Below are 57,671 nucleotides of genomic sequence, written 5' to 3' on the forward strand. Positions count from 1 at the left end.
CCTGCAACACCTGCAACACCTGCAACACCTGCAACACCTGCAACACCTGCAACACCTGCAACACCTGCAACACCTGCAACACCTGCAACACCTGCAACACCTGCAACACCTGCAACACCTGCAACACCTGCAGAATAAAAATATTCTGTTCAATAAAAAAAGACGCATCATGCGTCTTTTTTTATTGAACTTTGGGAGTGAACGCGGGATTTATTTGGGATCCACTGCTGCCGCTTTAAATATAGACCGGATCATAACAAAGGCAAAAGGAATAAAAATAAGCACCAGCACGGTCCCAAACAGCACACCGCCAAACACGCTTAAGCCGATTTCCTGACGGCTGACCGCACCTGCGCCTTGAGCGAAAATCAGCGGAATCACGCCTGCGCCAAAGGCTAAAGAAGTCATGAGGATAGGGCGGAAACGCAGGCTGGCCCCTTCAATCGCGGCTTCAACGGCCTTTTTGCCTTGACGCTGCGCTGCATCTGCAAATTCAATAATAAGGATGGCATTTTTACAGGACAGGCCAATGGTGGTCAGCAGGGCAATCTGAAAATAAATATCATTTGGGAATCCGCCGATAAATGAAAATAAAATGCTTCCTCCTATGCCAAGCGGAATGGCGGCCATCACTGCAGCCGGAATGGACCAGCTTTCATATAAAGCCGCTAAGCAGAGAAAAATAAAGCCAATAGAGATCAGGTACAGCATGAATGCCTGGTTGCTGGTTTTCTGCTCTTCAAAAGATAAGCCGCTCCAGGCCAAATCGACATCTGACACTTTATTGACCAGCAGCTCAATTTGCTGCATTGCCTGACCCGAACTCAAGCCTGCCGCTTTCTCTGCTTCCATTTCGACTGCACTGTAGCCATTAAAGCGGTTAACGATTTCCGGCCCTCCAGACCAGCCAGTGGTCGAAAAGCTGGAAAATGGCACCATTTCATTATTACTGTTTCTGACACTCCAGTACTGCAAATCTTCAGGCTTGGCGCGGTAAGGGGCGTCACTTTGCATCATGACCCTTTTGATGCGTCCGCGGTCAATAAAATCGTTAATATATTTTCCGCCTAAGGCTGCTGAAAGGGTGCTGTTGATATCTGTCAAGGCAAGGCCGGAAGCCATTGCGGCTTTTTGATCAATGTGCACTTCCAGTTTTGCTTTATCTGGCGCAGATTTTTTATCAAGGTTTTCAAATGCATCAAAATGTTTGGCTTCATTTTTCAGCTCATCAAATTTTTGATTGAGGAAATGCCGCCCTTGGCCATTAATATCGCGCACCCAAAAGGTTAAGCTGTCAGTATCGCCTAAGCCATTAACCACAGGCGGCATTGAAATATTAATACGGGCGTTTGGGTCTTTGCTGAAATACTTGTTGGCGCGTTCGCGGATAGCATTTGCGCTGTTCGCCTGGCCTGAACGTTCATCCCACGGTTTCAGCTGGATAAAGCCCTGAGCTAAATGCTGGCCTGTCCCTGTGCGGTTGCGGCCATAACGCACCATGACCAAATCAACATTGTCTTTTTCATGTTCCAGAAAATAGCTGCGGACCGCTTCACCGGTTTCAATGGTTTTTGACATTGGCGCATTGTCTTGCAGTGTCACTTGCAGGCTCAGTGAACCCTGATCTTCATTGGGTAAAAAACTGGTCGGCAGCGCACGGTAAAATAAAGCAAAGACAATGATCAGTGCGCCTGCGATGACCAAGGCGGCTAAACGGTTATGCATAGCCAGCTGCGAGACCTGAATGTATCTGTTTTTGGTTTGATGCAGGGCGCGGTTAAAACTGGCGGCCCAGCGGTAGGTCTGACCGGCCGGCTTTAAGATTAATGCGCACAGCGCAGGGGTCAGCACCAGCGCCACAGACAGCGAAATCGCCATGGCTGTGACTAAGGTAATTGAAAATTGGCGGTAAATTACACCTGTCGAGCCGCCAAAAAACGCCATGGGAATAAATACAGCCGTCAGCACCAGCGTAATGCCGACTAACGCGCCGCTGATTTCATGCATGGACTCAATAGACGCCTGCTTGGCTGTCATGCGCTGTTCATGCATCAGACGTTCGACATTTTCAACCACCACAATTGCATCATCAACCAGCAAGCCGATGGCGAGCACTAAAGCAAAAAGGGTCAGGGTATTGATGGTCATGCCCAGCACATACAGTACCGCCAGAGTGCCTAAAATCACCACAGGAACAGTAATGGCGGGAATAAGCGTTGCGCGCCAGTTCTGCAGAAATAAAAACATGACTGCAACCACCAGTAAAATGGCTTCAAACAGGGTTTTAACGACTTCCTTAATTGACTCTTGCACAAAGGGTGTATTGTCGCGCGGGTAAACCAGCTTGTAGCCTGCCGGCAGTGTTTGAGCAATATGCTCTACGGTTTGATTGATCAGCTTAGAGCTTGCAATGGCATTGGCGCCAGAAGCCAGCGATATGGCCATGCCGGCAGAGGGGTAGCCATTGATGGAGCTGTAGGATTGATAATTCTCTGCGCCCAGTTCAACACGGGCCACATCCTTCAAGTAGACAAATCCGCCGTCCGCGCTGGCCTTTAAAATGATCGCATTAAATTCCTCAGCTGTTTTCAGGCGGGAGCCGGATGTGACTTTAGCATTTAAATACTGTTCACTCACTGCGGGCAGCTCGCCGACGCCGCCGGCAGCGACCTGTGTATTCTGCGCTTCTACAGCCTTTTGCACATCGCTTGGTATGAGCTTGTATTCACGCAATTTATTTGGATTGAGCCAAATGCGCATGGCAAATTGCGAACCGAAGACATCCACTTCACCTACGCCCTCGACCCGGGAAATTTCACTTTCTAAATGTGTCAGCAGATAATCAGACAGTTCGATATTGCTGCTTTTACGGCTTTCATCATACAGGCCAATAACCATATGGGTATCGCCGAGGGATTTAAAAACTTCGACGCCTTGGCGCTGCACATCTTCAGGCAGGCGGCTGAGTGCGCTGTTGATTGAGTTTTGCACTTGAACTTGCGCAGTATCCGGGTCTGTGCCATTTTCAAAACTGATATTAATCCGGCTGCGGCCTGTGGAATCGCTGCTGGAGCTGAAATACAGCAGGTGATCCAGGCCTTTGATCTGTTCTTCTAAAATTTGTGTGACGCTTTCTTCTACCGTTTCGGCATCGGCGCCCGAATAGGTGGCACTGATGGCGATTCTGGGCGGCGCAATATCGGGATAGCGCTCTACAGGAAGATTTTTTAAGGCAAATAGGCCACCCGCCATTACAAATATTGCGAGTACAAATGCAAAAATTGGCCGCTGGATAAAATATTGAGAGAGCATAAGTTATTTTACTTTCCGTAGCGCCTGAAAAGTTCCGTATAAAGGTAATGAAAGCGAAGATGCCGGCATCAATTGCTGATTGATGCATCGAAGCAATAGAGAAGCTCTTTGTTTATATACTATAAAAATGAAGAAAAAATGTATAAAAATGCTTAAATGATTGCAACGGGTGGCTGTATTGGCATATGAAGGCGGATAAATAAATCCCGCATGCGCAGCCATGGATATGCAAGGCCCGTATACACGATGGATACGTCTGGCGTTCTTAAAAATAAATGAATGCTGCAGACAGCATCGCGATAAAATGCTTTATTCAGCACAGCGCTATAAAGATGATGGAATGATGGAAAACTTGATGCCGGAAAAAAAATTAACACAGCAAGAGGTCATCCGCATAGAACGCGATTTAGCAAAGTTTGCCAATATGATGGATTCTGTCGTGCGGATTCCATTTACCAAGCAGGGCATCGGGGCGGATGCCGCGCTGAGCACCATTCCAATTGCAGGCGATGCAGCCGGGTTTATTTTGACCTGCTATGCGATTTATAAAGCGAAACAAATTGGTGTGCCGCAGCATAAACTCAGCCCGGTGCTCAAAATGGCGATGATTGATGCTGTAGTCGGCTTTATCCCTATTTTAGGAACAGTGTTTGATATCTTTATCCGTCCGAGCCGCAAGGCGCTGGATGTCGTGCATGAGCATATCCGCACTGAATATCAAATCAGCAGCGAATCGCATGTGATGCATCCCTTTTTGCATGAAAATTTAGAGAAAAAGCAGCAGCAATCCGCCTTTTGGCGCAATCCAGCAGTGGCTTGGATCTGGCTGCACTTGCCGGATTTGCTTGGCCTGATGTTTATTGTGCTGCTCGGCTTTGCCATGTGGATGGGCGGTGTCTGGCTATGGCAATGGTTTCAATCGATGAATGCGGGATAGGCAAGCCAATGAATTTTGAAGGACAAATCACTGCAAATCTGCCTGCTGTTGATTTTGATCAAACGGCATTGTTCTACCAAGGGTTGGGCTTTAAGCTGCAGTATCAATCTGCCGAATGGATGATTATGCGCTTGGGCAGCATGGTGCTGGAGTTTTTTCATCATGCAGCGCTGGACCCGCAGACTTCTTGGCACAGTGCCTGCATCCGTGTACAGGATATTGAAAGCTATTATCGATATTGGTCTAGCTTTGATTGGCGGTCATATAATCATGCGCGAATCACTGAAATTCAGCATCTGGCTGAAATCCGTCAATTTTGCATGATTGATCTCAATGGTAGCTTATTGCGCTGTATCCAGACCGCAGACTGAAGCGCCGCTTGCAAAAAAGCCTCCGGTAAGGAGGCTTTTTTTAAAGGAGATGATCGGGCTTAAGGGCAATCTAATTGCTGTAAAGCCGCGACACGCTGTTCAATTGTTGGGTGGGTCTGGAATAAAGCGGCTAAGCTAAAGCCTTGTTCCTTACCTTCCGCAATTGCAAACGCTTTCATTTCTTTCGGCATTTGATCCGGCAGTTCAGATTCGGCCTGCAGGCGAAGCAATGCTGAAATCATCGCCTGTTTGCCTGCTAAGCGGGCGCCAGCTTCATCTGCGCGGTATTCACGGTAACGCGAGAACCACATAACGATTGCAGACGCTAAAATGCCAAAGACAATATCTAAAACAATGGTCGTAATGAAATAGGCGATGCCGGGCGCTTCACCTTCTTCGCGTCCAAACAGATTGCGGTCGATAAAATCGCCGACAATACGGGCAAAGAACATCACGAAAGCGTTGACGACACCTTGAATTAACGCCAAGGTCACCATGTCGCCGTTGGCCACATGGCCGATTTCATGCGCTAAGACCGCACGCAGTTCATCTTTATTCATGCGTTCCAGCAGGCCAGTGGAAACCGCGACGAGCGCGTCGTTTTTATTCCAGCCAGTGGCGAAAGCATTCGATTGATACGATGGGAAAATACCGACTTCAGGCATATTAATGCCAGCGCGTTGAGAGAGTTGAGCAACTTCTTGTAATAACCATGCTTCAGCTTGGCTACGAGGAGCGTTCGGGTCAATAAGCTCAGTACCAGTTGTTTTCTTCGCCATCCATTTAGACATGAACAGGGAAATTAAAGAGCCAACCATACCGAAGACAAAACAGATAACCAGCAGGTTACCGATGTTTAAGCCGCCGGCGCCATGGTAACTGCCGACACCGAAGAGTGACAAGATAATGCCAGCTACAACCAGTACCGCGAGGTTGGTTAGCAAGAACAAACCAATCCGCATCATTGAGAAAATCCTCTTATAAAATAAAAATAATCTGATTTGCTAATCAAAATCAGTTAAAAGAATATGAGGTGAAACTCCTCATAATTCAAGGAAAAAAACGTAAATCCTGCAGAAAAATCAAAAAAGCTGAATTCTATTCTTTGAAGTAAATATGCGCTGAAGCAGATGCATTTGCTGTCGCGTATGATCCTGGCGCATCGGTATAATTGCCGTCTGCTGTGCGAATGATATGGCGCTGATATTTTGATTCCTTCAGTTCAGCTGCAGGCTGCTCATAGCCGCCAGAGCTGGCGACAATTTTGCCCTGTGAGGATGAAGAAGGAATATCGCTGACCAGGCCTGAGCCATTGGAATATAAGTTGCTGAAGCGGCTGCTGACCCGGCGGACATAATCTTGCGTTTCGCGGAAAGGCGGGACGCCGCCGTATTTTTGCACGTTGCCTTCACCGGCATTATAGCCGGCAAGCACTAATGAGGTGTTGCCGTTGAAGCGCTTGCTGAGCCAAGCCAAATAACGCGCGCCAGCCATAATGTTCTGATAAGGATCAAAGGCGTTTGAAACATTAAAACGCCTTGCCGTGGCTGGCATAAGCTGCATCAGGCCTTGTGCGCCGACAGGCGAGCGGGCATTCACATTAAAGCCGGATTCGGTATGCATGACTGCTTTAATTAAGCCTTCAGCAACGCCATGCTGCTGTGCAGCCTGCTTGATAATGTGGTCAAAAGCATTTTTATTACGGCTGTAGCTTGGCAAAACGGACGATTCGCTGGCGCCCCAATTGCTGTAGCTGTGAATATTGCTTTCAGGGTAATACGTCACTTTTACTTTGGTCAGTGAGCGGTCTGAATTTTTGCGGTTGGTCAGCAGTGTACTGCCGTTGTTGTCTTTGTAAATATAGATTTGACCGGCATGCGCCGAAGCTGCGCCTAAACAGATAGCCGCAGTGCCGCATACAGATAATATAAATAGCCCAAAATTATTGTTCATTGTAGTAAGTAAGTAAACTTCTGTCCCCAACAGTTATTAAGAGTTTAGCAAAAAAAAGATGATTGAAAAGGCATGATCAATTTATTTCTCAGCGAGTTTGTAAAAATCAAGTCATTTTGCTGATTCAATAATCAAAAAAAAAATTAATTTTTTTTTAGCGGGCATAACTTGACAGTGTTAAGCCATTGTTATTTAATGTATTTTAAATCGATCAAAAAATGATCAATTTAAATAAAAGCCTTAAACTCAGGGCAAGACACGCTGTCAAGCTGTTTTAAATCCACAAAGTTATCCACAGGATTTGTGGACAACTGTGGAAAAGTCCAAAAGGTAAGCATCTTGGCTAAAAAATGAACTTAACCGTTCAAATTATCATGCGCGCCATGACCCAAAGATGACATTGTTTTTACATTTTTCAGAAATTACATTCTTTAGGTGCGTGATGACTTCGAATCGGATAAAATTGCGCGGTATTTTTTTTAAGGTTTAACTCGTCTATGTTCTCGCCAGTTGAGTCCGAACAAGGATTTAATTTCAAACCAGAACTGCCAACCAGCTCTGCGTATTACCGTCTGCTGAAAAAGCTGCGCCGTCAGGTCGGACACGCCATTCGTGATTTTAAAATGATTGAAGATGGCGACAAAGTGATGGTGTGCATTTCAGGCGGGAAGGACAGCTATACCTTGCTGGACATCATGCTGCAGTTCAAACGCATCGCGCCGATCAATTTTGATGTGGTGGCGGTGAATTTAGACCAAAAACAGCCGGGCTTTCCTGAAGATGTTTTGCCGCGTTATTTAGAAGAAAATAACATTCCGTACTACATCTTAGAAAAAGACACCTACAGCATCACCAAGAAGCTTACGCCGGAAGGCAAAACGTATTGCGCAGTCTGCTCGCGTTTACGCCGCGGTTCACTGTACGGCTTTGCGCAGGAAATTGGCGCAACTAAAGTGGCGCTTGGCCATCACCGTGATGATATCTTGGCAACGTTCTTTTTAAACTTGTTCCATGGGGGCAGTTTAAAAGCGATGCCGCCAAAGCTGTTATCTTCAGATAAAAAGAATATTTTGATCCGTCCTTTGGCTTATGTAGAAGAGAAGGACATTATTAAATATGCAGAAATGCGCAAGTTCCCGATTATTCCGTGCAACTTGTGCGGTTCGCAGGAAAACCTGCAGCGCGCCATGCTGAATGATATGCTGCGTCAGTGGGACAAAGACTATCCAAAACGCCTGCACAGCATCTTTGGCGCTTTGCAGAACGTATCGCCATCCCAATTGGCTGACCGTGAGCTGTTTGACTTTGAAGCCCTGGACAGTGAGCGTGAATTTGACTTTAAGCAGAGCTGCTCAACTGAAGACGCTGCGGAAGGCGAAAGCAAGCGGATTAATATGGTCAATTTAGGTTTTGCTGCGGATTAAGCCTGTATTTGTATTCAAAAAAGCATCTTTATTTTAAAGATGCTTTTTTTATGTTTTTGATTTTTATTGATTATATAGGGTTTGAGTAAAAACTGAACGCTGCGTACAAAAAACTTTAGGCATAAGTTAAAATTACATGCTATAACAGGCAACAAGCAAAATAGCTTCAAAAGATGTGGCCTGGATAGGCTTCACACAATGCACAAATAAATTGAGGAAACATCATGCCTGCTTTTTTAACTGATGATTGGTTTTCAACTGTCGAAACTCTTACTGCGCAAGCTGGTAACCTAAACTTACCGCCTGCATTGGCAAATCTGGCAATTAACCTGGTCGTTGCAGACGCTTCTGGCAATACTGAATTATCTTTAGATGGCGGGGCAATTAAGAAAGGCCTTTCAGGCAATGCAAAGACAACGCTCAATATGGATGCAGAAACACTGCGCAAAGTATTCCTTGAGTTTGACATGGCTGCTGCGATGCAGGCTTTCATGACTGGCAAAATTAAAGTTCAAGGCGATATGTCGCAATTGATGGCTTTGCAAACAGCCAAGCCAAGCCAAGAGCAAAAAGATTTATTTAAAAAAGTGCTTGAGCTGACGGCTTAATCCGCTTACATAAAAAAAGCTTACCGACTGGTAAGCTTTTTTTTGCACTGGATCTCAGTAGTTATATATTCACCAGCTGAGGTGTCGTCTTAATGTGCTCTAGATAAGCGCGGATGCGGGTGACATATTGCACCGCCTGACGGTAACGGCCATTGCTGGCTTTATTGCTGTCGAGATAGGCGTATAAATTGACCCATTTATTAGGGTCTTTGCCCTGGTTCTTGATGCGGTTTTGCAGCTGGTTTACAGCGCCCGGCCCCATATTATAAGCTACTAAGGCATACCAATTGCGGTCAGGATACGGAATATCCGAGAACTGATCGAGCATGGAGTCATAATATTTAGCGCCGCCCTGAATGCTTTGAGCAGGATCGGTACGGTTGCTGACACCCATGGCTTTGGCTGTGCTGTTGGTGAGCATCATTAAGCCGCGGACTCCTGTAGGTGATACAGAGTTCGGCTTTAAATACGATTCCTGATAGCCAATCGCAGCCAATAAATGCCAGTCTAAATTGTATTGCTGCGCAGTACGCTGAAAACTGGCTTTATAAATTGGCATGCGGCTGTTTAAATCGCGCTGAATGCTGTCCCAGGATTCTTCTTTAATCACATTTTGGTTGTAGAAATTCGCCAATTGCTGCAGCGTGCCGCTTTGTTTGGCGCGGCAAATAAAGCCGCTGGCTGTTTCACTGAGCGGATCATTGGCAGCTTTGAAGACCCAGTTTAAGTCAGTGTTCAGGCCATTTTTCTGCAAGGAAGCAGTTTCACCGCAGGACGCTGAAAATGAAGTTAAATTTTTGCCTTCAATGGTCTGAATACTGGCAGTCGTCATGGCGAAGCTGGCTTTGCCTTGCTTAACCCATTTCAGAGCCGTGGCATTGTCATCTACCGTTTTAAACTCAAGCTTTACGTTTAAGCTGTCTGCATAGTTGCGGACTAAATCATAGCCAAAACCGTGCAAATGTTCACTGTCATCAAAGACAGCAGTGGGATTAACCACAGATACAACAACCAATTTATTGGTGTTGACGACATTATCAAATTGATATGCTGTTTTGCTTGCATTAATACTGTGGAATGGGAGAATCAAAGTACCAAAAGCAAGTGTTTTAATTGGGAGGGATTTTAAAGAGTTAAGGCAAAGCCTCGACCCAGAAGTTGAACTACTGTGCATGTTGTCTCCGCTACAGGTATTTATGCCCTAAAAAGCCAAGGCGAATAAGCCTGTAACTTTTACAAGTCAGCTAAATGCGATAAGGGTTGGGCAGTCATGACGTCATTCAAAATGACTAAGGATTAGTTGGGAAATATACAGAAAAACTGTATTGATTAAAAAACACTCAAGATCAAAAGATGTGCGCATAATAAAGATGAAAAAAAGGCTTGTCAAATTTTGTACATGAATTAGTGAAGATTTGTAATATAACTTGTTAATTTTATTAATGAATTAATTTCATAGCCTTTTTTTATATGCAGAAAGAGGGTAATATGGTGATTTCCTGTACGTGAAAAGCAACAGTCAAGCCAAAAAATATTATGAAATCTAACTTAATTACACGCGGTGGACATGACTTGCTGGTTGCTGAATTAAAGCATTTATGGCACGAAGAACGTCCTGAAATTACAAAAAAAGTGAACTGGGCAGCAAGCCTTGGTGATCGTTCTGAAAATGCAGATTACCAATACAATAAGCAAATTTTGCGTAAAATTGACCGCCGTGTACGTTACTTAGGAAAACGGCTTGAAGAGCTGCATATTGTCGACTTTTCAGCAGAACAAGCAGGCAAAGTATATTTTGGTGCTTGGGTTGATATTGAAAATGAAGCAGGTGAACAAAAGACTTTAAGAATTGTCGGGGTGGATGAAATATATGATCACCATCCCCAGCATATTTCAATTGATTCACCTATGGCGCGTGCTTTGCTGTCTAAACAGGTAGATGACGAAGCAGAAGTGATGACGCCTTTAGGTAAAAAAACATGGTTTATCAATGCAATTCGTTATGAGCCGTCTGAAAAGCCGGATTAATATATTTTTGATTTTATTTTGAACAGTTAAACTAAAAAAAACCAAAAGCATTTGCCAAAGGTTAAAATTATTTATATGATGGCGTCCATGGAAGCGTGGCAGAGCGGTTTAATGCACCGGTCTTGAAAACCGACGAGGGTTTACCCCCTCCGTGAGTTCGAATCTCACCGCTTCCGCCAAATACTTAAAAAAGCCCTTGTTATTACAAGGGCTTTTTTATTACCTAGTGGGTTACCCCACAACCTATCCCAAATAAAATTTTGGATTTAAAAAGTAAAGATGGGATAGTTTTAGACTGAATAAGAAATCAATATAAAAAACTTTAATAATTCTATATTCAGTTTAGGCTGTGAAAAAAAGACTTTTAATACACAGAAAATAGCTCATGAATTAGACATTTAGGTGGAAATAGGCTTTGTTGCACAAACTTATCATTGAAGGCTCATTCAGCAATATCAGAATAAGTTTGATTTCGACCTTGTTCGCCTTTTAGCTGAGCATACCATTGAGTGCTAGGAGCAAATGAAATCGAAATATTATCTCTATTCATAAGAGTTTGGTTGTAAGTGGGCTAATTGGCTGTACGATAGATTTTAGGTGCTGGCTTATTTATCCGAAATTATATTACCGAATACGTATCTAATGGTAGGTTTGTGCAAGAAACCTTTAAGGATTATAAAATTGAAATTACTAGGTATTAAGAGAATTATAAATAAATATTTTAAAATATCATAAATTTTGATATTTCCGATGTGAAATCTTATTTGGATATATTTTACAATAGTCAAAGTATTATTTAAATAGAATAATGAAAGAATCGCTGAAAAATTAACAATTTTTTGTGAAAATAAAAGATGCTCTCTTGATTTATTGGATTATAGAGATGAATATTTAAGAGAAAATGATGTTAGTAGTGATTTAATTGAGTAAAACCTAATTTAGTATGGGTGTTGTATTGTCTGATATTAATTGTTAGAAAATAAAATTTAATAAATATAAATAGATGTGAAGAAATTTAAATTTTATATTAATATTTATAAAAATTTGAAAATAAAACAAAAAAGTTCAAGTAATGCATCTGTTAAAGTCATAAATAATACCTTATAGAGTGTGGGAATATTCTTCTAATTCTAAAGGATAAAATGCACTTATTAATGAATTAAGCGGAGTATCTTGTTGGAAGGCGTCTTATATTAAAAGTTTCCTTTATGTTATTTAGGATTAATGTGTCAGTATAGATATCCAGATGAATATAACGCCACAAGTTGTGATGAATTTTCTTTTTTAAAAGATAAAGTGCAAGGTGGAGATAAAGAAGAATCATAAGATATTGGGAATGCCTAGTTACAGAATTGAATTAATGAATGAATTGGGGGGTGAAAAGTTGCAGTAATTAAAGGGGATTCATTTGAACAAATGAAAAATGCATTGCAACAATGAAATGATTAATTGCGGTATTGATATACTGAACCCTTGCAAATAAGGGTTGTTCAGATGACTGCAAAGAATGTCAGTGATTCGATGGATCAAATCCCACCTGATGAGCAAATTATTCTGTCTATGCAGATGAAGCTTATGGCACCAAATACTGCCGATAAGTCATTTCAGATCGACAAGCACATGCGGCGCTTCTACCTAAAAAATGCAAGGCCATGGAAAGATAAGACGCTGAGATCTTTAGAGAGAAATGAATTGCTTAAAACAGTTAAACACCTAGGAAGAACGATTTGGAAAAAGTGGCCTAGCTATCATCGTCACAGCTTGGTAGAAACTAAAATTAAATTATTAGGTGACAAACAGAGTGCTAGAAACTTCAATAGCCAAGTCAATGTAATTCACACATGCATAGCAGTACTCAATAAATTTAGGAATTAGGCAGGCCTCATACCTAAGTTGTCACTTAAATTTGAGTGGCTTAGGTGGCAATCTAGCTTTTAAACCTTTGTACAACAAAGCCTATTTCTTCTAAAGAATTCTATTATTTACTGGCACACCAATTAAATTTAATACAATGGCGATAAGTAAAGTACTAGCTACGCTTCCAAATTGAAACTGACCAATCTAAAAAAATAGCAAAGGGTAAAAACAACAGTATTTCAGTACTGTGCTTTAATTTTTTTTAAATATTCTTTTAAATAGATGTTTCTGAAATAGATTTACAATTCTATTTATTTAATGAAGCAGTTTTTGGTTTTGTCTAGGTGTTCATTTTTAAAGTTTATTTATTTTTTAAGTGGTTGTTTTAGAAGTGTATTTATAAAAACTTGTTTTAGTCTTCCGATTCTTAAAAACTAATTAAATTTTATTGTGTTGTGTGAATATATAATAATTTATTTGAAATAAAAACTTTAAATGTATAGTGGGTATTTTGAAAATTACGTTATTTTATTGTAATAATTTGATAATGAAATATTTTTTTTAGTTGTATTTTTTATAATGTATCATTTCTTTGTTTAATAAATGTATCTTTTGGTAAAAGAGTGGAGAAATTGTGCATTTTATTATTTATAAAAATGTGATTCTTCTAATAAATCCAAATAGGTAAATAATATGAATAAAGTATACAAGCTGGTGTGGAATGTTATTTTAGGAGCTTGGGTTGCAGTTTCTGAAATAGCAAAAGGTAAAAAGAAATCATCAGTAAATAAACTAATTCAAAGTTCGGTCTTAGTATTATCAATTTTAAATTCTGGTGTTGTATTGGCACAGGATATTAATGAAAATTTGAACGTAAATGGTAATCTCGCGGTGGCCGGAGATACTACGCTGACAGGTGCTTTAACTTCTACTGGGGACGTGGTTGCAAACGGGATATCCTTGGCTGCTGTTGGCAGTGATTTAAACATACTGAATGATCAAGTGCATAATGCCACAACAGGTTTGGCGACAAAGGTATCTCAGTCTGATTTTGACACTTTGGATAATCAGGTCAATGATGCAAATACAGGCCTTGCAAGCAAGGCTTCCCAAACAGATTTAAATCAAACTCAAAACAGTTTAAATACGCTGAATAATCAAGTTAATGATGCAACAACTGGCTTGGCAAGCAAAGCATCTGCTGCTGATTTAGATACACTGAAAAATCAAACATGGAGTTTACAAACCAATGGGGGAGCAGCGACGGCTGTTAAATCAACGGATACTGTAAATTTTGTGAATGGAAAAAATATAACAGTGGCCAATGCAGGAACGAATATTTCAATCGCAACGGTTGAGAATCCTGAATTCAGCACTGTAAAAATTGGCGATGCGGGCAATAATACAACTTTATCCAGTACCGCAGATGGTTTGGATGTTGGTGGAGATAAGCTAACTAATTTGGCGGACGGCAGTATTGCAGCAGGCTCTACCGATGCAATAACAGGCGGTCAAATTAATGATTTGCTATTCCAAAGCGGTCAGGGGATTAAATATTTTCATACCAATTCAACCTTGGCTGATTCAGAGGCAACAGGTTTAGATTCAGTTGCTATTGGCCCAGTCGCAAAATCAACAGGTGAATCGTCCATTGCTGTTGGGCATTTTTCTAATGCAACAGGATTAAACAGTATTGCAGTAGGTAATACCGCAAATGCCTTAAATGATTATTCGATTGCTTTTGGTAAAGAAACAGGTGCTCTAGGCGCAAACTCGACTTCTATTGGTAATGGCGGTCAAACTCGGACACTTACCCCCACCTATAATATTTCAAGTACTCAAATTGTAGCGATTAATGGAATTCCTGTTACTGCTACAGGTACCGATATTTCAAGCATTACGGAGATTAACGGTGTAGCGGTTACACCTGCACAAGTGACCCAGTTTGTCAGCGCCATTCAAAATGGCGCAAATATGGCTGTAGGTGACAAAAGTGTTTCACTGGGCGCATCTACTCTTGCTGGCGGTCCATCAAGTGTCGCCGTTGGTAATGCAGCATTAGCAACAGGAACCAATTCAAATGCAATTGGTAATGGCGCAAATGCCGGAGGGAGCAACGCAAATGCTATTGGAACATTAGCTTCGGCAACGACCAATGCCACCGCGGTGGGCAATGCTGCAGCTGCAGGTGGGAGTGCGAGTGTCGCAATTGGTAACCAAACTGCATCGGGAGGCGCCAGTTCTGTAGCTGTTGGTGATGGGGCTAAAGCCAGTGTTGCTGATGGAATTTCGATTGGTAGTAATGCAGGGGCTGGCTCAATTGGCTCTGGTACCGTAGACCGTAATGGCCATATCGCAATCGGGGCAAATTCAGGACAAAATATTGAAGGTAATCAGTCTATTGCGATTGGGGTGGGAGCAGGCAGCAACTCAGCGTTGAATACAACAAGTTCAGATTACAATATTGCATTAGGTACAGATGCCGGGTCTAATTTATCTGGGAATCAAAATATTTCCATTGGTTTTGGCAGTAATAAAGACAGAAATGACACGATACAAAGTTCCGTAGCTTTAGGTGCAGCAACGATTACTGAAAGTTTGGCTGTTGCAATAGGGACGCGAGCCAATGCTGCTCAAGGAGGGATAGCATTAGGCTATGATTCCAGTGTGATCGGAACATCAGGCGTTGCCATCGGCTTAGATTCTGTCGCCAACCAAAACGACGTTGCATTGGGAGCAGGCAGTGTTGCTCAAACGAATTCATTAGGTGATGGGTATATTACAAATTCATCTGCTGGAATTGGCGGTTTAAACATTGTCTCAGTTGGCAGTTCCACGGTACAACGCCGAATTACCAATGTTGCTGATGGTTCGGATGGACAAGATGCCGTGACGGTTAATCAGATTAAGGCATTACAGAATGATATTATTCGTGTGATGGGGGCAACAGATTCAACTGGAAACCCTGCGGCTGTTGACAGTAATGGTAAGTTGCCTTTAATTCAAGTCAATGTGAAGGATTCGACAGGGAATACCACCAAGTTGCCAACCACCATTCAAGATGCTTTTGACTTGTTGGGAAGTGGGCAAATTGGCGGCATTGTACCCGATGCTGTACTTTATAACTCAGACAAGTCAGTGGTAAATTTAGTCGGCGCAGATGGAACCATTATTCGTAATGTGAAGGCGGATAATAATGATCTGACTTCAGCTGTTAATGTTGGGCAGTTGAAAGCAGCAGTTGCCGAAGCTGGACCGCAGTATTTTTCAGTCAAAACAAGCGATATGGATAATAAAAATAATTCGGGTGCAAGCGGGGATGATTCATTAGCCATTGGTCCAAGCGCGAGTACTTCAACACTTGCAGTCGGGAGTGTCGCGCTCGGTAATAATGTAATTGCAGCCAGAGAGCGTGCTGTTGCAATTGGAGCAGGTGCAGGTGCTGTTGGCGCTTCTTCAATTTCAATTGGTGATTCTTCGATTGCATCGGGTACAAATAATATTGCGATGGGTAAAAGTGCTGAAAGCCGTGGTGCAGATACCATTGTGATAGGCAATGGCTCAGAAGCTGATGGAACGAAATCTGATTACGCAGTTGTGGTCGGAAGTGAAGCAGAAGTCAATTCTGCCAATCAGGGCATTGCAATTGGACGTCAAGCCCTTTCACAAGGGGATAATGGCACCGCCATTGGTTATCAGGCTAAAGTCAGTGGTGCTCAGGGAGTTGCTCTAGGGCGCTTTGCGAATGCCAGTGCAGAAGATGCGATGGCATTTGGGGATAATTCTAAAGCTTCGGGTATTAGCTCGACTTCAATCGGGTCTGATGCCAATAGTACAGCGCAAGATGGTTTGGCAATTGGTTCACAGGCAAAGAGTTTTGCTGCAAAAGCGACAGCAATCGGGCAAAATGCTGAAAGCTCAGGTGAAAATGCAATTGCTTTTGGCGTGAATAGTATCAGCCGTGCCCGTGATGCAACCGCGATAGGCAATAATGCAACCTCAAATGGCGTGAATGCAATTGCATTGGGCAAACAGTCCAATGCCAATGCATTGAACTCGATTGCTTTAGGTACAAGTTCGACAGCGCTGCAGGAAGATGCAGTTGCTATAGGGAACAGTGCTTCCGTAACGGCTAAAGGTGCATCTGTATTTGGTAAATCAGCAACAGCTTCGCATGAAAACGCCGTCGTTCTTGGGAATAATTCGGTTTCTGCGGCGTATGTTGCCACTTCATCAACCACAATTAATGGAAAAACCTATAACTTTGCAGGCGCTCCAACTGCGTCATCGAGTGTAAGCGTCGGAGATGCTGGATCTGAGCGAACCATTGTTAATGTTGCGGCAGGGCGGATTAGCAGTTCAAGTACAGATGCGGTTAATGGCAGCCAACTCTATCAAACCAATCAGGCGATTACAGACTTAGCCGATACTGCGCTGAGTTTTGCTGGTGATAGTGGCGCCAAGGTGGAGCGTAAATTAGGGCAGCAGCTTGATGTTAAAGGGGGCGCCACAGGAGTGCTTACCGAGGGCAATATTGGTGTTGTCGCAAATGGTACAGATACTTTGCAGCTTAAATTGGCAAAAGATGTAAACCTTACTGCACAAGGCAGTTTGACTGTGGGTACAACCAAAGTGACGGATGGCCGGGTTGAAATTAAAGACGGCGCAAATAACAGCAATGTTGGTACTTCCACTCAAAACGTGATTGCCTCTGGCGCAAACAGCAATACCAGCGATGCCAGCAGCATTAACTTAAAAAATGCGGCCAATAATGTATTGCTCAGTGGCACAACAGGTACTTTAACGGGGCTAACCAACAAGACACTCACGGCAGCTGACTTTGCGTCAGTGGGCCGAGCAGCGACTGAAGAACAGCTTAAATTAGTCAATGACACGGCCCAGAATGCCAATAAGGGTTGGAACTTAACCACCAATAAAGACGTAAGCAGCACTAATATTGCACCAGATGAGACGGTCGATTTTTCAAATAGCGACAGCAATTTAGTTATCAGCAATACCGGCGCAGATGTTGATTTGAAACTGGCGGAAGTGGTGAATATTGGCGGCCTTCCAGGAGGTTCAACCATTGCGCTTAATGGAAAAAATGGCACGATTACTGGCTTGACCAATACCACCTTTGATCCAGTGAATTATGTTCCTGGGCGGGCTGCAACAGAAGATCAGCTGGCTACACCGCTCACTTTTGTCGGAGACAATGCGGGGGTAAATATCGACAGAAGGTTAGGGCAGCGCTTAAGTATTGTCGGTGGAGAATCCGTTGCATCAAATCTGACGGATAACAATATTGGCGTGGTCGCAGACGGTACCGATAATAAGCTCACGATAAAACTTGCTAAAGACATTAAGCTCGACAGTGTCAACGCAGGGGGAACGGTTATTGACAGCAAAGGCTTAACCTTTGTGAATTCAAGCGGCGGCGCAGTGCCAAACTCACCGAGCGTGACGGTGACAGGCATTAATGCAGGCACCAATAAAATTACCAATGTTGCAGCTGGCGATATTACGGATAGTTCGATGGACGCTGTCAATGGCAGTCAAATTAAGCAGATTGTTGATAGAGGGTTTAGTGTCAGTGCAAATGCAGACACCACAGCCAAAGATACCATTGCGCTGGGGGAGAATGTTGATTTCAGTGCGGCCGACAGCAATATTAAAATTACCAATACGGGCAACAACGGCATTACTTTCGGTTTAGAGCCCGTCGTTAAAATTGGACCAGCCACGGGCGGCAATCCTGTGATGATCAATGGCAATATTGGAACCATTACAGGCTTAACCAATAAAACCACCACCAGCAGTGACTTTGCGACAGTGGGCCGTGCGGCGACTGAAGAACAGCTGAAAGCAATGCAAACGGGCCTAAACAATGCAGGCTTTGGCTTAACCGCAGAAGATGGCAATACTGTAACTAAGACATTGGGTGAAGCTATTGATGTGATTGGTGCAGATAGCAATATCAGCACGAAAGTGTCTGGCGGCAAAGTGGAAGTGGAGTTAGCTAAAAATATTGATTTAACGGCTGCTGGCAGTTTAACCGTTGGAAAAAGCAAAATTACCGATGGAAAAGTTGAATTAAAAGATGGTAACAAATCCAATATTAGTACAGTTGACGGGACTACTGTTAGTGATGGTACGAACAGCAGCTTAATTGGCGCAGGCAATATTAGTATTCGTAACAGTACATATCAAACCCAAGTAGGCCCAACCCAAATTATTGTTGGTGGTGCAAATCAAGTTACTGTAAACGGTTCCACTGGGCGTGTGAGTGGGTTAAGCAATACGGCATGGGACCCCAATGGGATTTATAATCAAAAACAAGCTGCTACAGAAGAGCAATTAAAACAAGTCAGTGATGTGGCTCAAAATGCGAATAAGGGCTGGAACTTAACCACCAATAAAGACGTAAGCAGCAGTACTAATATTGCACCAGATGAGACGGTCGATTTTTCAAATAGCGACAGCAATTTAGTTATTAGCAATACTGGTGCAGATGTTGATTTGAAATTGGCGGAAGTGGTGAATATTGGCGGCCTTCCAGGAGGTTCAACCATTGCGCTTAATGGTAAAAATGGCACGATTACAGGCTTGACCAATACCACCTTTGATCCAGTGAATTATGTTTCTGGGCGGGCTGCAACAGAAGATCAGCTGGCTACACCGCTCAGTTTTGTCGGGGACAATGCGGGGGTAAATGTCGACAGAAGATTAGGGCAGCGCTTAAGTATTGTCGGTGGAGAATCCGTTGCATCAAATCTGACGGATAACAATATTGGCGTGGTCGCAGACGGTACCGATAATAAGCTCACGATAAAACTTGCTAAAGACATTAAGCTCGACAGTGTCAACGCAGGGGGAACGGTTATTGACAGCAAAGGCTTAACCTTTGTGAATTCAAGCGGCGGCGCAGTGCCAAACTCACCGAGCGTGACGGTGACAGGCATTAATGCAGGCACCAATAAAATTACCAATGTTGCAGCTGGCGATATTACCGATAGTTCGATGGACGCTGTCAATGGCAGTCAAATTAAGCAGATTGTTGATAGAGGGTTTAGTGTCAGTGCAAATGCAGACACCACAGCCAAAGATACCATTGCGCTGGGGGAGAATGTTGATTTTAGTGCGGCCGACAGTAATATTAAAATTACCAATACGGGTAACAACGGCATTACTTTCGGTTTAGAGCCTGTCGTTAAAATTGGACCAGCCACAGGCGGCAATCCTGTGACGATCAATGGCAATATTGGAACCATTACAGGCTTAACCAATAAAACCACCACCAGCAGTGACTTTGCGACAGCAGGCCGTGCGGCGACTGAAGAACAGCTGAAAGCAATGCAAACGGGCCTAAACAATGCAGGCTTTGGCTTAACCGCAGAAGATGGCAATACTGTAACTAAAACATTGGGTGAAGCTATTGATGTGATTGGTGCAGATAGCAATATCAGCACGAAAGTGTCTGGCGGAAAAGTGGAAGTGGAGTTAGCTAAAAATATTGATCTAACTTCTGCCGGCAGTTTAACCGTTGGAAAAAGCAAAATTACCGATGGAAAAGTTGAACTCAAAGATGGCAACAAATCGAATATTAGTACAGTTGACGGAACGACTGTAAGCAATGGAAGTAATATCAGCACTGTAGGTGCAGGTGTTATTCATGTGAGTAATGGCGCGTATCAAACTGAAGTAGGCCCAACCCAAATTATTGTGGGCGGTGCCAATCAAGTTACAGTAAACGGTTCTACTGGGCGTGTGAGTGGATTAAGCAATACGGCATGGGACCCAAATGGAACATATAATCAAAAGCAGGCTGCGACAGAAGAGCAATTAAAGCAAGTCAGTGATGTTGCTCAAAATGCCAACCAAGGCTGGAATGTTAAAACAGACACCGTTTTAGGAACAACACAGGTCAAACCAGGAGATACTGTCGATATTGGATTAGCAACGGGTGAGAATAACTTAAAAGTTGCTGCGGCAAACGACGGTAATGGAACAACAACAATTGATTTCAGCTTAAATAAAGATCTGAATATTGACAGTGTCACCGCAGGTACTGGAACAGACAAGACTGTCCTCAATAAAGATAGCGTGACAGTGCAGGATGGCGCCACTCAAAGTGCTATAAATGCAGGCAGTATTATTGTTAAGAATACTGTAAATAATGTTGTACTTGACGCGAATAAAGGCACGCTTGAAGGTTTAACCAATAAAACCACCACTAGCAGTGACTTTGCGACAGCTGGCCGCGCAGCAACCGAAGAACAGCTGAAAGCAATGCAAACAGGGCTAACAGATGCTGGCTTTGGCTTAAAAGCTGAGGATGGCACTACTGTTACGAAGAAACTAGGCGAAACCATTGATGTGATTGGTGCAGATAGCAACATCAGTACCAAAGTTTCTGGTGGAAAAGTTCAAGTTGAACTAGCTAAAAATATTGATTTAACGGCTACAGGCAGCTTGACTGTCGGAAAAAGTAAAATTTCCGATGGAAAAGTTGAACTCAAAGATGGTAACAAATCGAATATTAGTACAGTTGACGGGACTGCGGTCAGTGATGGCATCAACAGCAGCCTAATTGGCGCAGGCAATATCAGTGTCAGTAATGGTACATATCAAACTCAGGTAGGCCCAACCCAAATTATTGTGGGTGGAGCAAACCCTATCATGGTAAATGGTTCTACAGGAACCATCGGCGGTCTAACCAATAAAACCTTTGATCCGAATAACTTTGTCAGTGGACAAGCTGCGACAGAAGATCAGTTAAAACAAGTGAGTGATATCGCTCAGAATGCAAACAAAGGATGGAACTTAACGACTAATGGGGGAAATACTAGCCAAGTGAAACCGGCGGATACTGTTGATTTTTCTAGTAAAGATGGAAATATTAATATCAATAATAGCGGAAACAACGTCAGTGTTGAATTGGCCAAAGATATTAAGGTGGATAGCGTTACGGCTGGAGATACTGTTGTTAACAATAATGGATTAACGATCAAGGGCGGGCCAAGTGTTACGAAAAATGGCATAGATGCGGCAGGCACTAAAGTGACAAATGTTGCTGAAGGCAGCATCGCACAAAACAGCAAAGATGCTGTCAACGGCAGCCAGATTCACGACATTATTGGTGATGGCGCATTCCAAGGCGGTGATGGAAATACCATTACGAACATAGGCGGGACAGGTGCGACGAATATTAATGACGCCATTAGTTCGATCAATCAAAAAGCTGGGCAGCATTCTACCGTGGTTGCGGGTCAAAATATGACTGTTACAGAAACAACGAATAGCTCTGGCGGGAAAGAATATAAGGTTGCGACGGCGGATGATGTGAAATTCAATTCAGTGACATCCAATACGGTCACTGCAAATACAGTCAAAGTTGGAGATGTTGTCATTGACCAAAATGGAATTAATGCGGGCAACAAAAAAATTACCAATGTGGCAGCAGGTGAAGTTTCAAGCACGTCTAAAGATGCAGTAAATGGTTCGCAGCTAAATACCTCAAACCAATATATTACGACATCATTAGGTGGGGGCGCAAAATATGAAAACGGACAATTTACAGCCCCAACCTATAATGTAAACAATGGAACCTACCATAATGTAGGCGATGCTTTAGGCGCGCTTAATCAGGCGGACATTGATTTAGGCAATAAAATTACAAATTTAGGAGACCGTATAGAGCAGGTATTCTATGACACCAATGGACGAATAGACGATGTAGAGAAAAAGGCAAATGCAGGCATTGCCGCTGCTATGGCAATGGAGGGTGCACCATTTGTAGCAGGAAAATTCACCTATGCTGTTGGGGCCGCATACCATGGCGGGGAAAATGCTGTTGGTGTCACATTGCGTAAGACTGCTGACAATGGACGCTGGTCATTGACTGGCGGCGTGGCTGCGGCATCACAGGGCGATCCAAGTGTACGTATTGGATTAAGTGGTGTGATTGATTAGACCTTTAAGCTAAGCCCTTAAATTTGTCCATTTTACTTAGAATATGAATGAGAATAACTGCTATGAAAAATATACTTCTTTATTGTGTGATGTTGTGTGTTCCGTTATCGACTATTGCAGCAGAATCGCCTGCTGCAACAGATCAGCAAGTCAGTTTTCCGGAACTCAAGAAAAGCTATTTGAAACAAGTTAAGCGTTATGAAGTGAATGATATTGCACGGCTCGATGTGGGTTTGGATAAGAATCAATTTCGGCATATCTTAGGTGATCCGCAATTTAATGAAGGCGTATTTGGCGCTAAAACGTGGAACTATGTTTTAGACATTCGAGTGCCGAATACCCAGCAATATAAACGCTGTCAGTTAAGAGTTGACTTTGACCGTCAAACGTTGTCTGAACGTTTAAGCTGGAAAGGCGATGCTTGTGAAAAACTTACGCAGTATTCCGAGCCAGCAGCAAAGCCTCAACTAGTACCGCTAGCAGCTGAAACTGCAGATGCAACAGAGACTGCAGCCGACATTCTTTTTGAATTTGACTGTTCAGATGCAGCAGGAATTGTGACAGGTGAAAACTCTATAAAAGCATTGGCAAATCGCATTAATCAAACCAGCCAGACCAGCTCTGTCATTGTGGCGGGTTATACGGATCGATTAGGTTCAGATGACTATAATCAGAAGCTTTCTCAGGCGCGCGCCAATACCGTGGCTCAGTTACTGGTTCAATATGGTGTATCGCCGAATAGGATTAGGATTGAAGGAAACAGTAAAACTGATTTATATCAAAAGTGTGAGAATGGTCAGCGCAGTGCAAGTTTAATTGATTGCCTTGGGCCTAATCGCCGTGTAAATGTCGATTGGTAAGAGGTGTAAATTAGATCTTTTGATTAAAAAATGCTCAATATGTTTTTAGATTGTGCTGACGCTTTTAGCTTAAAAAATAGCAAATTAGCAGAATTAAATCGCCAAACCTAATTCTACTATTGGCTATGCCTTGTACCGTGTTGACAGATCAACACTGGAAAAAGTTTAAGGCTATTCAAGTGATTCATGCTCTGCTCATGCATACTGAATGCGCCGCACATAAAAAAGCCTTCATCGCGAAGGCTCTTTTATTGCTCATTTCAGATGGTGAAATTACTGAATATTTTCAGGCAAATCAAACCAAATCACTTGCGCATCTTCCAGCGCCTTCATTTGCGCAGCGTCGACAAATGCAATGGCATCACCTGCATTGACAGTATGTTCATCTATTTGCACCGCACCTGAAATGACATGCACATAATTGATGTGCTGTACGGCTTTCACTTCCAAAGATTGGCCTTTTTCAATGAAGGCAGTTTTCACCTCAGCATTTTGACGGATGTGCATCGGCGCATTGGCATTTGGCCCAACAATCAGGTGCCACTGATTAGGCTGCTCGCGCGGGTCACATTTAATTTGCTGATATGTCGGTTCAGCATTGCGTTCATTGGGAATAATCCAAATCTGCAGTAAATGCGCCTGTTCATCACCCTGATTCATTTCACTATGCTGAATACCCGTGCCGGCGCTCATCAGTTGCCATTCGCCTGCTGCAATACCGCCATGGTTGCCCATGCTGTCTTTATGCGTAATGGTGCCTTTTAACACGCAGGTTAAAATTTCCATGTTGTCATGCGGGTGCTGGCCAAAGCCTTGATGCTCGGCAATCAAGTCATCATTAATCACGCGCAGCGCGCTGATACCCATATGTTTTGGGTCATACCAGTTGCCAAAGGAAAAGCTGTGTTTAGATTCCAGCCAGCCCATTTTTACATGTCCACGGGATTCACTGCGGTGTAAATAAGCATTCATCATCTTATTCCTCTATTATTGTTAACTTGAGATCAGTTTATTGTTTTATATCTGCAAGTGAAAGTGTATAAAAGCAATACAGCGTTTCATATTTAAGACAAATGAGTTTTCCATATTAAGGCTGCTGCGCATTGCAAAAATGCTGTCTGAACTGCAGCCAGCTGTAGGTTTTGCCGTTTACATAATCCCTTAAAAAATTTTGATACAAGGCTGGCTGGCGCTGCAGCCACGGATTGCCCCAGTGCACATTTTTAGCCGCAGCTTTATCATGATACACCCAGTAATCCTCTAAACAGCTGCTCGGTTCCGGGCGCTGGCCTTGATTGGCTTCATTATATTCATCGTGCATATTTTCGGCATTGACACCGCCATGATCAACTTTGATTTCAGCCCGTTCGCTCGGTGTCAGCAGGCGTTTTTCAGTATGTTTAGTCAATTTTCCATGCGTATAAGCATAGCTGTACTCAATATCATATGGGTTCAAAGTCTGATAAACACCAGGTGTGCGGGTGGTGTACTCAATAGTGCTGTCTTCATATTCGCCATTATTTTCATTCATTTTCGGGCCAAAACCTAAGCCGTTTTCTGGAGAAGGCGCAGTAAATTGAGTGCGGTGAAGAATTTTGCCTTGAGGCGTGACTTCAATCAGCTCATAGCTGGTCCGGTAAAAATAGCTTTTAAAATTTGGATTCAAGGCAATATTCCGCGCCATTTCCGCAGGCGTATGGAAATATCGGCTGCGGAAAATCAGCACTAGGTTTTTATCGTGCGGCTGAATGCCGAAAAGCTGATGGTCTTTAAGCTGATGCGGTAATTGCGGTTTGAGCATGATGGGCTGCATTGCAGCGCCATAAGACTGAACAAGGGCAAAATAGCTTTTGCTGCCTACGCTGGTATACAGCAGTGCCGGATTTGCCGCCTCTGATAAAGGATAGTAGCGCACGGCATTTTTCCCATTAATGACAAAGTAGCGGGTGTTGCTTAAAAAATGCTGTGAAGAATCATCATGCGGATTGTATTTCTGATCGCGGATCTTTTTTTGATCAGACCAATTTTCAGGATAAATAGACTCATCGCCGTCATCAGAAGAGGCGTCAATATAGATAACATTTTGCTCTTCTATGTCCAGCGCTGCATGCGCCATGTGTAATGTTGAAAAAAATAGGCCTGCGGTGATGCCTAAAGTATAGAAAGTCTGTTCTAAGCTCAGTTTCATATTGAACCTTAAATGTTTTTTATTGTGATGTTTTTGATGTCAATGAACGCACTGTATAACCGTTATTTAAAATAAAATGCCATAAAAAAAGTGCTTTATTCGAAAATAAAACACTTTTATTGATTTGCGACGCAGCAATTACTCTAAGAATTTAACCGTCACGCCAGATTTCACTTTTTTGCCCAAATCGTTGGCATCCCAGTTGGTCAGGCGGATACAGCCGTGTGATGCAGTTTTGGAAATCGCTGAAGGATTTGGCGTACCGTGAATACCAAATGATTTTTTGCTTAAGCCAATCCAGATGTTGCCCACTGGGCCGTTCGGGCCGGGCGGCAAAGACAGCGGTTTGGTATTTTTGCCTTGCACAAAGTTGCTTGGCGAGTAGCTGTACCACGGATTTGGCGCGACACCCGTCACTTTGTACGTTCCTGTTGGCGACGGCGTATCTGAGCTGCCGATGGTTGCAGGGAACGAACCGATCATTTGGTTGCGGCTGTTAAACAAGTACAGCTGCTTCGCGCCTTTGTGCGCCACAATTAGATGAATGTCTTCAGGCACTTCATTGCGGATATTGGCCACAATAATTTTTTCGCCAGCTTTGCTGAACGTTGCCTTAGGATTGATTTTCTTTAAAAAATCTTCATCCATATGGAATTTTTCACCCAGCATTTCAGTTACGCGGGTGTAATACAAACCCTTCATTTTGGCTTGCAGCGCATAATCACGTGGAATTGATGCGGCATAAGGACCTTTTAGGTCTGCATCCGTAATAGTGTATTCAATAAATGCCGGTTTGCTGCCTTGCTTTGCAATTAATGCATCCCAAGTTTCTTTGGTCAACGTCCCAGTTGGCTTAAGGCCATTCATTTGCTGGAATGAAGCAATTGCTTTTAGCGTATTTTTACCGCTTGAGCCGTCAATTGCGCCTGGTGAAGCATGCGCATTGTTCAGCATGACATGCGCGCGGGCATATACAGGGAATTGGCCTTTGCCAATATCTTCATACCACTGCGCATTATTCAGGCCGTCTAATGTCCACGATGCTTTTGCAGCAGAGGCGCTGCCGGCAGAAGCTTTAGGTGCGGTTTTTGGCGCTGCAGCAGGAGCGGCGCCAACATCGGCGGTTTGATCTTCAGATTTTTGCAGATCGTTCAGCGTTTGAGACGCTTTATTTAAATCTTGTTGTTCTTGTGACGTAATTTGTGTTGATGCAGAAGATGCTGAATCAGCGGCAAGCGGGTCAATCGGGTCTTGAACAGCTACATCCGTAATTACCTTTGGATTTAATGGTTGTTCAGAAGTGGCTGCGGCAAAAGCTGTACCCGCAATTATGCAGCTTAAACTCATTGCGAGCATTGTGCGAACGAACATGTAACTCAACCTTAAGAATTATTCATTTACAATGTGAAAAAACGGTTGCAAGTATTGCAGAAAAATTGGGGGGATGCAGTATTTGTTTTGTGTAAATATCATATTTATCTTTGACAATAAACGATTTTTAAAATTCTGAGAAATTACTCAATTTGAAGGGTTTTTGTTATGATGTTGCAAAGTTGAAAATAGATGGAAAAGTAAATGACGGCCCTCAAAAATGATCGTTTCCTGCGTGCATTGCTGCGCGAGCCAGTAGACGCCACTCCCGTATGGATGATGCGTCAAGCCGGCCGTTATTTACCCGAGTACCGTGAAACACGCGCCAAAGCGGGCGATTTCCTTTCTCTGTGCAAAAATACCGATTTTGCCTGTGAAGTCACCCTGCAGCCCTTGCGCCGTTACGATTTGGACGCAGCAATTCTGTTCTCTGATATTTTGACCGTACCGGATGCGCTGGGTTTAGGCTTGTATTTTGAGGCCGGCGAAGGCCCGAAATTTCATAAAACTGTCCGTACAGAACAGGATGTTGCAAATCTGCCTGCATTTAATGCCAAGTCAGATTTGGGCTATGTCATGAATGCGGTGAGTGCGATCCGTTCTGCTTTAGGTGGCCAAGTGCCTTTAATCGGCTTCTCAGGCAGCCCGTGGACGCTGGCGACTTATATGGTTGAAGGCGGTTCAAGCAAGGATTTCCGCTTTACCAAGCAAATGATGTATGCGCAGCCCGAAGTGCTGCATGCGCTGCTCGGTCGTTTGGCTGATGCCGTGATTGACTATCTGAATGCGCAAATTGATGCGGGCGCGCAGGCGGTGCAGATTTTTGACAGCTGGGGCGGAGCATTGGCGCACCGTGAATATATCGAATTTTCTCTGAACTATATGCAGAAAATTGTAGCGGGCTTGAAGCGTGAAAAAGATGGCCGCAAAGTGCCGGTAATTTTATTTACCAAAGGCGGCGGCCAATGGCTTGAGCCGATGGTGGCGACAGGCGCTGATGCATTTGGCTTAGACTGGACGACACCGCTGAATGTTGCGCGCCAGACCGTGGCGGGCCGCGCTGCGCTGCAGGGCAATTTAGATCCGGCCACATTATATGGTTCGCATGAGACTATTGTGAAAGCCACCAAAGCCATGCTGGATGATGCGTATGCCCATGGTGAAAAAACCGGTTATGTGGCGAATTTAGGCCACGGCATTACGCAATGGGTGGATCCTGCAAATCCGAAAGCCTTTATTGATACGGTGCATGAATACAGCGCAAAATATTTGTAATGAATTGAGTCCAGTGAAGCCGAGTTTTTTAGTGTGATCTCAATTTTTAAATCTTGTTTTGAGTTTTCCTATAAGGCAGCTTCGGCTGCTTTATTTGGGATATTGCTGCTTGCCGCTTTTGTGCTGACCGCATTTATGGGCAGCCAAGAGTTTTACGGTTTTTTCCGTTACGATTATCTGCTGTTTTATGCGCTGACCATTCAAGCCTGTTTGCTGTATTTAAAGCTGGAATCCTGGGCGGAAGCCAAGGTCATCGCCTTTTTTCATATGATGGCGATGGTGATGGAAATTTTTCTCACACATCCGCAAATTGCCTCCTGGCAGTATCCGCAGCCGGCGGTATTTAAAATTCTAACCGTGCCGCTATTTGCCGGATTTATGTATTCCGCCGTAGGCAGTTTTTTTGCCCGGTCTTTACGTTTATATCAGGTCTCATTTGAAAAGCTGCCCAGCTTTGGCAATATGCTGACACTGGCTTTATTGTCTTATCTTAATTTCATGAGCAAATTTTTTGTTCCAGACATCCGAATGATTTTATTTGTCTGGAGCATAGCCATTTTCTGGAAAACCAGAATCAAATTTCAGCTGCAGCGCCATCAATTTCAGCTGCCGATGCTTCCGGTCTTGGCTGTTTTGGCATTTATCATCTGGATTGCGGAAAACATCAGCACATTCTATAAAATCTGGCTGTACCCAAGTCAGGTCGAGGCATGGCATATGGTGGGCTGGGGCAAACTGGGCTCTTGGTATCTGCTGCTGCTGCTCAGTCTGGTTTTGGTGTTGAAAATATTAGGCACACGGCAAGACAATGGTATGTGGGAGCTTAAAAAATCCGCTTAAACAAGAGGTTGATATTTAATCAACTCTTTATTCTAAAATTGTTTTGCGTTCTTTGTTATATAACGGTAATCTGCCAAAGTACAAGAAAATTTGTACATTTTTTAATAATTAAAAACATTGAAAATGATTTTTCTGGAGAAATGCTATGTTCAAAAAATTAGCTTTAGCTGCAGTTTTAGCGGCTGGTTCTACAGCTGCTTTCGCAGACCGTGACGCCGGCTGCGGTATCGGCTCTCAAGTCTGGGCAGGCCAGTCAGGGAAGGTTCCAAAAATTTTAGCGGCAACAACCAACGGTCTATTTGCTAACCAGTTGTTCGGTATTACTTTTGGTACCTTAGGTTGCAGCGGCACAGGAACTGTAACAGCGCAGGCGGTTACATTTACCAATGAAAACTCAGAATCTTTAGCGCGTGATATGGCGGTTGGCCAAGGTGAAAGCCTGAATGTCTTAGCAGAACTGCTGAATATTAAAGCGGCAGATAAAGCGCATTTCTTTGCGGTATCTAAAGCCAATTTTTCTAAAATCTACGCAGCTGAAAATGCGTCTTCTGTGCAAGTGTTAGCGTCTTTACAAAGCGTTATGGCGCAAGACAACGTATTAAAAGCATACGTTTAATTTCTTTAAGCAAAACCCTGTCCATCTGGCAGGGTTTTGTTATATCTGCATGTTTAAAATATTCTCCCAGATGATTAGGTATCCATGAAATTATTTGCTTTATGCTGTGCATTTGCTGTGTCTGGGGTCACTTTCGCGCAAAGTCCATCAAATGAAATTCCTGCCCATGCGCAGGCGTATGTGCAGCAGGCAGAACAGCAGCGGCTGGCGGATGAAATCATTTGGCATCGTTTAATGTACGCAGATCAGCATGGAAGAAGTGAAGTCACTTACAGCGGTTATTTTTTCTCTCAAGATGGACAGCATAATCTGCACAGTGAACTGAGCGCCAATATACAAGCGCTGTTTCAGGCTGCTTTGCCCAATCAATCCATCCGCTGCCGTTTTCCTGCCCGCAGCCAATGGCTGATGGAACAGCTGAATATTCAGTCTGCGCAATTGCCGGCGGTTCAATGTCCAGAATTGGATGACTGGTTTGGCAAAATCAATCCGTATAAAGCAACCCTGATCTACGCCACAGACTTTATGGGCAATCCCAGTTCAATGTTTGGGCATACGCTTTTGCGTATCGATCCTAAAGATCAGAAACAGCTGAATTTAGTCTCGTACGCCATTAATTATGCTGCGACGGTCACCAATGCTGATGGCTGGTCATTTGCATGGAAAGGCTTAACAGGGCAATACCCGGGTGAATATTCACTCATGCCGTATTACCGCAAAGTGAAAGAATATGGCGATTTTGAAAGCCGCGACTTGTGGGAATATGAACTGAATTTATCTGAGGCGGAAACCCAGTTTTTGGTCAAGCATATTTGGGAAATGCAGAAAGTCACCTTTCCTTATTATTTTGTCAGTGACAACTGCGCATACCGCTTGCTGGGGCTGCTGGATACTGTCCGTCCAGAACTGGATTTAAAGAACCAGTTTAAAGTCGCTGCGGTTCCAATTGAAACCATACGTTCGGTTGAACGGCAGGGGCTGGTTGCAGATACGGTCTACCGTCCAGCCTTGGAAACGCAGCTCTTGGCGCAGGCCCGCCAGCATGGCCGTATTTTGGCGCAAAAGGCGCACCAGCTGGCTTTTACAGCGCCGCTGCATATGCAGGCGCAATTGTCAGCCTATTCAGAAACAGAGCGCGCTAAAATTTTAGAAATGGCGTATGACGATTTATACCTCTATTTAACCTCACGCAAAGTTGAAGGTGAATTTGCCCAGCCGCGGCTGCGCCAGATTTTGGTACTGCGCAGTGAAATCCCTGCGCAAAAACAGCGCACCGATGCGCCGCGCCCAAATATGGACCCTGTACAGGGGCATCATGCTAGAAATTTTCAGCTTAAAGCCGGTGAAGTGCAGGGGGACAGCTTCGTTGAACTGGGGCACCGGCAAGCCTATCATGATTTAATGGACCCGCAGGGCGGCTTCCGTACAGGCACACAGCTGATGTTTTGGGATGGCGCAGTGCAATATCGGCAAGATACACTGAAGCTGGAGCATTTTGACTTTCTGTCTGTCAATTCCTATAACCCAGTCACGCCGTTTAAGACTCCGCTGTCGTGGGGCTTTAACTTTGGCTGGCAGCAGGAGGCCTTAGGCGCTCACGGCCAGTTCAGTGAAACACAGCAGCATGGCGTAGCCAATTTGAGTGTGCAGGCGGGTTTCAGCAGGGCAAACAGCGGCCGGCGCCATTTATGCTATGCGCAAATGCAAGTGCATTTTCAGGGCAGCAAGGCTCTGGATGACGGCTGGCGTGCCGGGGCTGGACCAGCGCTGGGTTGTCAAAATATCTGGTCAGATAACATCAACAGCTTGGTGCAGGTCGAGCTGCCTTTTTGGCAAGATCAGAGCCAATGGAATGTCAGGCTGAATAGTCAAATTCAATATGCATTGAATGCACAAAATGCACTGCGTCTGGGCTGGGAGTTTCAGCAGCAGCATGGCTTTGATTGGGATAAAGCCAGTTTCGAATTTGTTCATTTCTTTTAAGCCATGCCGGATGTCGAATTGCGGAAAAGTGTCCTCCTGAATGATGGTTAAATCATAGCCCAGTTTAAGAGCGCTCCCCATTTGTTCAGCTACTCTGTAAAAGCATTTAATCCTGTCTGAAAAAACACTGCTTATTGAGACCAACCGCCTGATTTTTTATTTTGATTTTTAGCATACTTATCACTCAATTTTATGTAAATATTTAAAATTAAAATACTGTTTTTTATAAAAAGATTGATTGGGTCACACTATTCATATTATGTATAATTTGCGGCACTATTATTTTTTTTGATGGCTGGATGTTATAGCCGCTGGGACAAAATGTATGAATACTGAAAGCATTGCAAAGCTTGCAAAACAATGGAAACTTATTTGCGATGATTATTCAGTCGATATTTTAAATGATGCTGTTCAATTCATACAAAGGCACTCTGAAATTTTGGTGGTTGAATTTTATAAAAACATGATGCTGGAAAAAGAGGCCTCGTATTTTCTTTCGGATGATATTGTCCAAAACCGCTTAACCAAGACGCTGAATCAATGGCTGATTGAATCCTTTAATGCGCCGCTGCAGCACAAGTTTGAAGAGGTTGCCGCGAAGCAGCAAATGGTCGGTAAAGTCCATGCGCGGATTGGCATACCGTCTTGGCTGATCATGCGCGGCATTCGGGAAATCGAAAAGAAAATATTCAGCCTGAAGGCTGAATCTCAGTATGCTGAAAATTATACATTAAGCATGATCAGCTATATTTTTCAGATTCTGGGCTTCAGTTCAGAAATTATGTGCCGTTCCTATGAAGTCAATATTGAAAAGAATAATGACATTAAGCACAGCTACCGTTTATTTTCCGCCATGCAGGATGCGTCTGTGCAAAAAGACAAGCAGCGCAGTTCATTGCTGGATTGGGAAAATGAACTCATGTTTAAAGTATTTTCAGATACGCAGCGGTTTACGCATCCTGCACTGTCAAAATCTGAATTCGGCCTCTGGTTTATTCATAAAGCGGCTTACGCTTTTAGCGGTTCAGAGCAGGTGGATGAAATTATCGGCCGGATCCATGAAGTGGATTTACTGAATAATCATGTGCTGGAATGCGGGCAGAAAGAGCAGACCATTGCGCTGATTCAGCAGATGCGCAGTAAAAATAGAGAAATTCAGCATCTAATTGATCAGCTGTTCCAAGTGGCTGAATATATTGATTCAGGCAATGATGCGCTGACACAGCTGCTGAACCGCCGCTATTTAGAGACCATTGTTTCGCGTGAGATTCATTTTTCACGCAAGAATCATTCGCCGTTGTCACTGCTGGCGATAGATGCGGACTTCTTTAAACGGATTAATGATAAGCATGGCCACGCTGCTGGAGATTTGGCGCTGCAGTTTATTAGCGAAGTGCTTTTAGAATCTGTGCGGGGCAGTGACTATGCCTTCCGAATTGGCGGAGAAGAGTTTTTACTCTTGCTGGTTGACAGCGATTTGATCCGGGCGCAGGAGATTGCAGAGCGTATCCGTAAGCGTGTGCAGGACACGCCCATCCGCTCATCGCTGGGCAGCAGTTTCAATTTTACAGTCAGCATTGGCTGTGCGCTGTATGACGGGCATCCAGATTATCAGCGCTTTTTAGATGCTGCCGATGCCGCGCTGTATGCCGCTAAAAACAAAGGCCGCAATAATGTGTATTTAGCAAAATTGAGTACCCAATAGTCGCGGCGGAATAGAAAAGCCGCAATTTGCGGCTTTTCTATTCAAACTTCTGGGGGTAATTCAATCCATGTTGGGATTTGAAAAAGGCTTATAGGATTTTGAGCTGCTTTAAGCTGCTGATCACCAGCTCTTGACGCAGAGATGCCGGTGTGGATTGCTCCATTTCTATGTTGAGTGAAAAGGCTGTGGTTTTGCCCTGAGCATCTTCAACCCAGCCGGTGTACCAGCCGACTTGAGGTTCAACATCCATGCCCCAGCCGCTTTTGGCATAGAGCGCTTTACTGCCGATCTGTTCAATAAACAGCATTTTAACCACTTGCTGCTGTGTGCTTTTGCGAAAGGGCAATTGCAAGTGGGACAGCTGATCGGCAAATTGCACTTCCTGCCTTGGTGTAATTTTAAGCGGGCCCATCAGCCAGAAATTATCGACTTGAGCGCCAATATCGCCATTGCCAAATTGAACCCGCTTCACTTCATATTGCATCAGCGCTAAGCCAATCCTGCGCGCCAATTCTTGATATACCGGCACGGCAGAGGCGGCCATGGCCTGCGCTAAGGTCAAATCTTTTTCCCAAGCTGGAAAGCTGCGTTTTTCTCCATTCCATTTGAATACTTCGTCTGGGGAAGTTTTGTTGTGTTCAATGCCAATCAGGGCATTCAGCATTTTAAACGTGGAGGCCGGTATAAATGGCTGATCTGCGCGCTGTATCGCATTGCCGTATTCCTGCAGATTTTTGCCGCTTTTAATGAGAATCACGCCTTGGACATTGGCTTGATTAAACAAATCGCGGATAGCGGCTGCATCAGTTAAGTGGCTGGCATAGGCAGAATGCGTTTGATTATGCGGAAAGGGGGATGCTGTGCAGGCGCCCAGTAAAATTATGGGCCATAAAATTGCACAGTATTTTGTGAAAGGATTCATCCATTGAACTCTGAAAGTTGCTTGAAGCACTATGCCAATAAATATGCAAAATTACAGCGAATTCATGTGATTAATCTGTAACTTAAACCGCTTAAACCGCGACATTCACATAGTATTTTTTGACTGCCTCAACCACTTCAAACGTGCCTTCAAAGCCAGGCGGAATAATGCCTGCTTCGCCAGGGCCGACTTCAATCATGATATTGGAATGTTTGTGATGAATACGCACACGGCCTTCAATCACCGTAAAGAATTCTTGCTTATTTGGCGCAAAAACAATATTCCAAGCGCCCACTTCACATTGCCATATGCCGCAGTCCATATTGGGGTGCTCATATAAGCTGCAGGTATGGCGCTCAGGATTGCCTTTGACCAAGCGGTCTGGCCGCGGGAAATCAACGGTGCGTTCACTTTGAGTTGGCCCTTGGCCCGCAACTGAAATAGCTGACATAGCAGATTCCTTGCTCAATACATTCAATAAGTGTTTGAAGATGAAATTTAAATAATGCGGCTAAAAAAAGCCCCAACACAGGTTGAGGCTTTAATGAAGGCTGAATTAATAGCTTTCAGGCACTGCGCTTAAAAACTCTCGGCGTTCTTCTTTATTGGTTTTAAAGTCGCCGACAAATGATACTGTTCGGGTTGTAGATTCTTGTTTGCCGACACCGCGCATCATCATGCACATATGGGCGGAATCAATCATCACAGCTACACCGCGGGCGCCAGTCACCTCCGCCACAGCTTCTGCAATTTGCTGCGTCAAGTTTTCCTGAATCTGCAGGCGGCGCGCAAACATTTCGGTAATTCGGGCAAATTTAGATAAGCCTAAAACATTGCCTTCCGGTAGATAGGCAATATGCACACGGCCATGAAACGGCAGCAGATGATGTTCGCAGAGGGAATAGAACTCGATATTTTTTACAAGCACCATTTCACGGTTATCAGAAGGGAAGACCGCTTTATTGGTTACTTCTTCCAGAGTTTGGCTATAGCCGGACGTTAAATAGGAGAAGGCTTTAGCAGCACGCATAGGGGTATCTTTAAGACCTGGGCGATTAAGGTCTTCACCAACGGCAGTAAGAATGTTAGCGTAGGATTGCTGCATAGACATAAGACGTGTTCACTTACACAGAGAGATTGAACAAGGACGGCATTGTAGCAGAAAACCATTACAATGCCTGCTTTTAAAGGAAAAATCCGATTACTGTTTAAACTGCGGGTTCTTTTCTGCACGTTTGAGCAAAACCAGAACTGCGCCTGTTCCGCCCTGATTTTCAGGCGCGCTGACAAAAGCCAGCACATCACGGTGCTGACGCAGCCAGCTGTTGACATGCGTTTTTAAAATGGCTTCGGGGCCTTTGCCATGCACAATTTTAATCACGTTTTGATTATCATCTTTGGCCATTTGAATAATCTGCAGTACAGCTGTGCGGGCATCTTCTACGGTACAGCCATGCAGATCAACGGCTTCAAACCAGCGCAGATTACCAGCTTTTAAATCTTCAAACACCCGATGCTGCAGGGTAGCAATGCGGTAGCTGAGTTTAGCTTGGCTCGCAACAGGATTCAGCATGGCCTGCGTGTCGGATAGCAGGGCTTCATCGGTTTGCGTTGGGCCAACAGCAGAAGCGCGCTTTGCTAAAGTCTGCGCATCCGGTTTTTTTTTGGTGTGCTTAACCGTTTTTGCCATATTTCCTGCATTCATTTTCTGCACGCCCTGCATCTGCTTGCGGAAAAAATCTAATTCTTCCTGCTGTTCCTGTTCAGGTGTTTTTTCTATAGGCGCAATCGGTTCTGGCGCAGGCGCCGGCTTGCTGATTTGCTTTTTAAAAGCATTCAGTAAGTTGTATTGTTCTTTAGACAGCGAAGAATCGTGTTTGCTCATAATGGATAAAAACAGAAAGGATGCGGATATATTGCTAAATTATAGTCCGAAATGGCCTAGATTTGAACTGAATTGGATTCACAACGTTTTGAATGAAGCAGATGGGAATCCCTGCGCTTGAATTCCGTTTCATGCCTGCAGCATTTTTGGCGTTTTGGGGCATGCCAGCAGCAGGGCAGCCGTTAATCTGGCATATAGTTGAGCAGGGTATCTAGGCCCAATTCAAAAATCTGATCCTGATCCGCTACAGTCCAAAAGGCCATTGCACTGTTCAGCGATGGATAAGCGGAATTCGGAGGCTGTTTTTGTGCCGCGTGATGATAGCCTTTAGCTTCATCCACGCCAGCGCCAATTAAATAATAATTCAGAACTCTTAAAAAATGGCTGGCTTGTTTTGCAGAGAGATTGGTTTGCTGAAGAATCAATAGAATTTGATGCATGAAGTTTTGTCCAATCTCAGAATCTAGAGGATGTACCGCTAAAATTAAGAAGATATTGGGGTATTGCTGTGACAGCCTTCTCCATTGATGTGCAATATCTTTTAATTGGTTCTTTGTGCCATTAATACTTTGATTGAATTCAATTTTTAAAATTAAACGGTCGACAATTTCTGCAAAAATCTGCTCTTTATTTTTGACATGATAATAAATGCTCATGGCTTCGCAATTTAATTTTTGCGCAAGCTTACGCAAGCTGAAACGGTCAATGCCATGTTCTTCAATTAATGCGATTGCGCTGTCAATAATAGATTCTTTAGTCAGTTTGATTTTGTTTTTTGGATTAGTTTCAGCTGGATTTGACATCTCTATTTGTACCAAGTAAATTTAACTTACAGTGTAAGGTTAACAAAATAAGAGATAAAAATGAAGTACACATTGCAAAGTTGGAAGCAGGATGGGGAATATTTTGCTTTTAAGAACTATAAGATTTTCTATAGGTTTGCAGCGAAGCAGGATGCGCCAACCCTTTTCCTTATTCACGGCTATCCAACTAGTTCATTTGACTGGTCTAAAATATGGGATGAATTATCAGAGCAATATCAAATTCTTGCGATTGACCTCTTGGGATTAGGCTTTTCTGATAAGCCCAGCAAGCATGTTTACAGTGTTCAGGATCACGCGGCGCAATGTGTGGCGTTGCTTGAGCATTTAAATTTAAAAAAGGTCCATTTAATTGGCCATGATCTGGGGGCGGGCATCCTTCAGGAATTGCTGCATCGGCAGCAAGCGCAGCATTTATCTTTTAATATCCAATCTGCAATTTTTATGAATGGCAGCTTATTCCCAGAGGCCTATCAGCCTCGGTTTATTCAAAAGCTCATGGCGTCTAGCTTTGGCCATTTGATTGGGCCGCTGCTGAATAAGCGTATTTTTTCTAAGAATATGAAGCAGATGTTTGATGTGCATCATCCGCCATCAGATGCTGATCTGGCACAATGGTACGAGCAATTAAACTTTAATGACGGCAAAAAGTGTTTGGTTGCACTGAATCGTTCAATTTTTGAAAGGTTTAAGCATCGGGATAGGTTAGTGGCCGCCTTAATGGAGAGTCAAATTCCAATGCTGCTGATTAATGGCCAAAATGATCCGAATTCTGGAACTCAAATGGCAAAACGGTATCGGGAACTTGTGCCGCATCCTCAAGTGGTCGAACTCACAGATTGCGGTCATTGGACGCCATGGGAAAAGCCTGAAATTGTAGCGCGTGAAGTTCTAACTTTTTTGTCTTCAGCATTCATGATTCAGCCTGCTTTTGAAACTGAATAGCCTGAGAACCGGCCTATTTTTTAAACTCCGGTTCAGGGCCATGCATAGGCCTGAACCGGATAGGTTTTTAAACTGCTTTTGGCGTGCCAAACAATTCAGCAAAAGCCTGATCGGGGCGCGGCTGCTTCATAAAGCTTTCACCGACCAAGAATGCGTGAATATCGTTTTCCTGCATCATGGCGACATCGGCAGGCGTGGCAATACCGCTTTCAGTCACCAATAAGCGTGAAGGCGCCAGCAGCTTTTTCAAACGCAGTGAGGTATTTAAATCCACATCAAAGGTTTTTAAATTGCGGTTGTTCACGCCCAGCAGGCAGTGCTCAGACAGGCGCAGCGCGCGTTCAAGCTCTTCTTCATCATGCACTTCAACTAAAACATCTAAGTTATGTTCAAATGCTGTTTTAGACATTTCTTCCAATTGCTGATCTGACAAACACGCCACAATCAGCAAAATGCAGTCGGCATGCAAAGCGCGCGCTTCAATCACGCCATATGGATCAATCAAAAAGTCTTTGCGCAGGGCAGGCAAGCCGCAATGCTTACGGGCAATCTGAATGTTCTCATCGGCGCCTTGGAAAAAATCCGCATCGGTTAAAACAGATAAACATGCCGCGCCAGCATCTTGATACTGCTGGGCAATTTCTGCAGGATTAAAGTTTTCACGGATTACGCCTTTAGACGGCGAGGCTTTCTTAATTTCAGCAATCACCCCAGGGCGCTTGCTGTGCAAAGATTGTGCAAAACCCCGCACAGGCGTTGCCGCCTGCGCCAGTTCTTCCACATCTTTATAGCTGCGCTGTTTTAAGCGCGCGGCAAATTCTTCCTGCTTGCGGTCAACAATTTTACCCAAGATGGTATTTGCGATATCAACCATGATTTAAATTTCCTTGACCGGTTAAGCTTCGTATTGTTTTAGCGTTTTGGTAAATTCAGACAGCACATCCATTTTTTCTAAAGCCTGACCGCCATAGATGATGTCATGCGCCAAGGCCACACCTTGCTTATATGAGGTGGTCAGGCCAGATACATAGATGCCCGCGCCAGCATTCAATGCAATCATGCTGGCCGCTTTTTCACCAATTGCTGTTTTCTTTTTGCCCAAGGCATTTTTAATCAGCGCCAAGCTTTCTGCAGCGCTGTCTACAGATAAGCCAGTTAAAGTTTGAGATTCTATATCTACCGCTTCAGGCTGAATTTCCCATTCGGTAATTTCGCCGTTTTTCAGTTCTGCCACATAGGTAGAAGATGCAAGGCTGATTTCATCTAAGCCGTCTTTAGAATGCACCACCATGACATGTTCTGCGCCCAGCTGTTTCAAAACTTCTGCAATTGGGCGGCACAGCTCAGTAGAAAAGACTCCAATCACAAAACGCTTAACGCCAGCCGGATTCGTAAGCGGGCCGAGTAAGTTGAAAATGCTGCGGAAGCCCAGTTCTTTACGCGGGCCAGCAGCATATTTCATGGCCTTATGATGGTTGGGCGCAAATAAGAAGCCGACACCTAAATCACGGATGCAGCGCTCAGTTTGCTGCATATTTAAATCAAGGTTAATGCCGGCCTGTTCTAAAAGGTCAGAAGAGCCTGATTTTGAGGACACGCCGCGTCCGCCATGCTTGGCAATATTTGCGCCAGCAGCGGCAATGACAAAAGAAGAAGCTGTAGACACATTAAACAGGTTTTGGCCATCGCCGCCAGTACCGACAATATCCACCAAATGCGGCAAATCGCTGACATCAATTTTAATGGCATACTCACGCATGACACGGGCTGCAGCGGTAATTTCGTCAATGCTTTCGCCTTTTTGGCGCAGGCCCATCATCAGTGCGCCAATCTGCGCGTCTGTTGCATCACCATTCATAATGGTGCGCATCACTTCTTCCATTTGCGGCTGAGTGAGTTCGATATTTTTCGTAATATTATTTAAAGCTTGCTGAATATTCATAATCTTGGATGCGCTCTGTTATGCGTAAATTTCTAAGAAGTTTTTGAAAATCTGATGGCCGTGCTGGCTTAAAATAGATTCAGGGTGAAACTGCACGCCTTCAACCGGCAATGTCTTATGTTTTACCCCCATAATCTCTTCCATGGAGCCATCTTCTTCATTGGTCCAGCAGGTGATTTCTAAGCATTCTGGCAGCGTCGCCTGATCAATCACCAAAGAGTGATAGCGCGTTGCGGAAAATGGAGAAGGCAGATTGCTGAAAATGCCCTTATCGCTGTGATACATGTCAGACAGGCGGCCATGCATGACTTTTTTCGCGCGGATAATGTCACCGCCAAAAGCCTGTCCAATGGCTTGGTGGCCTAAACACACACCCAGCAATGGAATCTTGCCTGCAAAATGCTGAATGGCAGGAATAGAAATACCTGCTTCACTTGGCGAACAAGGGCCTGGGCCAATGACCAAATACTTCGGTTGCCATCGCTCAATATCTTCTAAAGTCACGGCATCATTACGCACTACTTTTACTTCCTGATTTAACTCGCCAAAATACTGGACGATGTTGTAGGTAAAAGAGTCATAGTTGTCGATCATTAAAAGCATGAGCTTAACCTATTGAAATTACGCACTTAACTGTGCTTGATTAGTCCAAAGCGGCCCACAGTTTTCCTTGCTGGGGAAATGCAGCATTGATTATTTATATAAAGATAAATAAATCAGGAAAATGGAGCGCAAGTCATCATAGCAAAAAATAATCATTTTCGGCTGAACTATTTCGCGGAACAGGAGCGTGGCCTCGTGGATTCTGCCGATATCGCTATTAGGTTTTAGTGATATTCAGATTTGGCGCTAATTGGCTTGATCGCCGTCGATTAACGCCGCTGTTCAAGCAGGCAGCCGCTTAAATGGATGCGGCAGTCATTCATGTCTAACATGCAAGTGCTGTCCTGCGAGTAGCTCACGATTTAGAGAAAATGCTGAAGTCATTGAATGGATTGCAGTTAACTGCTGGGGAATAATTGTTGAGCAGCAAAATGAATTGCTGATGCGCAGAATCTGGATAAAACACTGCTGGAAAGAAATATTCACTCAAATGGTGCATTTTTTGCCTGCATCTTTTTTCAGCATTATTTTACCGAAAAAATACAGTTCCAGCCTTGGATGATTTGAATGTCTGAATTTACAGCGCCAAACCTGCCGGAAGCTGGGGTTTGAAGGCTTAAAAATATTAAACAAGATGCCTTAAGTATTGAAGATTAAACAAAAAGATGAGTATTGATTTTATTCAGGCAATTGAAATGCATGCATGCGGAAATACCGCATCGTAAAAGGCGCAGGAATAAGCGGATATGCATGATTGCACCAAATTGGAACATGTTGTGGCGCTTTTTGAACAAAATTAAATGAGAGTGTTTGAATATGGTGCATTTACTTTGGCACTCAGTATAATAGACACAAAGCAAAGCAGCGTAATCTTTAATTCTGATAAGGAATTCAATATATTATCTTTGTTTTTAAAAGTTGGTACGGTAATTGCTTTATAACTGCCAACTGCTAACACGCACTTAGCAAGTGCAACAAAAAAACATCGGAGCAAAATGAGCATGGCGAACAAGGTCCTTCAACTCATCCAAGAAAGTGGCGCAAAATGGGTCGATTTTCGCTTTACTGACACTAAGGGTAAAGAGCAGCACGTAACTTACCCTGCTGATACAATCGACGAAGACACATTTGAAGACGGCAAAATGTTTGACGGTTCTTCAATTGCCGGCTGGAAAGGCATCGAAGCATCTGACATGATTTTACGTCCAGATGCAGAAACTTGCTTCCTGGATCCGTTCTTCGCTGAAGCAACAGTTGTTGTAACTTGTGACGTAATTGAGCCATCTACTGGTCAAGGCTATGACCGTGACCCGCGCTCGATCGCTCGCCGTGCAGAAGAATACCTGAAATCTACAGGTATCGGTGATACAGCATTCTTTGGCCCAGAACCAGAATTCTTCGTATTTGACGAAGTAAAATGGGACATCGATATGTCTGGCGCGCGCCATACATTGATTGCTGAAGAAGCGGCTTGGTCTACTGGTAAAGACTACGAAGCGGGCAATTCTGGCCACCGTCCACGCGTTAAAGGCGGCTACTTCCCAGTTCCACCAGTTGATTCTTCACAAGATATGCGTGCAGACATGTGTGCAAAAATTGAAGACATCATGGGCCCAGGCCGTGTAGAAGTTCATCACCATGAAGTTGCATCTTGCCAATTAGAAATCGGCGTAAGCTTCAACACTATGGTTCGCAAAGCTGACGAAGTTCAACAGTTCAAATATGCTGTTTGGAACGTTGCTCACCAATATGCAAAAACTGCGACTTTCATGCCTAAACCAATGGTTGGCGATAACGGTTCAGGCATGCACGTTCACATGTCGATCTCTAAAGACGGCAAGAACTTGTTTGCTGGTGATGAATATGCAGGCCTTTCTGAAATGGCGCTGTACTTCATCGGCGGTGTAATCAAGCACGCTCGTGCATTGAATGCAATTACAAACCCTTCTACAAACTCGTACAAGCGTTTAGTGCCGCACTTTGAAGCGCCGATCATGCTGGCTTACTCAGCGCGCAACCGTTCTGCTTCTATCCGTATTCCTTACGTATCTAGCCCGAAAGGCAAGCGTATCGAAGCGCGTTTCCCTGATCCAATGATGAACCCGTACTTAGGTTTCGCTGCATTGCTGATGGCTGGTCTTGACGGCATCCAAAACAAGATTCACCCAGGTGAAGCTGCTGACAAGAACCTGTACGATCTTCCTCCTGAAGAAGAAGCAAAAATCCCAACTGTTGCTCACAGCTTGGAAATGGCGCTTGATGCTCTTGAAGCGGACAACGAATTCCTTCTTAAAGGCGGCGTGTTCACTAAAGAAATGCTGGGTGCTTATGTTGAACTTAAACGTGAAGATGTTCGCCGTTTAAATACAACAACTCACCCAGTTGAATTCGACATGTACTACAGCCTGTAATTCTTCCGGTCTTTAGACCTGGAATCACAACTGTAAAAAAAACCCGCCTTGTGCGGGTTTTTTTGTATCATGCATTGATACGTTTCAGATATGGCATCCAAATTTATGGCGCAGCGTAAAAAGCATACAGGGTTTTTCCCTTGGAATGACCCCAAGGATCATGCAAAAGGCTTCAAGCTGAATTTTTCAGAAGTGACTTATATAGAAGTCGGCCGTACTCCTGAAGGCTATAAGCAGGCGCAATTTGTGGCATTAAAAAATCCTGAGCTGGCTTTGCAATATGATTATCCTCAACGCTTTTATTTGAGCAGTGAAGGATTGATTTTACAAAAAATGCCCAGCGGCAAATTTGAAGTGATTGCAAAAACAGACAATGGTTAATGATCGAATTAACCATGTTCAATGATGCGCCAACAAAAAGCGTTAAACAGATATTTTACAGGTAGAGTTATGCAGCATATTCCCGCTGAACTGAAATCATGGCTGTATGCGTCAGGTTCATTGACCCAGCAGCTGACTGATTTAGCAGATGGAAAATTTATGGTTCAGCCGGTAAAAGAACATTTTCAGCGTCTGAACTTTATCGATGCAAAATGGATGAAAATGCCTTATCAGCACACATCCTGGGTGCGTGAAAGCTATTTATACGGCTGTGAAGAACAGCCTTGGGTGAAAGCCAAAAGCATTTTTCCGATCTTGAGCGTGCAGCAGCGCGCGCGGATATTTAAGCATATTGGCACTAAACCGATTGGCTTTTTTTTGTTTCAGCGCACAAACCCGGCATGTGAACGCCGTGTGATTTGGCTTGAAGATGGCTGGACTCGGCAGAGCTGTTATACTTGGCACGGCTGCAAATTCATTGTGCAGGAAACTTTTCTGGAAAGTTTTGAACAGTATTTGCAAAAGCAACATTCTGCAGGTTAAGGATCGTTATGACAGCTGTGCATCAAATTACTTGGCGTGAACGTCTAGAAGCCTATTATTATCTCTGCCGTTTTGATAAGCCGATTGGCACAGAATTGGTTTTTTGGCCGACCATGTGGGCGCTGTGGATTGCAGCAGAGGGCATACCGCCAATTGGTATTCTGATTCCGATGGTACTTGGCACGATATTTATGCGTGCTGCAGGCTGCGCCATCAATGATTTTGCCGACCGCAAAGTGGATGCGCATGTTGAGCGCACTAAAACCCGCCCTTTGGCAACAGGCATTATTTCTGCAAAAGAAGCCATTTATGTGTTTCTTGCTTTAGTCTTCGCCAGTGCCTGCATGCTGCTGTTTCTGCCCATTGAAACGTTTTATTGTGCTTTAGGCGGGCTTTTTCTCGCTTTTATCTATCCCTTTATGAAGCGCTATACGCATTTGCCTCAGGTTGTTTTAGGCATGGCTTTTTCATGGGGAATTCCAATGTCCTTTACAGCAATAGGCAAACCATTAGATTTAACCTGCTGGCTTTTATACTTTGGCAATTTGGCGTGGACGGTGGCGTATGATACGCAATATGCAATCACCGACCGTGAATATGACTTAAAAATTGGCGTAAAATCCACCGCAATTTTATTTGGCAAATATGACATTGAAATTATTTCGGCACTGCAGGCTTTAAGTATTGTACTGATTGGTTCGGCGCTGTATTTAGAACACTTGCTGCTGCCATTTGGTTTGCTGGCGTTACTGACTGTGGCTGCTGATTTTATCTATCAATGGACCAAAACCCGTGACCGCGATCCGCAGCGCTGTTTTTGGGCTTTCCGCCATAACCGCTGGGTTGGGCTTATTATCTTTATCGGCATTTTCTTTGCAGTTTTATGAAATATGTGTATAAGAAAGTGTGATGCAGTTTACAAAAATTAAATAATTTATTGATACATATTACGAAAAGCACCTAATTGAGGTGCTTTTTTTATGCTTAATTATTTAAATCTCGTGATGAGATTCCGGCGAATAACAATAAAGGGACATGAAAAATGAATCAGATGCTTAAACAAAGTTTGTTGGCGGCTGCATATTCTTCAGCCTTATTTTTAACGGCGTGCGGCAGTGGAGATGACGAGGACTGGAATATATGGTCTTCTAATATAAGCGCTTATGCCGTAGATCCTGATGTGTCTGCACTGGCGGCAAAACATGAAATTTTGACTTATAAAATGCAAAGTGTTGCAGGCAAGGAGATTAATGCAACAACCTTAATTTTTATTCCTGCTGGCGCTGCACCCTCAGGTGGCTGGCCTGTTGTGGTTTGGGCGCATGGCACAACAGGCGCTGCTGACCGATGCGCTCCATCTCAGAATGTTTTAGCTGGTTCTGAAAAGGCCTTAGTGAAAGCTCTACTGGCTAAAGGGTATGCTGTTGTTGCCCCTGATTATGAAGGCTTGGGCAATACTGCAGTTCCGCACCCTTATTTGAATCTGGAAAGCGCTGCAACATCTATTCTGTCAGCGGTCAAAGCTGCGCATGATCAGTATGGAAATTTATCTAAAAACTGGAGTGTGATTGGCTGGTCTCAGGGCGGTCATGCGGCCTTGGCGGCGGCTCAGTACCAGCAAGCGCTGCTGGGCTATAATTTTAAAGGCACTGTAGCGATTGCGCCTGCTTCTTATTTAGCAGAAACACTGGATGAAGATCTAAATACGGCGCAAAACAAAGCTACAGCAGCTTTAAGCGCGGGGGATGCCGCCGCATTTGGCCAGGCCATTGGCATTGCAGCGACAGCCTATGCTTATGCGGCCATTGTCAGTTCAGGCATTAAAGCTGAAACGCCAGCATTTCAATACGCGCAGTCATTCCTGCCGGCAAAAGCTCCTATTGCTGCATTGGCGGAAAGCATTTGTTCACCAGAACTGGGGATAAAATTCGCCGCAGACATACAGCAATATATGGGGACAGATTACAGCAAATTTTTTACCTATACGGCTTTGCAGCCAAATTTCTTAACTGATCCGGATATTGGGCAATATCTGGATGATAATACACCGGGAATGGTCAAATTAGATAAGCCTGTCGTGATTTATCAGGGCGAGGCGGATACGACGGTTCCAGTGGATATTACGACGGCTTTGGCGGTCAATATGGATGGATTGGGTACAAGTGTCCGGCTGGAGCCTTTCGCGGGTGAAACCCATTCAACGGTCTTTTCTAATAATATCCCGGCATTGGCGGATGAGATTCATGACTTGATGACTGCTAATTAAGCAGGGGATTGCCATCATACAAGGAGCATTGGCTCCTTGTATGATTTTTAGTGTATTGCTGCGGCTTTTAATTCCCGGCAAATCATCTGCAAGGCCTGATGGCTGGAATTTTTTCTGAAACTGGCATACAGATGCAGCGGCGTGATTTCAAAATCGGTTGCGACGGTCTGCACATCCTCACTTAAAAACTTCAGCAGGTATTCTGGCGCAAAGCTGTAGCCCATGCCCATATTAATCAGATTGATGTGCTGCAGCACATTGGTGACCCAATGCATCTGCCGCTGCGGCAGCTGTTCCAGCGCAATGACTTGATGAATATTTTCATAAAATACTGGGGACGCGTTTTGCTCGCACATAATGATGTTCTGTTTGCTTAAATAATTGCGCGTTACCGTATGGCCGCTGCTGTGCAGTTTTTTAGACGCCACTAAATAGATTTTCTCGGTCATCAGCTGAATATTGTCATAGTCGTCATGTTGCAGTGCAAAACGGGTAAAGCTGATGTCCAGCTCAGATTTTTTCAGTTTATGAATCTGCTCCAGACAGGTCAGGCTTTGAATATGAATACTGATATTGGGAAGCTGCTTTTTCAGCTTTTCTAAAATCAGCGGCATGATTTTTAATTCTGCCACATTTAAAAAACCGATATGAATTTGATTTTTCTTTTGATGCGCTACCTGCTGCGCTGCAGCCGCGGCTAAATTGGCGCTTTCAATCGCATTTAAAGCATGCTTTAAAAAAGCCCGCCCTTCATCGGTCAATTTGATTTGCTTGCTGGAGCGGTCGATCAGCTGTACGCCAACCTCTGCTTCCAAATCCTTAATTTGCTGACTCAGAGACGGCTGAGCGGTAAACAGCTGTTCTGCTGCTTTGGTAAAACTGCCGTGTTCTGCAACTGCTGCAAAATATTTTAAATGGCGCAATTCCATAGCGTATGACCGTTGAAAAATTAAAAAAAACCTGCAGCCAAACGCGGCTTCAAATTCAAATGAGTATGCATTCAAGCAGACAAAAAAAATATGCAACTATCGTTTAGAGGTCTGGGTGTGGGGCGCAGCTTCAAACTTTTTTAAACTGCTTAGCAGCGCTTTTGGCCTGCAGGCCAAAGCTATACAGTAATTCAAATGCGGAGCTTGATATGCCGAAGCAATACGATACGGACGTTTTAATTGTGGGGACTGGGCCTGCCGGCTCTACTTTAGGTTTGGCTTTGGCGAACTATGGCATTAAAGTGCAGCTCTTTACGCAATTTAATTGGCTCGCCAATAGCCCGCGCGCCCATATTACCAATCAGCGCGCGATGGAAGTGCTGCGCGATTTAGGTGTAGAAGAACAAGTCAAAGGCATTGCGACGCCGTGGCAAGAGATGGGGGAAAGCTTGATCACCACCAGCCTTGTTGGCGAAGAAATTGCCCGCATGAGCGCGTGGGGAACAGGCGATGAACGCCATGGCGATTATGTGCAGGGCAGTCCATGCCCTTTGGTCGATTTGATTCAGCCGAAAATGGAAGCATTGCTGGTAAAGAATGCCGGTGAGCGCGGCGCGATTTATCATTTTAATACCGAGTATTTGTCGCATACCCAAGATGACGATGGTGTAACGGCAGCTTTTATCAACCAGATTACAGGCCAGGAATTTAGCCTGCGCGCCAAATATTTGGTGGGTATGGATGGCGCGCGTTCAAAAATCGTTGAGCAGCTGAATTTGCCTTTGGAAGGGGTGATGTCGCGTGCGGGTACAGTATATGTGACGTTTAAAGCGGATCTGTCGCAATATGTGCAGCACCGTCCCGCTATTTTACAGTGGATTGTGAATCCTGAAGCCGGCTTTGGGGATATCGGCATGGGATTGCTCCGCGCCATCAGTCCGTGGGATGAATGGATTATGGGCTGGGGCTTTGACATTGAGCAGGGCGAACCGCAGGTGACAGAAGCGCAGGTGCGTGCGCGTTTAAATGCCTTTGTGGGAACTGAAGTTGAAGATGTTGAAATTCAGAAGGTGTCTTACTGGTATGTCAATCAGACTTGGGCAGCCAATTACTCCGTCGGCCGCGTATTCTGCGGCGGTGATGCCGTGCACCGTCATCCGCCATCCAGTGGCTTAGGCTCGAATACTTGCATGCAGGATGCTTTTAATTTGGCGTGGAAACTGGCTTATGCGGTGAAAGGCTGGGCGCAGCCAAGTCTGCTGGCATCCTATACTGCAGAACGGGCGCCAGTCGGCAAGCAGATTGTTGCACGTGCCAACCAATCCCGTTTTGACTACAGGCATTTAAAAGATGTATTTGGTTTTGATCAGGGTGTAACCACGCAGGCGCAAATGCTGGATCGGATTTTTGCAGAAACAGAGGATGCGGCAAAAATCCGTGAGCAATTATTTAAAGCGCTGGAGATTAAACATTATGAGTTTAATGCGCAGGGCACAGAACTGAACCAGCGCTATGCATCTAATGCTGTGGTTGCAGAATCGGATGAAGAAGTCTTTCTGCAAGACCCGCAATTGCATCTGCAAGCGACTACGCGCCCAGGCGCGAAAGTGCCGCATGCTTGGCTGGTGGATGCCAAAGGGCAAAAGCGTTCGACTTTGGATATTAGCGGCAAAGGCCGCTTTACCCTAATGACAGGCCTTTCAGGCACTGGCTGGAAAGCGGCTGCTGAAGCATTGGCATTGCCTTATTTAGACGTGGTTCAAATTGGTTCGCGCCAATTCCGTGATGTGTATGGCGCATGGAATGCCAAATCGGAAGTGCATGAAGCAGGCGCGGTGCTGGTGCGTCCAGATGGTTATGTCGCGTGGCGCATGGTAGATAAGCCCCATGACGCTTATGACTATGCAGCAGTTTTAAAACAGGTGCTGGCGCAGATTCAGCTGAGTGTTTAACACGTTTAGGCAAATTTTGGAGCCTATTTTATCCAAGCCGGCAGCCTATGCCGGCTTTTTATGCGGATGTAAAATGGTGAAAGCATCTATTCAATGACGCGCAATTTCAGATGGATTTGTTATATTAGCGTTCGGAACTTTAAATGCAGTGATATAGCAGGTAAATGGGTATGCAGCAGCCACAGTCAAATGCAGCGAAAACCAGTAAGAAAAAAGCCATTATTTTGATGGCGCTGGGTTTGCTGATTCCAATTTTTCTCGTCACTATGGCTATTTTAGCTGTGAACAGTGACGCCAAAAATCAAGAAAAATATGCACAGCAAAAGGCTGAAATGCTGAAACGCATAGAAGCGCGTGAAGCGGCGGAACGGGCAAAAGCAGCGCAAGAGCAGTCTGAACCTGCACCAGATGAAAATCTGAAAAATAAACAGCAGAATGATGCCGCTCAACAGCAATAAGCCGTATCGGGAGCAGCTAAAAATCAGCCGGATTTAACGCCAAGCCAATTCAGCTTATTCATTTGAGGGCTTGCAGTGTCCAATAAAAAACCGCCGTCGATGATGGCGGTTTTTATTTGATCTGGATGGAAAGTTTGTGATTTAGCATCAGATTCAGTATAGTTATGAATTATTAAATATGTTAACTATTTTTAATTCTTTATGTAATTGAAATAAATATTAAAAATTTAATAGTACGCTTATTTTCAAGTCAATGGATGGAACTGAAAAAAGGCAGAGAAGTTGGAAAAATCATCCTTTGGGATGACTTCGGTGCAGATCGACATCGCTAGAATGCTAGGTATTGTCAGACCATAAACAAGGAAGAGCGATGCATACAGATTTAATCATCAACGGACAGCAGATTCAGGGGCAGGGATTAAGCTTTGCAGTCATCAACCCAGCCAATGAAAGCGTTATTGCAGAAGTGGCCAGCGCTTCAGCGGGACAGGTCAATGATGCAGCTCACACTGCATTGCAGGCATTTAAAGCTTGGAAAAATGTATCAGATGATGCGGTTAAACAGGCTTTTGCAAAAATCGCGGCTGATATCCGTGCGGAAAAAGATGAAATAGCACAGCTGATTACCTTGGAGCAAGGCAAAACCATTGGCATGGCGCAGTTTGAAGTGGACGCTGGCGCCAGCTGGATTGACTATCTTTCAGGTTTGAACATTCCCGTAGAAACCATACAGGAACCCAACGGTAAAACCATTAAAGTCTATAACCGCCCATTGGGGGTGGTTGCTTCTGTGACGCCGTGGAATTGGCCGTTCATGATTGCAGTGTGGCATATCTTTCCTGCGCTTAAAACTAAAAACTGCGTCATCAACAAGCCATCAGAATATACGCCGCTCAGCACCATCAAGCTGGTGGAAATTATTAACCGCCATGTGCCTGCTGGCGTGTGCAGCATTGTTTTAGGCAAAGGTGAGATTGGGCAGGCCCTGACGGAGCATGCTGATGTTGCGAAAGTGACCTTTACAGGCTCAACACGTACCGGACAGAGCATTTTAAGCCATTCGGTCAGCTCGCTGAAAAGCGTGGTGCTGGAATTGGGCGGCAATGATGCCGGCATTGTTTTGGCGGATGCTGATGTGGAACGTGCTGCGCAAGGCATTTTTGCCTCTGCCTTTTTAAATGCGGGGCAAACCTGTGCAGCGCTGAAGCGGCTGTATGTGCATGAAAGTGTTTATGAGGCTTTGACTGAAAAGCTGGTGCAGATTGCAAATGCGCAAGTGATTGGCGATGGCGCGAATCCTGAAGTGACCTTTGGCCCAGTACAGAATAAAATGCAGTATGACAAAGTCAATGCGCTGATTGCAGATGCCGTAGCGCGGGGCGGTCAGGTTTTGACGGCGTCAAAAGCGCTGCCGGATCATGGATATTTTATTGCGCCTGCATTAATTGCCAATGTGCAGGAAGGCATTGCTTTAGTGGATGAGGAGCAGTTTGGCCCGGTGCTGCCGATTATTAAATTTAATGCCGTTGATGAAGTGCTGGAGCGCAGCAATAATACGCAGTTTGGCTTAGGCGGTTCAATTTGGAGCACGGATTTGGCCAAAGCGGAGCAGATTGCCAGCCAAATGGAAACGGGGACGGTATGGATTAACAGCCACTCTGATTTATCGCCTGCGGCGCCGTTTGGCGGCTGGAAATTATCGGGTTTAGGGTATTCTTTTGGCTTGGAAGGCTTGCTTTTATTTACCCATAAGCAGGCAGTGCATATCAGCGGCTGAAAATAAGCGCCTCTTACAGGATGTAGGAGGCTCTCTTGGCTTATATATTGCTTATTAAATTTCCGGTAAGGATAGGTGGAAATTATGCTTAATCATCAGTTTTTAACAGAATTCAGTCAAAACTTTATAGAGCAGGTGCAGCGGATAATTAATATTGATGGATATTTAGTATATTCGATTGATCATATTGATCGGGCTTATGGTTATCATGCATTCAACATACCTAAAAACTCTTTGGATGAGTATTTAAATCATAAAGTTGAAAATGATCCTGTGTCATTTACCCGGTTTTATAACAATAAAAGTAATAATGTGGAATTGCTCAGTCATCATCAGTGTGATGAAAGCTATGCAGACTTTATGGCGCGCTGGAAAATACAGGATACCGCAGAAATTTTTTTCCGCAAAAGAAATGGCGATCCTATACTGGGGCTTAGCATTGTGCGCGAAAATGAAAAGGTGCCTTTTACCGTGCAGGATCAGAGAGTTTTAGAGTCTTTTTATCAGCTGTCTAAAAAGTATTTTTACCATCATACTGATACCATCGATAAAGCGGATATGTCTGCTTCATACAGTTTAACCAAAAAAGAAATTGCGGTTTTAGAACAGTTAATGAACGGCATTAATAATAGCGAAATTTCATTAAATTTAAACTGTAGCCTGGCAACAGTTAAAACACATGTTCAGCATATTTATCAAAAAATAAATGTCAAAAACCGTCAGGAATTAATCTGTAAATTTTTAAGATAAAATCATCCTTAAGGTGGATTTTTTATAATATTAAATCCTCTATTTTAAATCCATAGTGTTTTATTAATTATGGATTTTGGGAATGAAATATAATCGAATTACACAGTCCTTAAAAAAATGGGCCGGTTTGAATTTAACGGTTGCAGCGGCCTTAATTGGCGTGAATCAGCAGGCTTTGGCGCATGGGCAGGCTGCAGACATGGTGCCGCTGTATCAGAACATGAGCGATTTTGGCGCTGATGTAAAAAAAGATGACTTCACCAATACCTATACCATTTCAAAAGGCTCTTTGGTGGTACAGGCTAAGCCCAATTCAGATACCGTTTTAGTCAATGGCAAGCCGCTGAAAGTCAGCGTGCCTTTGCTGGTCAAAAATGGCAAGGCCGAAGTCAGTAAAGAATTTGCATCAGAAATTTTTCAATCAGGCTTAGATCAAACCTTTAAAGTGGAGTCTGCAGCGCATCCTTTAAACGGTTTAACCTCACAGGAAATTTCACAAACTTTTGAAGCCATCAGCAAGTCTGAATATGCTTATCCGAATATGCGTTTTTCAGAGATCAAATTAAAAGATCCTGAAAAAGACCAAGTTTGGGATGCTTTCATTAACCATAAAGAATTGACGCAAGACCGCGTGGCGGAATTCACTTTGCTTAAAGGCAAATCGGTGATTGAAGGGGCGGTCGACCTGAAAACGCAAAACGTGACACAATGGAAAGTCTTGGAAAACACTCATGGCATGGTGCTGTACGACGATATGGTCGCGGTGCAGGAAATCATCACCAAAGATAAGAACTATAAAAAGGCCTTGGCAAAACGCGGTGTTAAAGATGTTTCTAAAGTGGTGACGACACCGCTGACGGTGGGCTTTTTTGGCGGTAAAGACGGTTTGGGGCAAGAGCTGAATGTGCTGAAAGTGGTTTCCTATTTAGATACGGGGGACGGCAATTATTGGGCGCATCCGATTGAAAATCTGGTGGCCGTGGTGGATCTAGACCAGAAAAAAATTGTAAAGCTTGAAGAGGGCGCGATTATTCCCGTGCCGATGTCACCCAATTCGATTGCCAGTAAAAATGACAAATCACAGTTTAAGCCGCTGAATATAATTGAGCCTGAGGGCAAAAACTTTTCCATTACCGGCCAAACGGTGCATTGGGGGCCATGGTGCTTCCATGTCGGTTTAGATTCCCGTGTGGGCTTAAAAGTATCGACTGTCACCTATAAAGATAAAGGCGAAAAGCGTAAGGTCATGTATGAAGGGAACCTTGGTGGCATGGTGGTGCCTTATGGTGATCCGGATATGGGCTGGTACTTCAAATCCTATTTGGATTCTGGCGAATACGGCATGGGCACGCTGACGTCTTCTATTGAAAAAGGCATTGATGCGCCAGACAATGCAGTATTGCTGGATGCCGTTATTGCCGATTACACCGGGCAGCCGCGCGTCATTCCAAACGCCATTGCCATTTTTGAACGCTATGCGGGCCCTGAGTTTAAGCATCAGGAAATGAACCAGCCCAATATCAGTTCAGAACGCCGTGAATTGGTGGTGCGCTGGATCAGCACCGTGGGCAACTACGACTATATCTTTGACTGGGTTTTCAATAATAACGGCATTATCGGCATCAACGCCGGCGCGACAGGCATTGAAGCGGTTAAAGGCGTCAAAGCCCGTACTATGCATGATGCAACAGCAAAAGAAGATACCCGCTACGGTACATTGATTGACCATAATATTGTCGGCACAACCCATCAGCATATTTACAACTTCCGTTTGGATATGGATGTCGATGGCGGCAATAACAGTTTTATGGAGCTGGATCCCGTCGTTGCTAAAAATACCCGCGGCGGCCCGCGCAGCAGCGCAATGGAGGTCAAAGAGCGCACTGTGGCAACCGAACAGGAAGCGGCGCAGAAATTTGACCCATCAACCATCCGCTTAATTTCCAATGCCAATAAAGAAAATCGCATGGGCAATCCGGTGTCTTATCAAATGATTCCGTTTGCAGGCGGTACGCATCCAATCGCGAAAGGCGCGAACTTTGCGCCTGACGAATGGCTGTTCAAGCGTTTAAGCTTTATGGATAAGCAAATTTGGGTCACCAAGCGTGATCAAAATGAACAGTTTCCTGAAGGCAAATATTCAAACCGTTCGGTGAAAGATACAGGACTGGGCGAGTTCGTTGCCAATAACGACAATATTGAAAATAAAGACTTGGTGGTGTGGATGACCACGGGCACAACACATGTCGCGCGCGCTGAAGAATGGCCGATTATGCCGACAGAATGGGTCTATACCATGCTGAAGCCTTGGAATTTCTTTGACAGCACGCCAACCCTGAACAATGGCGCAGATCAAAAGCAGGCCGCTGAAAAAGAACAGCACAAGCACTGATGGATGCATCAGGAGGATCAGCAGGAAGCTGGTCCTCTTTTTTTGGAAGATTGAAAAATAAGTTTTAAGGGGAATCAAATGAGAAAGACAATGTGTGCGGCGGCATTGCTACTGAGCGGCGGCACAGTGCAGGCAGACATGGCCAGTTTTCCTGAGAATGTAAAAATTAAACCTGTTTTAGATGTGACCTTAGGCGCTTTTTACAGTGATAAAAGCTATAACAATCCGGATGCATCAGGTGATGTATCTTGGCAGGAAGCCTATGCCAAATACGGTTTTGAAGCTGAAGTTCAGCATAATGGCGGCGCATTATACGGCAGCGTGATGGGCCTGAGTTCCGGTACCTTTGGTGATGGAGATGCGGGCGGCATGACCACGGGCAAAGAGCGAAGAACTTCGTTGGAAGAATGGACAGCCGGCTGGCGCAATGGTTTGGCGGAAGACGCCAGTTTTGATCTGCGGGCTGGACGGCAAAATATTCAAATCGCCGATGGCTTTATTGTGGCGGGCGATGCGCTGAATGTGGGCAAAGGCATTGCAGATGGTGAGCTGAACCGCGGCGGCGGCTACTATTTGGCGGCGCGCCGCAGTTTTGAGTTTGCTGTGCAAATGAAGCTGCAGCTGAATGAACAGCTGAAAACTCAAGTGTATTATTTAGAGTCAGACAATAAAGCGCAATATCAACCAAAGTTATGGGCAGCAGATACAGAATATGACTTTGGCAAAGCATCTGCTGGATTGACCTATCTGCAAGTAACCGATCTTGATGATCCGTATCATGAGTCTGTGCGTGATGACCTGCAAGATATTTCGCTGCGGGTGAAAGCGCAAGTCAATGCGCAGCTGGCGTTCAGCGGAGAATATGTGCATCAAGATCAAACGCATAACAATGAAAATGCATGGTACGCCGCTGCACATTACAGCTTTGATCAGCTGCCGTATCAGCCTGTTTTAGGCTACCGCTATTCATCTTTCTCAGAAAATTATGATCCGCTGTTTTACGGCAATATCGATGCAGGCTTTGGCACATGGTTTCAAGGTGAAGTCGCTGGCAACTATGCCGGGCCATTCAGCAGCAATGCGCGGATTCATCAGCTGTCACTGCAGGCATCTATGAAAGAGAATTTGCATGTAGGATTGCTGGCATATCAGTTTGAGAGCATGAAAAAAGAGATTGAAAATTTAGATGGCCATGAAGTCAATGCTTTTGCCGTGTGGTCACCAACAGCAAATATCAATGCGATTCCTTTAGCTGGCTGGTACAAGCCGAAAAAAGATATCGATCATGGCGGCAGCCAAGCGGGAGGTACGAGCAGCAATGTTTATGCTCAGCTGATTCTGCAGTATCTGTATTAAATGCAGAATGAACCAATGAAAAAAAGTACCGCAATTGCGGTACTTTTTTAATTGCTGGCATTGATGAGCTTTAATCTTCCATCCCTGCAAAATTATGATGGCCTTGCTGCACATCAGGCTGCATCTAAAGCATTGGTGATCAGCGCCGCGCCTGTCACGGCTTTAATTTGCTCAAGTGTGACATCTTTCGCCAATTCCACTAAAGCAATCCCTTTTTCAGTTATATCCATCACGCCTAAATCCGAGATGATGCGGGTTACCACACCTTTACCCGTCAGCGGCAGGGTGCATTGCGGCACAATTTTGGGACTGCCGTCTTTGGCATTATGCTCCATCAGCACCACTACTTTTTGCACGCCAGCCACCAAATCCATAGCGCCGCCCATGCCTTTGACTTTTTTTCCCGGAATCATCCAGTTGGCAAGGTCGCCAGTTTCAGAAACTTCCATTGCGCCTAAAATCGCAATATTGACATGGCCGCCGCGGATCATCGCGAAAGACTCTGAACTGGAAAAGAACGCCGCGCCTTTACGCGCAGTAACAGTCTGTTTGCCCGCATTAATTAAATCTGCATCTACCGTATCTTGCGTTGGAAATTCATCAATGCCGAGCAGGCCATTTTCAGACTGCAGCCACACGTTGATATTGTCGGGAATATAGTTGGCAACTAAGGTCGGCAGGCCAATGCCTAAATTGACATAGAAGCCATCTTCCAATTCTAAAGCTGCGCGCTGCGCCATTTCATTGCGTGTCCAAGCCATGATCAAGCCTCCGCCTTTAAGGTTAATTGTTCAATGCGTTTTTCAGGCGCTGTATTGAGTACAATGCGGTTGACATAAATGCCTGGCAGATGAATATCATCAGGATCAATCTCGCCAATCTCTACCACTTCTTCAACTTCAGCGATGGTAAGCCTGCCTGCCATGGCGCACTCAGGGTTAAAATTGCGCGCGGTTTTGCGGAACACTAAATTGCCGGCTTTATCGGCCTTATAGGCTTTCACTAAAGCGACATCCGCCGTAAGAGAGGGTTCTAAAATGTATTCTTTGCCGTCAAATTCCCGGACTTCCTTGCCTTCGGCAATTAAAGTGCCAACCCCAGTTTGGGTAAAGAATGCGGGAATTCCTGCGCCGCCAGCACGCAGTTTTTCGGCCAATGTGCCTTGAGGGGTGAGTTCAACTTCTAATTCGCCATTTAAATATTGGCGTTCAAATTCTTTGTTTTCGCCAACATAAGAAGAAATCATTTTTTTGATTTGCTTGGTGTGCAGCAGTTTGCCTAAGCCGAAATCATCTACACCCGCGTTGTTGGAAATACAGGTCAAGCCCGTCACGCCGGTATTTTTTAAAGCATCGATCAGCGCTTCAGGGATGCCGCATAAACCAAAACCGCCAACGGCAAATGTTTGATTGTCTGCCGCAATGTCCGCTAAAGCAAGCTCTGCACTTGCCGCCAGTTTGTTCATTCTCAAATTCCTTTTTTGCTTTATTATTTTTTAACATTGCGCTTAACAATTGAGAAATTGAATCTTTCTAACGCCTGATCAGAAAAACTCATTAATGAACGCAAGGCAGCCGTGTGAAGCCAGCATGCAGGGCAAGCGGATTTTGAAAATGAAGAATTTTTTATGAATAATTTAATTGGTTTTGTGGTTCATTGATGAAGATGCTTTAAAGCATGACTCAATGAAAATCATGCTGTAAAACAGTTTCTATAAAATGTGTGGAAACATTTGAAAGTTCATCATCTTTTTTATAAATGATGCCCACAGGAAGCTGAACATCATTGTCTTCAATTTCAATTAATACGTTTTGTTCTAAATTAATAAAATTTTTGAAATGGCGGGGAATGGCGCTGACCCCCATGCCGTAAGCGGTGAAATGAGATAGGGAGCTGATCTGGTGACATTCAACTTTTAAATCTAAGTGAATATTGTGCAAAGCGCAGTGCTGTTCGATGACCTTGCGGATAATGGAAGGGCTTTGCAGCGTGACAAAGGGCTGAGAACACAGCTCCAGCCAAGTGATGCTTTTCCGAT

At 44.3% G+C, this 57,671-nt stretch carries 43 protein-coding genes, 1 tRNA gene and 2 pseudogenes (1 of these 46 cut by a window edge); 26 read left to right on the forward strand and 20 right to left on the reverse strand.

Annotation, left to right across the window (positions count from 1 at the left end; all coding sequences use genetic code 11):
* Window positions 1–210 precede the first annotated feature (210 nt).
* Entirely contained in the window at window positions 211–3,312 is a 3,102-nt protein-coding gene (locus JZ784_RS01550; protein WP_346313548.1) for a multidrug efflux RND transporter permease subunit, read from the reverse strand.
* 355 nt (window positions 3,313–3,667) lie between these two features.
* Here JZ784_RS01550 and JZ784_RS01555 point away from each other — a divergent pair, with 355 nt between their 5' ends.
* Entirely contained in the window at window positions 3,668–4,249 is a 582-nt protein-coding gene (locus tag JZ784_RS01555; protein ID WP_346314236.1) for a DUF4112 domain-containing protein, read from the forward strand.
* A gap of 8 nt (window positions 4,250–4,257) precedes the next feature.
* Window positions 4,258–4,620 (forward strand): hypothetical protein, encoded by a 363-nt coding sequence (locus JZ784_RS01560; RefSeq protein WP_346314237.1) that lies wholly within the window; start codon window positions 4,258–4,260, stop codon window positions 4,618–4,620.
* Between the two features lie 59 nt (window positions 4,621–4,679).
* Here JZ784_RS01560 and htpX read toward each other — a convergent pair whose 3' ends face one another.
* Window positions 4,680–5,585, reverse strand: coding sequence for a protease HtpX (gene htpX, locus JZ784_RS01565; RefSeq protein WP_005011342.1), 906 nt, complete (start codon window positions 5,583–5,585; stop codon window positions 4,680–4,682).
* Window positions 5,586–5,718: 133 nt separating this feature from the next.
* The gene (locus tag JZ784_RS01570) at window positions 5,719–6,573 is read right to left on the reverse strand and encodes a lytic transglycosylase domain-containing protein (protein WP_005011341.1); all 855 of its coding nucleotides are present in this window, start codon (window positions 6,571–6,573) and stop codon (window positions 5,719–5,721) included.
* A gap of 497 nt (window positions 6,574–7,070) precedes the next feature.
* Here JZ784_RS01570 and ttcA point away from each other — a divergent pair, with 497 nt between their 5' ends.
* Window positions 7,071–7,997, forward strand: a complete 927-nt coding sequence (gene ttcA / locus JZ784_RS01575; RefSeq protein ID WP_005011340.1) for a tRNA 2-thiocytidine(32) synthetase TtcA — start codon at window positions 7,071–7,073, stop codon at window positions 7,995–7,997.
* Between the two features lie 224 nt (window positions 7,998–8,221).
* Entirely contained in the window at window positions 8,222–8,605 is a 384-nt protein-coding gene (locus JZ784_RS01580; protein WP_005011337.1) for an SCP2 sterol-binding domain-containing protein, read from the forward strand.
* Between the two features lie 61 nt (window positions 8,606–8,666).
* Here JZ784_RS01580 and JZ784_RS01585 read toward each other — a convergent pair whose 3' ends face one another.
* Window positions 8,667–9,779 (reverse strand): transglycosylase SLT domain-containing protein, encoded by a 1,113-nt coding sequence (locus JZ784_RS01585; protein ID WP_005011336.1) that lies wholly within the window; start codon window positions 9,777–9,779, stop codon window positions 8,667–8,669.
* Between the two features lie 362 nt (window positions 9,780–10,141).
* Here JZ784_RS01585 and greB point away from each other — a divergent pair, with 362 nt between their 5' ends.
* Window positions 10,142–10,633 carry a transcription elongation factor GreB gene (gene greB, locus JZ784_RS01590; protein ID WP_346313549.1) on the forward strand — a complete coding sequence of 164 codons (492 nt, stop codon included), beginning with the start codon at window positions 10,142–10,144 and terminating at the stop codon, window positions 10,631–10,633.
* A gap of 89 nt (window positions 10,634–10,722) precedes the next feature.
* Window positions 10,723–10,812: transfer RNA gene (locus JZ784_RS01595), tRNA-Ser, on the forward strand.
* 275 nt (window positions 10,813–11,087) lie between these two features.
* Here JZ784_RS01595 and JZ784_RS01600 read toward each other — a convergent pair.
* Window positions 11,088–11,246 (reverse strand): annotated as a pseudogene (locus JZ784_RS01600) (IS5/IS1182 family transposase); the annotation flags it as partial.
* Between the two features lie 854 nt (window positions 11,247–12,100).
* On the opposite strand from JZ784_RS01600, the pseudogene JZ784_RS01605 reads away from it, so the two are divergent.
* The 3 genes and pseudogenes from JZ784_RS01605 to JZ784_RS01615 form a co-directional block, all read left to right on the forward strand.
* Window positions 12,101–12,525 (forward strand): annotated as a pseudogene (locus JZ784_RS01605) (transposase); the annotation flags it as partial.
* Between the two features lie 658 nt (window positions 12,526–13,183).
* On the forward strand, window positions 13,184–22,462 hold the full coding sequence (locus tag JZ784_RS01610; RefSeq protein ID WP_346313550.1) for an ESPR-type extended signal peptide-containing protein: 9,279 nt from the start codon (window positions 13,184–13,186) through the stop codon (window positions 22,460–22,462).
* A gap of 62 nt (window positions 22,463–22,524) precedes the next feature.
* Window positions 22,525–23,322: an OmpA family protein gene (locus tag JZ784_RS01615; protein WP_346313551.1), complete on the forward strand. Its 798-nt coding sequence runs from the start codon at window positions 22,525–22,527 to the stop codon at window positions 23,320–23,322.
* A gap of 273 nt (window positions 23,323–23,595) precedes the next feature.
* Here the strand turns inward: JZ784_RS01615 and JZ784_RS01620 are convergent, their stop codons facing one another.
* The 3 genes from JZ784_RS01620 to JZ784_RS01630 form a co-directional block, all read right to left on the reverse strand.
* Window positions 23,596–24,294, reverse strand: a complete 699-nt coding sequence (locus JZ784_RS01620) for a pirin family protein (protein WP_346313552.1) — start codon at window positions 24,292–24,294, stop codon at window positions 23,596–23,598.
* A 115-nt stretch (window positions 24,295–24,409) separates the two neighbouring features.
* Window positions 24,410–25,510: a hypothetical protein gene (locus JZ784_RS01625; protein WP_346313553.1), complete on the reverse strand. Its 1,101-nt coding sequence runs from the start codon at window positions 25,508–25,510 to the stop codon at window positions 24,410–24,412.
* A gap of 138 nt (window positions 25,511–25,648) precedes the next feature.
* Entirely contained in the window at window positions 25,649–26,881 is a 1,233-nt protein-coding gene (locus JZ784_RS01630; RefSeq protein ID WP_346313554.1) for a L,D-transpeptidase, read from the reverse strand.
* A 204-nt stretch (window positions 26,882–27,085) separates the two neighbouring features.
* Here JZ784_RS01630 and hemE point away from each other — a divergent pair, with 204 nt between their 5' ends.
* The 5 genes from hemE to JZ784_RS01655 all read left to right on the forward strand — a co-directional run bounded on the left by hemE (window position 27,086) and on the right by JZ784_RS01655 (window position 33,300).
* On the forward strand, window positions 27,086–28,156 hold the full coding sequence (gene hemE, locus JZ784_RS01635; protein WP_346313555.1) for a uroporphyrinogen decarboxylase: 1,071 nt from the start codon (window positions 27,086–27,088) through the stop codon (window positions 28,154–28,156).
* A gap of 33 nt (window positions 28,157–28,189) precedes the next feature.
* Entirely contained in the window at window positions 28,190–28,996 is an 807-nt protein-coding gene (locus JZ784_RS01640; RefSeq protein ID WP_346313556.1) for a DUF817 family protein, read from the forward strand.
* Window positions 28,997–29,141: 145 nt separating this feature from the next.
* Window positions 29,142–29,612 carry a DUF3015 family protein gene (locus JZ784_RS01645; protein ID WP_005011321.1) on the forward strand — a complete coding sequence of 157 codons (471 nt, stop codon included), beginning with the start codon at window positions 29,142–29,144 and terminating at the stop codon, window positions 29,610–29,612.
* An 84-nt stretch (window positions 29,613–29,696) separates the two neighbouring features.
* The gene (locus JZ784_RS01650) at window positions 29,697–31,595 is read left to right on the forward strand and encodes a DUF4105 domain-containing protein (RefSeq protein ID WP_346313557.1); all 1,899 of its coding nucleotides are present in this window, start codon (window positions 29,697–29,699) and stop codon (window positions 31,593–31,595) included.
* 325 nt (window positions 31,596–31,920) lie between these two features.
* Window positions 31,921–33,300: a diguanylate cyclase gene (locus JZ784_RS01655; protein ID WP_346313558.1), complete on the forward strand. Its 1,380-nt coding sequence runs from the start codon at window positions 31,921–31,923 to the stop codon at window positions 33,298–33,300.
* A gap of 88 nt (window positions 33,301–33,388) precedes the next feature.
* On the opposite strand, the gene blaOXA is transcribed toward JZ784_RS01655, so the two are convergent.
* The 5 genes from blaOXA to JZ784_RS01680 all read right to left on the reverse strand — a co-directional run bounded on the left by blaOXA (window position 33,389) and on the right by JZ784_RS01680 (window position 36,910).
* Window positions 33,389–34,222: a class D beta-lactamase gene (gene blaOXA, locus JZ784_RS01660; protein WP_346313559.1), complete on the reverse strand. Its 834-nt coding sequence runs from the start codon at window positions 34,220–34,222 to the stop codon at window positions 33,389–33,391.
* A gap of 91 nt (window positions 34,223–34,313) precedes the next feature.
* The gene (locus JZ784_RS01665) at window positions 34,314–34,673 is read right to left on the reverse strand and encodes a cupin domain-containing protein (protein ID WP_346313560.1); all 360 of its coding nucleotides are present in this window, start codon (window positions 34,671–34,673) and stop codon (window positions 34,314–34,316) included.
* A 105-nt stretch (window positions 34,674–34,778) separates the two neighbouring features.
* A complete protein-coding gene (gene folE / locus JZ784_RS01670) occupies window positions 34,779–35,327 on the reverse strand; it encodes a GTP cyclohydrolase I FolE (protein WP_171065526.1) in 549 nt (182 codons plus the stop codon).
* Between the two features lie 96 nt (window positions 35,328–35,423).
* Window positions 35,424–36,107, reverse strand: coding sequence for a Smr/MutS family protein (locus tag JZ784_RS01675; RefSeq protein WP_346313561.1), 684 nt, complete (start codon window positions 36,105–36,107; stop codon window positions 35,424–35,426).
* Between the two features lie 182 nt (window positions 36,108–36,289).
* Window positions 36,290–36,910, reverse strand: coding sequence for a TetR/AcrR family transcriptional regulator C-terminal domain-containing protein (locus JZ784_RS01680; protein ID WP_346313562.1), 621 nt, complete (start codon window positions 36,908–36,910; stop codon window positions 36,290–36,292).
* A gap of 60 nt (window positions 36,911–36,970) precedes the next feature.
* Here JZ784_RS01680 and JZ784_RS01685 point away from each other — a divergent pair, with 60 nt between their 5' ends.
* Entirely contained in the window at window positions 36,971–37,873 is a 903-nt protein-coding gene (locus JZ784_RS01685) for an alpha/beta hydrolase (RefSeq protein WP_346313563.1), read from the forward strand.
* A gap of 67 nt (window positions 37,874–37,940) precedes the next feature.
* On the opposite strand, the gene trpC is transcribed toward JZ784_RS01685, so the two are convergent.
* Genes trpC through JZ784_RS01700 form a run of 3 tightly spaced genes read right to left on the reverse strand, consistent with a single transcriptional unit; the run spans window position 37,941 to window position 40,418 of the window.
* Entirely contained in the window at window positions 37,941–38,747 is an 807-nt protein-coding gene (gene trpC / locus JZ784_RS01690) for an indole-3-glycerol phosphate synthase TrpC (RefSeq protein ID WP_346313564.1), read from the reverse strand.
* Window positions 38,748–38,768: 21 nt separating this feature from the next.
* A complete protein-coding gene (gene trpD, locus JZ784_RS01695; RefSeq protein WP_346313565.1) occupies window positions 38,769–39,815 on the reverse strand; it encodes an anthranilate phosphoribosyltransferase in 1,047 nt (348 codons plus the stop codon).
* A gap of 18 nt (window positions 39,816–39,833) precedes the next feature.
* Window positions 39,834–40,418, reverse strand: a complete 585-nt coding sequence (locus tag JZ784_RS01700) for an aminodeoxychorismate/anthranilate synthase component II (RefSeq protein ID WP_346313566.1) — start codon at window positions 40,416–40,418, stop codon at window positions 39,834–39,836.
* A gap of 995 nt (window positions 40,419–41,413) precedes the next feature.
* On the opposite strand from JZ784_RS01700, the gene glnA reads away from it, so the two are divergent.
* The 5 genes from glnA to JZ784_RS01725 all read left to right on the forward strand — a co-directional run bounded on the left by glnA (window position 41,414) and on the right by JZ784_RS01725 (window position 46,019).
* Complete coding sequence (gene glnA, locus JZ784_RS01705) at window positions 41,414–42,829, forward strand: type I glutamate--ammonia ligase (protein ID WP_018572573.1); 1,416 nt, start codon at window positions 41,414–41,416, stop codon at window positions 42,827–42,829.
* 105 nt (window positions 42,830–42,934) lie between these two features.
* On the forward strand, window positions 42,935–43,210 hold the full coding sequence (locus JZ784_RS01710) for a hypothetical protein (RefSeq protein WP_346314238.1): 276 nt from the start codon (window positions 42,935–42,937) through the stop codon (window positions 43,208–43,210).
* A 69-nt stretch (window positions 43,211–43,279) separates the two neighbouring features.
* Window positions 43,280–43,753: a chorismate lyase gene (locus JZ784_RS01715; RefSeq protein ID WP_346313567.1), complete on the forward strand. Its 474-nt coding sequence runs from the start codon at window positions 43,280–43,282 to the stop codon at window positions 43,751–43,753.
* Between the two features lie 8 nt (window positions 43,754–43,761).
* The gene (gene ubiA, locus JZ784_RS01720) at window positions 43,762–44,640 is read left to right on the forward strand and encodes a 4-hydroxybenzoate octaprenyltransferase (protein WP_346313568.1); all 879 of its coding nucleotides are present in this window, start codon (window positions 43,762–43,764) and stop codon (window positions 44,638–44,640) included.
* Between the two features lie 155 nt (window positions 44,641–44,795).
* Complete coding sequence (locus tag JZ784_RS01725) at window positions 44,796–46,019, forward strand: alpha/beta fold hydrolase (protein ID WP_346313569.1); 1,224 nt, start codon at window positions 44,796–44,798, stop codon at window positions 46,017–46,019.
* Window positions 46,020–46,066: 47 nt separating this feature from the next.
* On the opposite strand, the gene JZ784_RS01730 is transcribed toward JZ784_RS01725, so the two are convergent.
* Entirely contained in the window at window positions 46,067–46,948 is an 882-nt protein-coding gene (locus tag JZ784_RS01730) for a LysR family transcriptional regulator (RefSeq protein WP_346313570.1), read from the reverse strand.
* 209 nt (window positions 46,949–47,157) lie between these two features.
* On the opposite strand from JZ784_RS01730, the gene JZ784_RS01735 reads away from it, so the two are divergent.
* From JZ784_RS01735 to JZ784_RS01760, 6 genes are all read left to right on the forward strand, one after another.
* Window positions 47,158–48,900, forward strand: a complete 1,743-nt coding sequence (locus JZ784_RS01735; protein ID WP_346313571.1) for an FAD-dependent monooxygenase — start codon at window positions 47,158–47,160, stop codon at window positions 48,898–48,900.
* A 164-nt stretch (window positions 48,901–49,064) separates the two neighbouring features.
* The gene (locus JZ784_RS01740) at window positions 49,065–49,358 is read left to right on the forward strand and encodes a hypothetical protein (RefSeq protein ID WP_346313572.1); all 294 of its coding nucleotides are present in this window, start codon (window positions 49,065–49,067) and stop codon (window positions 49,356–49,358) included.
* A gap of 370 nt (window positions 49,359–49,728) precedes the next feature.
* Complete coding sequence (locus JZ784_RS01745; RefSeq protein WP_346313573.1) at window positions 49,729–51,135, forward strand: aldehyde dehydrogenase family protein; 1,407 nt, start codon at window positions 49,729–49,731, stop codon at window positions 51,133–51,135.
* 84 nt (window positions 51,136–51,219) lie between these two features.
* On the forward strand, window positions 51,220–51,885 hold the full coding sequence (locus tag JZ784_RS01750; protein WP_346314239.1) for a helix-turn-helix transcriptional regulator: 666 nt from the start codon (window positions 51,220–51,222) through the stop codon (window positions 51,883–51,885).
* A gap of 82 nt (window positions 51,886–51,967) precedes the next feature.
* Window positions 51,968–54,277 carry a primary-amine oxidase gene (gene tynA / locus JZ784_RS01755; protein WP_346313574.1) on the forward strand — a complete coding sequence of 770 codons (2,310 nt, stop codon included), beginning with the start codon at window positions 51,968–51,970 and terminating at the stop codon, window positions 54,275–54,277.
* Window positions 54,278–54,355: 78 nt separating this feature from the next.
* Entirely contained in the window at window positions 54,356–55,633 is a 1,278-nt protein-coding gene (locus JZ784_RS01760) for a hypothetical protein (RefSeq protein WP_346313575.1), read from the forward strand.
* A gap of 113 nt (window positions 55,634–55,746) precedes the next feature.
* Here the strand turns inward: JZ784_RS01760 and JZ784_RS01765 are convergent, their stop codons facing one another.
* From JZ784_RS01765 to JZ784_RS01775, 3 genes are all read right to left on the reverse strand, one after another.
* Window positions 55,747–56,394: a CoA transferase subunit B gene (locus JZ784_RS01765; RefSeq protein WP_346313576.1), complete on the reverse strand. Its 648-nt coding sequence runs from the start codon at window positions 56,392–56,394 to the stop codon at window positions 55,747–55,749.
* Between the two features lie 2 nt (window positions 56,395–56,396).
* Window positions 56,397–57,098, reverse strand: a complete 702-nt coding sequence (locus JZ784_RS01770; RefSeq protein WP_131277027.1) for a CoA transferase subunit A — start codon at window positions 57,096–57,098, stop codon at window positions 56,397–56,399.
* 217 nt (window positions 57,099–57,315) lie between these two features.
* Window positions 57,316–57,671, reverse strand: partial view of a LysR family transcriptional regulator gene (locus tag JZ784_RS01775; RefSeq protein WP_346313577.1) — the 3' end only. 529 nt of this gene lie beyond the right edge of the window; 356 of the gene's 885 nt are visible here — the last part of the coding sequence; its start codon lies off the right edge, out of view — the gene reads right to left on this strand; its stop codon occupies window positions 57,316–57,318.

The sequence above is a fragment of the Acinetobacter sp. CWB-B33 genome (genome assembly GCF_039655955.1).
Lineage (GTDB): Bacteria > Pseudomonadota > Gammaproteobacteria > Pseudomonadales > Moraxellaceae > Acinetobacter > Acinetobacter bouvetii.

Excerpts from the sequence above, each read along its gene's own strand:
- JZ784_RS01550 (WP_346313548.1), bottom strand. The coding sequence starts at position 3,312 with ATGCTCTCTCAATATTTTATCCAGCGGCCAATTTTTGCATTTGTACTC.
- JZ784_RS01555 (WP_346314236.1), top strand. The coding sequence starts at position 3,668 with ATGCCGGAAAAAAAATTAACACAGCAAGAGGTCATCCGCATAGAACGC.
- JZ784_RS01560 (WP_346314237.1), top strand. The coding sequence starts at position 4,258 with ATGAATTTTGAAGGACAAATCACTGCAAATCTGCCTGCTGTTGATTTT.
- htpX (WP_005011342.1), bottom strand. The coding sequence starts at position 5,585 with ATGATGCGGATTGGTTTGTTCTTGCTAACCAACCTCGCGGTACTGGTT.
- JZ784_RS01570 (WP_005011341.1), bottom strand. The coding sequence starts at position 6,573 with ATGAACAATAATTTTGGGCTATTTATATTATCTGTATGCGGCACTGCG.
- ttcA (WP_005011340.1), top strand. The coding sequence starts at position 7,071 with ATGTTCTCGCCAGTTGAGTCCGAACAAGGATTTAATTTCAAACCAGAA.
- JZ784_RS01580 (WP_005011337.1), top strand. The coding sequence starts at position 8,222 with ATGCCTGCTTTTTTAACTGATGATTGGTTTTCAACTGTCGAAACTCTT.
- JZ784_RS01585 (WP_005011336.1), bottom strand. The coding sequence starts at position 9,779 with ATGCACAGTAGTTCAACTTCTGGGTCGAGGCTTTGCCTTAACTCTTTA.
- greB (WP_346313549.1), top strand. The coding sequence starts at position 10,142 with ATGAAATCTAACTTAATTACACGCGGTGGACATGACTTGCTGGTTGCT.
- JZ784_RS01610 (WP_346313550.1), top strand. The coding sequence starts at position 13,184 with ATGAATAAAGTATACAAGCTGGTGTGGAATGTTATTTTAGGAGCTTGG.
- JZ784_RS01615 (WP_346313551.1), top strand. The coding sequence starts at position 22,525 with ATGAAAAATATACTTCTTTATTGTGTGATGTTGTGTGTTCCGTTATCG.
- JZ784_RS01620 (WP_346313552.1), bottom strand. The coding sequence starts at position 24,294 with ATGAATGCTTATTTACACCGCAGTGAATCCCGTGGACATGTAAAAATG.
- JZ784_RS01625 (WP_346313553.1), bottom strand. The coding sequence starts at position 25,510 with ATGAAACTGAGCTTAGAACAGACTTTCTATACTTTAGGCATCACCGCA.
- JZ784_RS01630 (WP_346313554.1), bottom strand. The coding sequence starts at position 26,881 with ATGTTCGTTCGCACAATGCTCGCAATGAGTTTAAGCTGCATAATTGCG.
- hemE (WP_346313555.1), top strand. The coding sequence starts at position 27,086 with ATGACGGCCCTCAAAAATGATCGTTTCCTGCGTGCATTGCTGCGCGAG.
- JZ784_RS01645 (WP_005011321.1), top strand. The coding sequence starts at position 29,142 with ATGTTCAAAAAATTAGCTTTAGCTGCAGTTTTAGCGGCTGGTTCTACA.
- JZ784_RS01650 (WP_346313557.1), top strand. The coding sequence starts at position 29,697 with ATGAAATTATTTGCTTTATGCTGTGCATTTGCTGTGTCTGGGGTCACT.
- JZ784_RS01655 (WP_346313558.1), top strand. The coding sequence starts at position 31,921 with ATGAATACTGAAAGCATTGCAAAGCTTGCAAAACAATGGAAACTTATT.
- blaOXA (WP_346313559.1), bottom strand. The coding sequence starts at position 34,222 with ATGAATCCTTTCACAAAATACTGTGCAATTTTATGGCCCATAATTTTA.
- JZ784_RS01665 (WP_346313560.1), bottom strand. The coding sequence starts at position 34,673 with ATGTCAGCTATTTCAGTTGCGGGCCAAGGGCCAACTCAAAGTGAACGC.
- folE (WP_171065526.1), bottom strand. The coding sequence starts at position 35,327 with ATGCAGCAATCCTACGCTAACATTCTTACTGCCGTTGGTGAAGACCTT.
- JZ784_RS01675 (WP_346313561.1), bottom strand. The coding sequence starts at position 36,107 with ATGAGCAAACACGATTCTTCGCTGTCTAAAGAACAATACAACTTACTG.
- JZ784_RS01680 (WP_346313562.1), bottom strand. The coding sequence starts at position 36,910 with ATGTCAAATCCAGCTGAAACTAATCCAAAAAACAAAATCAAACTGACT.
- JZ784_RS01685 (WP_346313563.1), top strand. The coding sequence starts at position 36,971 with ATGAAGTACACATTGCAAAGTTGGAAGCAGGATGGGGAATATTTTGCT.
- trpC (WP_346313564.1), bottom strand. The coding sequence starts at position 38,747 with ATGGTTGATATCGCAAATACCATCTTGGGTAAAATTGTTGACCGCAAG.
- trpD (WP_346313565.1), bottom strand. The coding sequence starts at position 39,815 with ATGAATATTCAGCAAGCTTTAAATAATATTACGAAAAATATCGAACTC.
- JZ784_RS01700 (WP_346313566.1), bottom strand. The coding sequence starts at position 40,418 with ATGCTTTTAATGATCGACAACTATGACTCTTTTACCTACAACATCGTC.
- glnA (WP_018572573.1), top strand. The coding sequence starts at position 41,414 with ATGAGCATGGCGAACAAGGTCCTTCAACTCATCCAAGAAAGTGGCGCA.
- JZ784_RS01710 (WP_346314238.1), top strand. The coding sequence starts at position 42,935 with ATGGCGCAGCGTAAAAAGCATACAGGGTTTTTCCCTTGGAATGACCCC.
- JZ784_RS01715 (WP_346313567.1), top strand. The coding sequence starts at position 43,280 with ATGCAGCATATTCCCGCTGAACTGAAATCATGGCTGTATGCGTCAGGT.
- ubiA (WP_346313568.1), top strand. The coding sequence starts at position 43,762 with ATGACAGCTGTGCATCAAATTACTTGGCGTGAACGTCTAGAAGCCTAT.
- JZ784_RS01725 (WP_346313569.1), top strand. The coding sequence starts at position 44,796 with ATGAATCAGATGCTTAAACAAAGTTTGTTGGCGGCTGCATATTCTTCA.
- JZ784_RS01730 (WP_346313570.1), bottom strand. The coding sequence starts at position 46,948 with ATGGAATTGCGCCATTTAAAATATTTTGCAGCAGTTGCAGAACACGGC.
- JZ784_RS01735 (WP_346313571.1), top strand. The coding sequence starts at position 47,158 with ATGCCGAAGCAATACGATACGGACGTTTTAATTGTGGGGACTGGGCCT.
- JZ784_RS01740 (WP_346313572.1), top strand. The coding sequence starts at position 49,065 with ATGGGTATGCAGCAGCCACAGTCAAATGCAGCGAAAACCAGTAAGAAA.
- JZ784_RS01745 (WP_346313573.1), top strand. The coding sequence starts at position 49,729 with ATGCATACAGATTTAATCATCAACGGACAGCAGATTCAGGGGCAGGGA.
- JZ784_RS01750 (WP_346314239.1), top strand. The coding sequence starts at position 51,220 with ATGCTTAATCATCAGTTTTTAACAGAATTCAGTCAAAACTTTATAGAG.
- tynA (WP_346313574.1), top strand. The coding sequence starts at position 51,968 with ATGAAATATAATCGAATTACACAGTCCTTAAAAAAATGGGCCGGTTTG.
- JZ784_RS01760 (WP_346313575.1), top strand. The coding sequence starts at position 54,356 with ATGAGAAAGACAATGTGTGCGGCGGCATTGCTACTGAGCGGCGGCACA.
- JZ784_RS01765 (WP_346313576.1), bottom strand. The coding sequence starts at position 56,394 with ATGGCTTGGACACGCAATGAAATGGCGCAGCGCGCAGCTTTAGAATTG.
- JZ784_RS01770 (WP_131277027.1), bottom strand. The coding sequence starts at position 57,098 with ATGAACAAACTGGCGGCAAGTGCAGAGCTTGCTTTAGCGGACATTGCG.